Source organism: Porphyromonas loveana, from assembly GCF_003096695.1.
Lineage (GTDB): Bacteria > Bacteroidota > Bacteroidia > Bacteroidales > Porphyromonadaceae > Porphyromonas > Porphyromonas loveana.
Genome location: NZ_QEKY01000014.1, coordinates 1 through 57671, shown reverse-complemented (window position 1 = coordinate 57671; position 57671 = coordinate 1). Strand labels below are relative to the sequence as shown.

Below are 57671 nucleotides of genomic sequence, written 5' to 3'. Positions count from 1 at the left end.
TACGAAGTATGTGGCTTTCCGTCACTTCGACTGTACAGACCAGTTCTTGCTGAATCTCGATGACGTGAAGATCAGCGGAAAAGAAGGTGTAGATTATTCCGTTGACTACACTTACACGGTATATCGTGACGGAACTAAGATCGAGGAAGGTCTGACCGCAATGACTTACACGGATGCCGGCCAGGCATCTTCTAACCACGAATACTGCGTAGAAGTGGCGTCTATCGCCGACGCATCACCGAAGGTATGCGTAAACTACACAGACCTGAACGACGTAGTGGGCGCCAAGCCTTACACGATCACCGTAGTTGGCAAGACTATCACTGTAACGTGCGAAGGCACAGCCATGATCTACGACATGACGGGTCGCCGTCTGGCCTCCGGTCGCAACACGGTGGTTTACACTGCACAGGGCGGTTTCTATGCAGCCATGATCGTAGTAGACGGCAAGTCTTACGTAGAGAAGTTGGCTATCGAGTAATAACCTGTTGATAAGGATTTCGATCTAGGAGACTGAACCCTCCGAGATCGAACCCCATACAAACCAATCGGGTCGTCCGGCTCCATTCTGATGAAGAGTGGGGTCGGACGACTCTTTTTTCTGAGGGGAGGTGTTGAAAGAGTGGGCCAATCGGAGCAATCCGGTTGATCGGAATTATTCGAAAAGACTTGGGAGTGATACAGATTCTTTGCGTAGAAAAAAAAGAGAAATATGTGCGGAGAAACTGATTCGTGTGGCGTGAGATTTTTAGAGAAGTGGCGCCATTTCGGGAAAATTTATGCGCCAAATCGAAAAAGAATAGGCGCATATTGCCGATTGGAAACGGTGCGAGTTCCCAGTGAATGTACATGTGAGAATTCTTCTGACGAGCTATCGATGTCGTTCGATAGGGCCGTGATAGTATTGAATACGGTAGTCAAGAGCAAGATTTTGGAGCCTTTTGGGACCGATGATTGATGCTGTCTATCGGGGAATAGATGTATTGATCGTTTTGTTTTTGTATTTTTGAAAAGTGTTTCATAACATAGTTACAAACGACGATTTATCACAATTCAAGCATTATGTCACAGCAAGACGAAATTATCTGCCACTGCAACGAGATTACTCGTGGTGAGATTGAAAAAGCGATCAAGGAAAAAGGTTTGAAAACCGTAGACGAAGTAGGCGAAGCCACAGAAGCAGGAACTGTATGTGGTTCTTGTCAGGACGACATCCAGGCTATCTTGGATGAGATCAACGGCTAAGCGGAGGTTCTTTTTATTTTGTATTCACCCGTCAGCTATGGCTTCCTGCCGAGACTGACGGGTGTTTCGTTTTTCCCAGTTACGTCTGTGTGTATGAACGACATTGGGGCATCTTTGGGACAGTCGCCAGCCGTCCGAGATGCAGAAAAGGCGGGGTAGTCTCTTTATTTTCAGTACTTTTGTGGCTCGAAAATATAATTATGCGGAAGAGTCTCAGCCGTTTTTGCATGGGGCTCTCAATACGAACCAAGATAGAATAATGATTACAGTCAATGACCTGAGCGTCCAATTCGGCAAGCGAATCCTTTTCCAAGACGTCAATCTCACCTTCACTCCGGGCAATTGTTACGGTATCATCGGTGCTAACGGAGCAGGCAAATCCACCATGCTGCGTGTGATTAGCAAACAGCTCGATCCCACCCGTGGCACGGTCACTTTGGGCCCCGGCGAGCGCCTCTCAGTATTGAGTCAGGATCACTTCGCTTTTGATGAGAATACTGTGATGGATACCGTCCTGATGGGGCACTCTGTCCTATGGGCTATTATGGAGGAGAAGAATGCCCTCTATGCCAAACCCGACTTCAATGACGAGGATGGCACTCGCGTGGCGGAGCTGGAAGATAAATTTGCCGAGATGGAAGGGTGGAATGCAGAGAGCGATGCGGCCATGCTGCTGAGCGGCCTTGGCATCAAGGAAGACCTGCACTATATGCTGATGAAGGACCTGAGCGGTAAGCAGAAAGTGCGTGTCCTCTTGGCGCGTGCCCTCTACGGCAAGCCGGACAACCTCCTCCTTGACGAGCCGACCAACGACCTCGATCTTGAGACTGTATCGTGGCTGGAAAACTATCTGAGCAACTTCGAAAACACTGTCCTCGTCGTGAGCCACGACCGCCACTTTCTCGACTCGGTCTGCACCCACACGGTGGACATCGACTTCGGCAAGGTGCAGCAATTTAGCGGTAACTATAGCTTCTGGTACGAGTCCAGCCAGCTTGCTCTGCGTCAACAACAGCAGCAGAACAAGAAGGCCGAGGAGAAGCGCAAGGAGCTGGAGGAGTTTATCCGTCGCTTCAGTGCCAACGTGGCCAAGAGTAAGCAGACGACCAGCCGTAAGAAGATGCTTGAGAAGCTCAACGTGGAGGAGATCGCTCCTTCTTCCCGCCGCTATCCGGGTATCCTCTTCTCCCCGGGACGTGAGCCGGGCAATAAGATTCTGGAAGTAAAGGGATTGACCAAGAGTGTCGAGGGGCAACTGCTCTTCCGCGACCTGAACTTCAATGTGGAGAAGGATGACAAGATCGTTTTCATCAGTCGCGACCCGCGTGCCATGACAGCTCTCTTCAGCATCATCAATGATGAAATGAAAGCCGACGAAGGCACATATGAATGGGGGCAGACGATCACTACGGCATACTTGCCGCTGGACAATTCGTCCTATTTTGATACAGATCTGAATCTTGTGGAGTGGCTGTCGCAGTTTGCCAAGGACACCAATGAGGTGTATCTCAAAGGTTTTCTCGGTCGTATGCTCTTCAGCGGCGAGGAGATTCTCAAGAAGGCCTCTGTCCTTTCCGGTGGAGAGAAAATGCGTTGCATGATCTCCAAGATGATGATGCTCGATGCCAATACGCTCATCCTCGACACACCTACCAACCACCTCGATCTCGAATCGATTCAGGCTTTCAACAATACGCTCAAGGCCTATCGTGGCAATGTGCTCTTCGCCAGCCATGACCACGAGTTTATCCAGACGGTGGCCAATCGTATCATCGAGCTGACGCCTAACGGCATCATAGACAAGATCATGGACTATGACGACTATATCACCGATCCCATCGTAGCCGATATGCGCCAGAAGTTGTACGGCGAATAAATATTGAGACGCACCTTGTGCGTGCAAAAAAGGGATGAGCCTTGGAGGCGGAGTGACCGACACTCCATTCCTCCAAGGCTCATCTCTTTTTCGTTCTTGTCTCTGCTATCTTCGGATCAGCCGTTGCTGCGCTGCAGAAGCTCGCGATACATCCGTCTGTACACGGGCATGTCGATGCGCAATGCTTCGCCTTCGCGCACGACATAGCCGGTCAGCGTCTCCAGCTCCGTGGCTCCACCCAGTAAGAAGTCGCTGTGCATGGACGAGGTACTTTCGGGCGGCATCTTCTTTTGCTTGTCCAGTATTTGCTGCACGACGTCGTCGGGGAGTTGTCCGTATTTGGTGCGGAAGAGTTCGGCCACTTCCTCGATGAGAGCGAGCAGATCGGCTTCGTGCTCGGCAAGGACAGTGCCTACTGTTTTGTCGAAGTAAGCGGTTGCTGTAGCCGTGACGGATATCATCATGAATTTCTTGATGATGTACCAGTCAATATCGGTCGGATTATAGGCTCGGATACCGGCAGCTGTGAGGATTTCTGCTAGGCGGGCTTCGTCGTCGGTCTGCTTTGATAGTCCGGAGCCGAAGTAGAAGAGTTCGCGATCGGCTTCCAAAGTGATCAACCCCGGTGCGCTACGTCGGGCCGAAATATAGACACATCCTTTCCAGACCACCGTGTCGGGCAGGAAGGTACGCATGCGTTCGGCTATGTCGGCACCGTTCAGCAGCGGTAGCACTTTGGTTCCCTGTCCTATCAAGGGACGGAGAGGGGCCACTGCTTCTGCCATGTTATAATCCTTGGGACTGAAGAGTATATAGTCCACGACTCCCACCTCGGCGGGATTGTCCGTGGCTCGTGTGGGGCGGGCGATGAAGTCGCGTGTGGGCGTGACGACGTGCAGGCCGCCAGCCGTACGTATGGCTTCCAAATGCGCTCCGCGCGCTATCCAGTAGATTTCTATCTCCCCTGCTCTCGTCCTCGCATAGTCGGCAAGCATGGCTCCGTAGTAGCCGCCTACACCGCCCAGCCCGAAGACGGCAATTTTGATGGGGTGTTGTTGCTGTTGTTGGGTCATTGTTAATTGGTTTTGTCGTTATGCGCCGTGGCAGTCGTCTGCAGGATCATGCCTCCGTCCGTGTGACCGGCAAACTCCGGTGCGTACGCACATTGCACAGTAGCTATTCCCGAAGTATAAGCCCCGGGGCGTACCACCATCGTGGCGTACTCCAGTTTGTAAGTGCCTCGCACGAGTCGGTCGAAGAAGAAGCGCGTGCTGCTGTCCTTGATCTCGCAGTAGTAGAACGTGCCGGCGGCATAAGCATAACCGGATAGCTGTCCTATTGGTTCGACGGCCGCCGTACGCTTGTCCGTGAGTACGACGAAGTCCATATCCCTGTCGGGCGCAATGATCAGATGCGTCACCAGGCGAGTGCCCACTTCGAGCATATCTCCTTCACGGATCGGTTCCAAGAGTATGCGTCCGTCCACCTTACGCTCGATGTAGAGACGCTTCTCGACGGTGAGCCCGTTACCTGTGGCTACGAGATCTTCTGCGGGAGCATCATATTCGGCCAGGAAGGAAGCCCAAGCAAAGCCCTCTCCCGTTCGCGTCAGTTCGGCGTTCAGTTTGCCGGCAGGTAGCTCCTCTATTCGCATGACACGGCTCTCCATTACATCAGAGAAGGTGTCGGACAATTCTTTTGTCGGTGCCACCGCCGTTACTGTTGCGTCCGCAAGCTGTTGAGATCCGTTGCCCAAGAGCAGGGCATAGACGGCATCGGCAGTCGCCGGCAGCGTTGGCCAAGTCTGCGTTCTCTTCTGATTGAGGAGCCACATCTGGAGGGATTCGATTCTTTTGTTGTCCTCCGGAGTGCCGATTCGGGCAAAGGCTTCTATCGCCGCTGTCTGTAGTCCGTAGCGTCTGTCGCACCAGTAGTAAGAACCGGTGGGGAGAGCGAAATGTCCGCCTTGTTCGGGCGTTTGGATCATGTGCTCGCGGATCGATTGCAGATAGTCCTGTGCCAGTGCCGTGCGTCCCACTCCGTTCAATACAATAGCAGCCCGTGGCATATCCATTACAGCTATGTGCGGCAGCGAACGACTGAGGATGTCGAGGAAATAGGAGCGAGCTACATTGCCTTGTCTGTCGGGGGTGCGAGCGTCAAGGGTGAGGAGATAGAGATAATTGAGTGCGCGGTCGGGGAGAACTTTGTATCGAGTGTTGGATTTTTTCTCCTGTTCCTGCATGTCTTTCATCAGACGAGCAGCCGCATTGTTCAGTGCTTGCCATCCTTTTTGCACCATGGTTGATACCTTGGTATGGGCAGGCATCGCCTTCAAAGCAGACAAGCGCACCAGCATTGTCATGACATAGTCCGTCAGATAGTCGCTGCCCTGCATTTCGGGATACCACGCCCATGTGCCGTCACCCTTCTGCAGCCCTGCGAGTTTGTCGATGAGATCCGTTTCTCTTCGGCTCACACTGTCGCTGTTTACGAGGGCTTGCAGGCGGAGACGATTGGATTTTTCGGATAACATCTCGGCGCGCCACGGCAGCTCGTCGGACGATAAGGGATGTTTTTGTGCGAGCGTATCCACGGGTTGTGCCAGATATTTGCGGATGCTTTCGCCCATGTGCTGCATGTCGGTCACGCGCCCTTCGATGAGAGCAGAGGTCAGACTGTTGGCATATAGTGCAGAGGATACGGCGATGGCGTTGCTTTCTTTTTCGGTGGCCAGCACAGGTAGTGCTTGCAGGGCGATCCACATCGGACGGCTCACCACCTGTAGTGCCAGCGTGCCTGCTGTCGGTCGGCCGCTGCGGTGGGGGAAGAGTTTGTCTAAATCCACCGTGCGCGGTTCTCCTCCGTGGAGGATGAGCGGGATGGTCTCCACTACACGCTCTGTCGCGGGCAGCTGAGCCACCACGTGTTGCTCTCCGTCGCTGAACTTTGCGCTCGCTGCCACGATGCGCACGCCCACGGCATCATAACCTGCAATGGGGAGGAGCGGGAAGGAAACGGTAGTCGTACTGCCCACAGCTACCGTGAAGGGAAGTTCTTCTTTGCGGAGCAAACGGTCTGTGGCGGGGTCGAATATCTCCATGGAAACGGTGCCCACTTGTGTCGCTTCGCTCTCGTTTCGGATCAATACAGCAGCCGTACCGCGGTCGTTCATCCGGAGGAAACGCGGCAGATTGGGCGTGAGCATAAACTCTTTCCGCACCTCCACGGCCTCGTCCTGCATGCCAATGCGCATATCCTTGCTGTGTGCATAGAGGAAAAGGTGCCAGCGCGTCAAGCTCTCCGGCAGTGTGAAGCTCCACGACACCTCGCCTCGCTCATTGGCACGCAGTGTCGGTTCGAAGAAAGCTGTTTCGGCAAAGTTGGTGCGGAGGCTCACCTTCGTCTCTTTGGCTGCTTGATCCGCTGTCTCGAACGCACTGTCTGAGACATCGACCTTAGCCATCATCGGAACGGCAAGTGTCGGCATCATTTCTTCTGATATACTCGAAGAATGCCTGTTTATTCTCCCTGATGATTTGCCATATCCAATGACAACTATTTCGCTCTCAATGCCGAAGTCCGGGAAATAAGGGTGCATGATCCAATCACAATCCTGTGGAATCTCAATCTTTGGTTGTTTGAATGGCATCCAGAAGTTATTCTTCCGTGAATCTTCAGTCTCAATTTCATAGTCGCTTCGTGGATAATCTCTTGTAATCAAAGAGTTGACGTTAGTGCGCTTGAGGAACGTTTGTTCGTAGAAGTCCGATTTGCCTGCGACGTTGTCGAGTGCAGCGTCGTACATCCATGCAGCCAGCATGGCCTGGGATTGAGGCTTGCCGTCAGCATCTACTATCCGTAGCGACCATGTTTCCCGACTGCCGGGGCTGAGCTTGTCACGGAAGCTGCTCCATGACAACGTGAGTTCGTGCTTGGGCTGCTTCCTTGTTAATTCGATATTGGTCGCGTGCAACTCCCCTCGATACACATAGTAGAGTGTCACCAGGGCATTCTCGGGTTGAGAGTTGGCGGGGATTTGTGGAACGATCTCTACGATCTCTCCCGAACGGCTACGTATCATTTTTCGCTCGATGAAAGCTCCTGCTTTTGTGAGGTCATAGAATAGATACAGCTCTTCGGGGTTTTCTCCTTCGGGTGCACACCCCACCAAGATGCGGGCAGCCTGTCTTTCGTCATATTCTGACTCTACGACAAAGCTCCAGAGCCTATTCTTCGGGGCATGGAGACGGCGATCGGACGGACGGAATAGATAGACGTCCATACTCTCGTAAGCCGATTCTTCGCCACCACTCTCTCCATAACGTACCCGATACTGTCCTGAGGCAACATCACTCCATGCCGTAGGAGCAGCGATAGTTGCCCCCGAAGCTGTCGTGTATCGCTCTCCTATCGGGCGTCCGCTGCTGTCTGACAAGAAATAGTCGATGCTACCTTCTACCGTTTGTCCGGAGATATTGATCAAACTAAAGGTCAGCTTGGGGAGATCGTTTGCCTTCCATTTACCTGCGTTTGTCTCTGTGTATTTATCTACAGAAACCAGAACACGCTTGGGCTCGTGGCCCACGGGTATTCTGAGTTCACTACTTTGTGTCTCACCGTTAGCAGCTGTTACGTCCACGCTGAGGGTGTAGTTGAGGAAGAGATACTCTCCCAAACTTGCAGGAGCAACTATGCTGATCGGTAGCGTGAAGCTTCCCTCGGCATCGGTAACGGCTGTGTTCTCTGCGATTACTTCTTGTTCTGCATGTCCTATCCACCATCGGCGACTAAAGGATCTCGCCGTCAGGCGATAGCGCACAGAGGCTCCCGACAAGCCAATGCCGGTGAAGCTCTTGGCTTCTCCCTTGATGTGCAGACTGTCGCCGAGGGCATACGCAGTGGTTGGGCTCGTGACTGAGACTTCGAAGGTGGGGCGTTTGTATTCTTCTACACGGAAAGTATAGTTGCTATTGTTGGATGTACGAATGCTAAAAACGCCGTTTAATCGTCCCGATGCCGGCAGCGTGAAGCTACCCGAGAAGCGTCCCATCTCATTGCCTTGACAGGTCAGCGTTTCTATTTCTTCTCCATTTGGGTCATATAGCGACACCTTCACTTCTTGGTTGGGTATCACCTCGGCTTGCTCCACATGGTATCCGACCTTATAGCATTGTCCGAAAAAGTGTACTCGTTGTCCGGGGCGATAGATGGCCCGGTCTGTCGATACTATATGTTGTCGCTCTTGTATTTCATTTTCCTTGTCTACTTCTTGTGAAAAGGTATATGGGGCTATTGTCGGGTGTGCTGTATCGTCGGTCGTATATGGAAAGAATCTGTTGTAGTCCTCAGCTATTTCTATTCTGCCATACCCGTCTGTGGGGGATAGCGTGGTCTTATTCTCTTTCGCCGAGTAGTATATTGATGCATCCACCAAAGCCCCGATGATGGGTTTCCCGCAGTGAGCATCTAATAGCTGAACTCCCGGCCGGGCATTCTGTGTCAGGAGCATTAGATCCGACACATAGATCAGTCCATATCTTTCTTTGGGCATTGCTTCCGGCAGGGCACAGGCTCCTCCCGCTATTTTGACGATATACACTCCTCGAGATAGGGGGGGAAGCGTGTATAGAGTCGTATCGGCCAGCATATCTTCTCGCTTTTTTAGTTGTACTGTTTCGGTCAGTAGCGGTGTGCCTTTGGCGTATTTAGGATAGTCCGATTCATTAAGATCCGAGGCTGTGTCTCCGTTTAGCTCCGTTCGATAGAGGCTGATGATGGCCACTCCTACGTTCCGAGCCTCTATTTTCACCGTATTTGGCTGACGAGTGCGGTATATCTTGGGGAATGATGCTGTAAGTGAGGGTTTCAAGATCAACGAAGTGAGCACTTGTTTGAGCATATTGATACTCTCTGCCTGTGGATATTGACCGATAAAGGTGTTACAAAGCTCCAGTGCACGGGGGTATTGTTGGGCAGTGGCAAGACGATTGGCTTGTTCGGCTACTATGGGGATGATCTTCGGCTCTTGCGAGTACTTTGCTATCAACTTGTCTAACTCTTGCGCGTAGGACTCATCGGAGAGATGTTTTTTTACTCGTTCGTATTTCAAGAGTCTGTGTGCTGCTGCCAGACGACGACCCATGCCGGGCAAGCTGTCTCGGTCTCTCTGAAGAGCTTCTCGTAAGAGGGGCAAGAGTTCCATGGAATATGATTCGGAACAATACTTGACCAGTTCCTCCATGCAACTCTCATACAGACTCTGTTGAGGTGCAGTACAATTCTTGTGTTTTTGTTCGAAAACCGGACGGTAGACATCGGTCTCCATCTTCAAGAGAGCATCGCGATAGGAGAGTAGTTGCTTGAGGTCTCGTTCGAAGGCTGTAGTCAATTGGTGGCTTGACCAATCACTCAGTCGCTTCCCCTTAATTTCTTCTGACGTATTGCTGATGCTTCTGTAGCTGTTTGTCCTAATAAACTGAAGGTAGAGGCGCAGTCGCATCATGGCGATCATAGCACGATCGGCGGGGCGTAGCCATTTTTTCTGCTCCATGCTCTCCAAACGCTCCAAGGTCTGCTCCTCGGGGTAGTCGTTTATGTCCGCATTGGGGTCTGTCCAGAGCATGGTACTGTGTAAGAGCATGGGCGCATCGTGGCGTTGCTCCGCCAATGCACGGATTTTGAGGATTGTTTCGGCGGCCTTTTCCGATCGTCGCTTTTCTTGGTATTGTGCCAACTCCTTTTCGAGGGCAGCGTACGGATTCTGAGCATTCATCGTAGTCTTGCCGATGCTAATGGTTAAGGCCAGTATCAGGCCGAGGATAATCTGTATTCTCATCGCGTTGTCTCCTGCTAAAAATTACTATTTGACTCTTTCAAAGGTACAAAAAGCGGTGATGTGTGATCAATATGTTTGTGCGGAACAAGAGAGGAGTATTCCGCACTTGCCGGCTACACAGACAAGGCTCACGGGGTTTCATCTTTTTTAACCTGCTGCGGCGAGTAGGGCGGGGTAGCGTGCATTCTTCAAAATGATGGGCCGAAAATCCGGAGAATATGGCGCCGAAAAGCGGCATAAACACGCGTCAATTTTTTTTGGATTTGGCGCATAAATTTTTTCGAAATGGCGCCAAAATCATTTCGTTTTGGCGCGTGTTTTTTCGGGAATGCGCAAAGGCGGAGAATGTAACACATCTATACGCTTTTTTACGCGGACGCGTCAAAATCCTTTAGCCGTGGGCATTGTCTTGTCGGGGGAGGCTTGAGTCTCGGCGCGTGGCATCGGCTATTGGTGGCAATTCCGTGCAGTCTTCTCTATTCATTGCTCCATTATTTTTACTTTTGCTACCAAAACATACGGACCAATGGACAGAGCACAGTTGCGTGGTATGGGTGTAGCCCTAATTACACCTTTCGATGGAAACGGAGAGGTGGACTATGAGTCGCTACGTCTCTTGGTTGACTATCAGGTGAGCAACGGAGCGGCCTTTATCGTGGTGCTCGGAACCACGGGCGAGTCGCCCACCATCGAAGAGTCGGAGCGCGTGACTATTATCGACACCGTGCGGCAGACTATCGGCGGACGCTGTCCCCTCGTTGTCGGCGCAGGCGGCAATCATACGATGCGACTCGTCAAGCGCTTGCAGGAGATGGACACGACGGGCGTGGACGCCATCCTGTCTGTGGCTCCCTACTATAACAAGCCCACACAGGAGGGTATCTACCAACATTATAAAATGCTGGCCTCTGCCACTGATCTTCCCATCTTATTATATAATGTACCCGGGCGGACGGGTGTGTCCATCAAGCCCGAGACAACTCTACGTCTGGCTGCGGACTGTCCCAATATCATTGGCGTCAAAGAGGCTTCGGGGAGCATCGAGCAGGTGCGTGCCGTCGTGGCCGACAAGCCGGCGGACTTCATCGTCCTCTCGGGTGACGATCATCTCTCTCTTTCTTTCATCAAGGAAGGTGCCGAAGGAGTGATCTCCGTCATCGGCAACGCCTATCCCGAGCAGTTCAGCCGCCTCATCCGTCTCTCATTGGAGGGTCGCTACGAAGAGGCCGAGGCTGTGCAGCAGAAGCTCGAAGGGATGTATTACCTCATGTTTGTGGATGGTAATCCGGCGGGTGTAAAGGAGCTGCTGCATCAGAAAGGGCTCATCCGCCACAATCGTCTCAGGCTGCCCCTTGTGCCGGCTTCGGATTCTACCGCTACACTCATTGCGCGTGTGCGTCAGCAGATCGAGCAGGCAGCCGAGCTTTCCTGATCGGACGAAAAGAGGTGTAGGCCCATAGGCTTGACTCCTATTTCTAATCATTCTCATCACAACCTTGTCCATGAAGCAGAACAATGTACTATTCGTCACCGGCATAGATACCAATATCGGCAAGACCTATGCCACAGCTTTTCTGGCCGATCGTCTCTCATCGGCAGGCAAGAAGGTTATCACCCAGAAGCTTGTGCAAACGGGGTGTGTGGACTCATCCGAGGACATCGAAGCGCATCGTCGCCTCACCGGCAGTCCCCTCATAGAGGAAGATCGTATGGGATTGACCTGTCCGTTCATCTTCAGCTATCCGGCTTCTCCCCACTTCGCAGCGGAGATAGACGGCAGAGCGGTGGATTGTACCATTATTGATCGGGCTACCGAGGCGCTGCTTGCACGTGGTTATGATCGCGTTTTGCTTGAAGGGGCAGGTGGTCTCATGGTGCCTATCTCCAAAGACTACCTCACGGCAGACTTTGTGGCGGATCGCAGTTATCCCATTGCCCTCGTCACAAGTGGCAGGTTGGGGAGCATCAACCATACACTTCTCAACCTCGAAATCTGTCGCCACCGTGGCATCGCCGTCGAGTCGGTCATCTACAATCTTTATCCCCTCACGGATGAACGCATCGCGGCCGACACACATGACTACCTTGACTACTACTTGCGGCAATATCATCCTGAGACAGAATTGATCGTCATGCCTGCGCGGAGTTAATGGTTTTCACGGCAATGTGTTTTGTTTTTACTCTTGACTTTTTTCTTACTTTCGCGGCCGTTAATCCATAAAAAGAAAAGTGTAAAAATGAAAAAACAGCTCACACTACTGCTCATCGGACTCGCCACACTTTGCTGCGCAAGCAGTCTCTCGGCCCAAACGACCGAAGAGCGTCCTCTCAAACGCCACCATGTAACGGCCGATCTTCTCGGCAATAAGCTTGCCTTGGGGGCTTCGTACGAATATCGTTTCGGAGAGAGAATCAATGACATCGGGATCAGAACCGGCCTCGGTTGGTTTGGTGGTGAAGGTTCTGGCTCGTACCATGAGCAGGGGGGCGGTTATTACTACGCTAACGTACGTGCCAATTTTTGGAGCATTCCCGTCGAATGTAATGCCTTGATAGGCCCCAAAAATCACCACTTGGAGGTAGGGATTGGGCTCGTATCGTCGATCGCAACCAGCAACGTAGAGTCTTTCTCATATAACGAGAACTATACTGCCCAAGGTACCGGTATAATCGTAAGTGGCAATGCCACCGTTGGCTATCGCTATCAACGTCCGCAAGGAGGCTTTGTGTTCAGACTGGCGATCAGCCCGATGTTCAAACTTCCCTTAGGAGACGATTATATCTCCACGCCGGTACTCTGGCCTACGCTCTCGATCGGCTACAGTTTCTAATTAATAGTGGGCTGAGAGTCCGCACTATGTCGGCCACCTTTCATGGCATTTTGCAGTGAGGGGTGGCCGTAGCTTTTGCCATCGTGCACTTTATCAAAGTGTAAGATTTTCGTGCCAAAAGCCTACGTTCTGAGAAAAACACTATATTTGTCGGCAACCAAAAACAACATTAAAAGAAAAACAAAAGATGAAGAGGTTCATTATCACCCTTTTGGGGTTGTTCTTCGGCCTAAACGCATTCGCGCAACTTCCGGCCGTTAGTTTGAAAAATATAGAAGGTAAGACAGTGGAAACCAGTAAGTTAGAGAACGATGGTAAGCCTATGATCATCAGCTTCTTCGCCACTAACTGCAAGCCCTGCCTGCGCGAACTCAAAGCTATTCAAGAGGTCTATGCCGACTGGCAAGACGAGACCGGTGTGAGACTCATCGCAGTCTCTATCGACGAAGGACAGAACGCACAGAAGGTAAAACCGCTTGCCGATGGTAATGGCTGGGAGTACGAAGTGCTGCTGGACAGCAACGGTGACTTCAAGCGTGCGATGAACGTATCTCTCATTCCTGCCGTCTTCATCGTGGATGGTACAGGTAAAGTGGTGTACAACCACACCGGCTATACTGAAGGGGGAGAGGCCGAATTGATCAAGAAGGTACGCGAGTTGGTGAAGTAAGCGCTCCCCCCCGCAGTTATCAGAAATTTTCGAAAGACATACATTATGATCCGTAAGACCATATTACTGTCGGCACTGTTGCCTTTGGCCTCATTGGCTCTCGCGGCGCAGCCCGACAGCACTACCACGGAAAGCGGTCGCATCCTGACCAGTCTGAAGTCCTCGACAACGACACTCTCACAGGCGAAGAGTGCTAACGAGGATGAGAAGTGGCAGCCCATGCGCGCCAACTTCAGCATCCAGAGCGATATGTTGTTCTCCACAGAGGACAAGACCAAGAATACTTGGTTCGGCAACTCCTATATCATGGGTATCCTCAAGAATAATTACCTTGAGATGGGTGTCCGATTCGAAGAGCTTTACAAACCTCTGCCCGGTCACGAGCCGGAAATGGGACGTGGTGTGCCGCACCTTTATGTGAAAGGTAAATACCGCTGGAGTGAGCTTACGTTGGGAGACTTCTACGACCAGTTTGGTAGTGGGATGGTATTCCGTACCTATGAAGAGCGTAACCTTGGTATTGACAATGCCGTTCGTGGCGGTCGCGTAGTCATCACGCCTTTCGACGGAGTGCGACTCAAGGCTATCGCTGGACAGCAACGTAACTACTTTGACCGTATGGGCAAGGTGTTCAATCCCGACCGTGGCTATCTTCTCGGTACAGATTTAGAACTGAATGTGGAGCGCTGGAGTGCTGCCATGCGCAACAACGACTATCACCTCTCTTTCGGAGGTTCATTCGTTTCCAAGCATGAAGCTGATGAGGATATATACGTAGGTGTGGGCGATGACCGCAAGCGTCTGAATCTGCCGTTGAATGTGCCCATCATGGGCCTGCGTACCAACTTCCAGAAAGGGGGCCTGGCTCTCTTTGCAGAGTATGGATACAAGTACAACGACCCCTCGGCCGACAATGGTTATATCTATCGCGACGGACAGGCAGCTCTCCTCTCGGCATCATACTCCAAGCGTGGCATGAGTGTGCTCTTACAGGCTAAGCGTTGTGATAACTTCGCTTTCCGCAGCCAACGTAGTGCTCTCTTGACGCCGTTGATGATCAACTATATGCCTGCCTTTACACAGGCGCATACCTATTCGTTAGCAGCGATTTATCCCTACGCTACGCAGCTGCAGGGAGAATGGGCGTTCCAAGGAGAATTCCGTTACAACTTCGCACGCCGAACAGCTCTTGGTGGTAAGTATGGTACCGGCTTGCGCATCAACGTGTCTCACGTCCGCGGACTCGACAAGAAGATGCTCCATGACGATCCCGATCTCTTGATGGGTACGGATGGTTATACGTCTTCTTTCTTCGGTATGGGTGACTTGTATTACTCTGACATCGATGTGGAAATCACCAAGAAGGTAAGCTCGACGTTCAACTTTACGTTCACTTATCTGAATCAGATCTATAACAATAAGGTATTGCATGGTGCATCGGGAGAAAAGCCCGAGAAGATTTATGCCAATATTTTCGTGTACGATGGTAAGTATCGTCTGAGCAATAAGGTTGCTCTCCGCACTGAACTTCAGTATCTGCACACGAAACAAGATCAAGGTGACTGGGTATACGGTATGGCAGAACTCTCCATCCTGCCGTCGCTCATGCTCTCATTCTCTGAGCAATATAATATAGGTGAGACCAAGAAGCACTACATGATGGGTTCTGTGACCTATACGCAAGGCGCACATCGCGTGTCTCTCTCTGCCGGCAAGACGCGTGCAGGTATGAACTGCTCCGGTGGTGTGTGTCGCGTAGTGCCCGAGACCCAAGGGTTCTACCTTTCCTATAGTACTAATCTGTAATAGAAGAAAGATAACAGATGAAAAAGCTATTTCTAACGCTGGCAACCCTCGCGATGGCGTTTGCTTTCGTAGGTTGTGACATAATCGACAAGGATAATACGCTCTTGCCTGCCCCGGCTCCTGCGGCTCCTGGTGGAACAGAAACTCCTACTGAGATAGACATTACCCAGACTCACGAGGATAGATATGTATTGGCAGAGGACTTTACCGGTCAGAAGTGTCTCAATTGTCCCAAGGGACACAAAAAACTGGCAGACCTGAAGGCTCAGTATGGCAATCGCCTGACTGTTGTGGCGATACATGCAGGTTCCGAATCACTCGTTCCTCCTCTCTTCCGCACAGAAGCCGGTAGCGCATACTTTGTTCAATTGGCCAATAATGCTAACCTGCCTGCTCTTATGGTTTCTCGCAGAAAGTTCGGCACTTCTTATGTGTATGACAAGTCTTACAAAACATGGGATGCACCTATCGGGGAACAAATGCAGGAAAAGGCGCAGATGAATGTCTTTGCTGTGGCAGAGTATACTGATGCGCAGAAGATCAAAGTGACGGTAAAAGGTAAGGTGCTTGAAGGCAATAGTATCCCTGCTGCAAAGGTGCTGGTATACCTGTTGGAAGACAAAGTAATCGCATCTCAAGTGGATGGTGGTACGACCATCGAAAACTATGAACACAACCACGTTTTGCGCGGTGCTGTAAACGGCATTTGGGGCGAAAATTTTGTGGATCTCAAAGATTATGTGTATACTTACACCGTCGAACCGCTTGCGGGAATGCCGTTTGTGGCTGAGAACTATTCGATTGTGGCCTTTGTTTACAATGCAGAGACGTACGAAGTATTCGATGTCGTGCAGGTAGGTATCAACCCGCAATCCGTTATGTAACGAACAAAAAAGAAAGAAATATGAGAAGAATCTTTATGTCCTTTGCATTGATTTTCGGCTTGGTGGCTGTAATCAATGCGCAAGTCGTAATCAAATTGATGGATGGCACTGTTTTGGACAACAATGCAACAGTGGAGATTACCGAATATGAAACTGCGGATAACATGGAGTCTATGGGGCTCCTCGGAACTGTAGTCAATTTGGGAACCCCTATGAATGTTATAGGTAAGGTAACAAAGCATGAGATGATCAGTGGAGGACACTTCACACTGTGTTTCGGACAGTGTATGATGGATGACGTGGCTGTTTCTCCTATTGTATATGATCTTGACGGAGAAGGTGAATTCTTGTCTTTGCATTATGCATTCCCTGTCGCAGCTGATGGCCATACAGGATCATTCACTTTTAGTTGCTTCCCCGAGAGCGGTGCTCCGGGTACGGAATTGGCTACGGTGAACGTTAATTTCAAATACAAAGGTGGTGGTACGGGTCTGACCAATATAGGTTTGGGGCGTGTAATGCTCATCCAGAGTGGCAATTCTTGCACGTTGCAATACAATAGCAACGGCAAGCGTTTGGCTCTTGAGGTGTATAACCTCTTGGGCGTGAAGGTTTTTTCTTCCCAGCTGCCCTCTGGTTCCGGTTCTTACACGCTGCCGGTGCGCCTGCAACGCGGTGTACATATCTTCCGTATCACGGAAGGTGGCAAGCCTGCATTCGTTCAGAAGTATCTGATCAAGTAATAAAAGAAAGACTAGTCTTGGTGTAGCTTGAGTGCGTAACCGAGCTTCTTTCATCGAAAATTGAAGACTGCCCCGAAGCCATAATCAGCTTCGGGGCAGTCTCTTTTTATCTATATTTGTACAATTGGTGCTCTGAAGAAAGCTCCTAACATACAATACAATGGCAAAGATATTAATGGCATTTAGTACAGTAAGCGAAGGTTTCGAGGCGCTTACTGCACACCATGAGGTGATTTTCCCTCCCCGGGGACGAGACTTTACGCAAGAGGAAATCGCAGAACGCATAGGTGACTGTGACGTCCTCTGTTCTGTTTTTGATATTCCCATCGGACGAGACCTGATCGATAAGGGACGCTCCCTCAAGCTGATTGCAAACTATGCAGTCGGATATAATAATATAGATGTGGCTTATGCTGCATCCAAAGGCATCGTGGTGACTAACACGCCTCGTGCCGTAATCGAACCGACGGCCGATTTGGCGCTTGCGCTGCTGCTGAGCTGTACGAGACGTATAGCCGAATGGGACCGACTCTTCCGTCACGATGGGGCGAACGTGGAGCGAGGTCGCCTCTGCCGCCTCGGCGTCAATCTCTATGGCAAGACTTTGGGCGTTTTGGGCTTCGGTAACATTGGAGCTGCGGTAGCGCGCCGTTGCCAGGCGTTCGGGATGGATGTCCTTTATAATAAGCGTACGCGCTTGAGCGAGGTGGAAGAGAAAGCCTTGGGCGTGACTTTCGCCAAGAAAGACGACCTCATCCGCCAGGCCGATGTTGTGACGCTTCATACTCCTTTGACACCGGAGACTCGCCACTTGATCGGAGCGACAGAGCTTGCAGCCATGAAACCGACAGCCATTCTCATCAATACGGCTCGCGGAGCGGTGGTGGACGAGCAGGCGCTGGTGCAGGCTTTGCAAGAGAAGCGCATCGCGGCAGCGGGCTTGGATGTCTTCGAAAATAACGATGTCCCCTCGCCCGAACTTTTCACGATGGACAATGTGAGTCTGACTCCGCACGTGGGGACGCAGACTTATGACTCGCGTGTGGACATGGTGCACGAGCTTTGCGACAATGTTTTGGGCTTCCTGCAAGGCGATCGCCCGATCAGTCGCGTCAACTAATAAGAGCGAATAATTACAAATCGAAAAAAGAATATGAACGCAACAACCCAAAACAAAAACTACGTTTTGCCCATCATCATGATGATCGCCCTCTTCGGGATGATCTCGTTTGTGACGGGTTTGGCCAATCCGATGGGAGTGATCGTGAAGAATCAGTTCCAGACGACCACTTTCATGTCCACACTCGGCTACTTCGCCACTTTCATTGCCTATGCATTCATGGGCTATCCTGCCGGCATGCTCCTCCAGCGCATCGGCTATAAGAAGACGGCCTTGGCTGCCATCCTGGTTGGCTTTGTGGGAACGGGTATCCAGCTTCTGTCGGGCGAATGCAGCAGTTTCGTCGTTTATCTGATCGGAGCTTTCATCGCCGGATTCTCCATGTGTATGCTCAATACGGTCGTGAATCCGATGCTTAACACGCTGGGAGGCGGAGGCAATCGCGGCAATCAGCTCATCCAGGTGGGCGGATCGTTCAATTCGCTCATGGCTACGCTTGTCCCCGTATTGGTGGGTTACTTCATCGGCAGCAACGTCGAACAGGCTAATATCAAACAGGCCTATCCTGCCATCATCCTGGCGATGGGTATTTTTGCCTTCGCATTTCTGGTCCTTTTGTTTGTTCGCATTCCCGAACCCAGCTTGTCCCAGAGCAGCCGTAGTGAGCGGCTGCCTCACAGCCCGTTTGCATTCCGCCATTTCGTGCTTGGGGCGATAGCCATCTTCCTCTATGTCGGCATCGAGGTGGGCATCCAGCTCTTTATCAATCCTTACATGACTTCGGCCGCTGCTGAAGGTGGACTGGGTTATGACGCTACGGTGGCCGGCTCCGTCGTGGGCACTTACTGGTTCCTGATGCTCATCGGTCGTCTGATAGGCGCTGCCGTTGGGGGCAAGGTGTCGAGCAAGGCGATGCTCACATTTGTCTCCACGCTGGGTATCATCCTCGTGCTGGCTGCCATTCTCACGCCCACGGCTCAGACGTCTTCGATGCCCGTCTTCCGTTCGGACATCTCTTTCGGCTTCACCACGGTGCCCCTCAATGTCGTCTTCTTGGTTCTCTGCGGTCTCTGTACTTCGGTGATGTGGGGCGGTATCTTCAATCTGGCGGTCGAAGGTCTGGGCAAATACACGGAAGCGGCATCGGGCTTCTTCATGGTCATGGTGTGTGGTGGCGGCATTTTGCCTCTCATCCAGGGCTATTTCGTCGATCAGATCGGCTATGTAAACAGCTATTGGGTAATCGTCTTAGCTCTCGTATTCCTCCTTTATTATGCCTTGGTGGGATCGCGCAATGTCAATAAAAATATTGCCGTGGACTAGTGTATCGTCAAGCTCGGTCGGCATAGCCGGATTAAGATAGATCTCCGTTGCGTTCTATTGCGGACGCAGCGGAGATTTTTTGTTTTCGTTCGCAAACGATGGTATTCGGTCTGCCCAATTTTTTCTCTCTGTGTGCGGAAAACGGTGCTTCCGGTGTGGAGTACCGAGGGGAGACTGACAATCGGAAAAATCCAATCCGAAGAAAGAAAATTTTCCCGGCCGAGAAACTTTTCTTGACTATGAAAATAAAGTTTCTCTATGATGAAAATATTTTTTTACAGTAATGAAACTTTTGTTTTATGCTGATGAAAAAACGTGGCGATGTGCGTGGGTGTTGCCTCGTTTCATGAGACTCTTGCTGTTTTACCTATAAAAGGGGATGGAGAAAGGCTTTGTCAGTCTGTTTTTCTGACTAATTTCGCGCTCGAAAACCGCAGAGATACCAAACTCTGAACTTAACTATTGAAAAAATGATTGAACCTCAAAAATTCAAATCGGGACGTTGGCAGCAGGAAGTTGATGTCCGTGACTTCGTTTTGCGTAATGTAACTCCCTATGAAGGAGACGCATCTTTCCTTTGTCCACCAACCGAAAGGACCAAACAAGTGTGGGCTGTCTGCCTCAAAGCTCTGGAAGAGGAACGTGCCAATAATGGTGTGCGTTCCATTGACATTCACACGATCTCTGGCATCAATGCCTTTACTGCCGGTTACATCGACAAGGCTAACGAAACGATCGTTGGCCTGCAGACCGACGAGCTCCTCAGACGTGCCATGAAGCCGTTCGGGGGCTATCAAGTCGTTAAGAAGGCTCTTGAGGAAAACGGATTTGAAATGGATCCAGAGATAGAAAAGATCTTCTCGCACTACCGCAAGACACACAACGACGGAGTGTTCGATGCTTACACAGAAGAGATACGTACCTATCGTTCGCTCGGCTTCCTCACGGGCTTGCCTGACAATTATGCCCGCGGTCGCGTCATTGGGGACTATCGTCGTCTTGCCCTTTATGGGATCGATCGTTTGGTCGAAGCCAAAAAGGCCGATCTTCACGATCTCACTGGGCCGATGACCGAGGCACGCATCCGTCTGCGTGAAGAGGTGAGCGAGCAGATCCGGGTCCTCGGAGAGATCAAGGCCATGGCCGCTTCCTACGGCTACGATGTGAGCCGTCCCGCCTACACTGCACAGGAGGCCGTGCAGTGGGTTTATTTCGCCTATCTGGCAGCTGTGAAGGAACAGGACGGTGCAGCCATGAGTCTCGGCAACGTATCTTCTTTCCTCGACATTTATATCACTTACGATCTGAACAAAGGGCTTATTGATGAAAATTTTGCGCAAGAGCTGATCGACCAGTTTGTCATCAAGCTGCGTATGGTGCGCCACTTGCGCATGGGATCGTATAACGACATCTTCGCCGGCGACCCCACGTGGGTGACAGAAGCCATCGGCGGTCGTCTGACCGATGGTCGCCACAAGGTGACGAAAACAAGTTTCCGTTTCCTCCAGACGCTCTATAATCTTGGGGCAAGTCCCGAGCCGAACATCACTGTGCTCTGGAGTCAGGATCTGCCTTTGGGCTTCAAGGAATTCTGTGCACAAGTATCCATCGACACCTCTTCCATCCAGTACGAGAATGACGACCTCATGCGTGCTACACGCCACTCCGACGACTATGGTATTGCCTGCTGCGTGTCCTTTCAGGAGATCGGCAAGCAGATACAGTTCTTCGGAGCCCGTGCCAATCTCGCCAAGGCTCTCTTGCTGGCGATCAATGCTGGCCGATGCGAGAACACCGGCACGCTCATCGTGCCGGGCATTCCTGCCCTCAAACACGAGTCACCCTTGGACTATGAGGAGGTAATGGCCAATTATAAGCTCGTCCTCAAGCAGGTCGCTCGCGTTTATAACGAGTCCATGAACATCATCCACTACATGCACGACAAGTACTACTACGAGCGGGCACAGATGGCCTTCATCGACACGAATCCGAGTATCAACCTCGCATACGGAGCTGCTGGTCTCTCCATCGTCGCTGACTCGCTCTCGGCCATCCGTTATGCCAAGGTCACGCCTCAGCGCAATGCCGAAGGGCTGACGGAGGGCTTCGACACCGTGGGCGAATACCCCTGCTACGGCAATGACGACGACCGCGTGGACATGATAGCCAAGGATGTGACGCACATCTTCTCTACGATGCTCAAGGAACTGCCCATTTACAAGAATGCTCAGCCCACGCTCTCGGTGCTCACCATTACTTCTAATGTAATGTATGGCAAGAAGACAGGAGCCACTCCCGACGGGCGTGCCAAGGGTGTCGCTTTCGCTCCCGGTGCAAATCCCATGCACGGTCGTGACGAGAACGGAGCCATCGCCTCGCTCACCTCTGTGGCCAAGCTGGACTACCGCGATGCGGAAGATGGCATCTCCAATACCTTCTCCATCGTGCCTCACTCTCTCGGTTCCAATCAAGAGGAACGAGTGGAGAATCTCGTGGGCATGATGGACGGCTACTTCTCTAAGGGTGCGCATCACCTCAATGTCAATGCGCTCAATCGTGAGCAACTGCTGGACGCCATGGAACATCCCGAAAACTATCCGCAGCTTACCATCCGTGTCAGCGGTTATGCCGTGAACTTCGTTCGCCTCTCACGCGAACACCAGCTGGAAGTTATCTCGCGTAGTTTCCACCAGAAGATGCGTTGATGTATCTCTTGTTCTAAGATTATTTCGGTCCCTTCTGGAGGCTGTGTCGGGTAGGAGATTATCCGATGCAGCCTTCAGTCCTATTCGTTCCATTATTAAAATGATACTTGAGGTATGCTACCGATAGTTCGAGTACATTCCTTTGAGTCGATGGGCACCTTCGACGGCCCGGGGCTGCGCCTTGTCGTTTTCTTGCAAGGATGCAACTTCCGTTGTCTTTACTGTGCTAATCCGGACACCATCGCCAGAGAGAGCGAGAAGACCAAGCACCTCCCGGGCGATGAGATTCTCCGACGAGCTCTCTCGGAGAAAGCCTTTTTCGGCCGGCGTGGCGGAGTCACTTTCTCGGGCGGAGAACCCACACTTCAAGCGCAAGCCCTCGTCCCCCTTTGCCAAGAGCTCAAGAAGCATCAGATCCACATTTGTATCGATTCCAACGGCAGCGTCATGAATGAGGATACGCGACAGCTCTTCGACATTGTGGACATGGTCTTGTTGGACTGTAAGCAGCCCGATGCAGCGAAGCACCGCATCCTCACGGGCGTGCATAATAGCGTCACGCTGAAGACAGCCGAGATGTTGGCGGAGATGGGCAAACCCATTCGTCTCCGCTATGTAGTCGTGCCCGGTTATAGCGATTCGCCTGCCGATATTGATCTGCTGGGACACACCTACTCTCGCTTTTCTAACATTGAGCGTATCGAAGTCTTACCCTATCACACTTATGGTAAGCATAAATATGAAGCCCTCGGATGGGAGTATAAGTTGGAAGGCCTCAAAGAACCGAGAGCCGAAGACATCCAGCGCATTGCAGAGCAGTTGAGGGGATATTTCTCCTGCGTTTGGACGCAGTAACGAGCTGTTGGAGAGGATCGCCTACCAGATAAAAAGCGAAGAGCAGAAAAAGGAAACGAGGAAGGGGACGCTTAGGTCCACGACGAAGCCGTGGTAAATAGAGACGATCGTGTAGTCCGCTCCCGAATAGCGAATGATGATCGGGAGAGTCGTGTCCATCGTAGTCGCTCCGCCTACAGTGATGGGAGCCAGACGGCCGAAGTAGCGCACCAATAGAGGTGCTGCGAGCAGAGCAATAATCTCTCTGGCGATATTGGCCAAAAGCGCCATCGTTCCTGCTTCGGCTCCGCGATAACCCGACACGAAAATGGCCGAAAGAGAGTAGTAGCCAAAGCCTGATCCGATCGCCATTCCCTCTGCCACGGAAGTCTTGGGTAGCAGGTAGCCGACTATCGCACTGGCGCAAAGTGTGCCGAGGATAGTAGCCAGAGGAAGCAGAAGCAGGATCGGTTTGATGTGGCGGAAGCTCCGCAAAAGATGCGGATTATTTCCGATGCTCAGCCCTACACCGAACATCAATGCCATCAGAGCGTAAAAACTCCATCCGCCCGACGTCAGCGTATGCGGGAGGAAGTCGTAGTATCCACAGAGGATGCCGACCAGCAGGAAGAGAACGATGACGATACTACCTTTCATTGTCTTCGTCTCCGTTTGTCGTCCGTTCGTCCGCTGTTTTCCCTTTTACATACCACCATAGCACCCAAGCCAATGCCGCACTGCCCAGCGAACTGCCAATGGCGAGCAGCGATGCTTGCAAGCCCAAGCGAGGCAGAGCTGCAATAACTACCCTATTGGCTCCCACTTCTACCCCGAGCAAGAAGACCAGCAACCATATCAGTGCCGAAATGAGATTGTCTGTCTTTCGCAGTCGGTGGCGACGCAAGAGGTAGCCGATGAGGATTCCTCCACATAGGCAGGCGATAACGGAGAACATATCTGGTAGTGTATCTGTCGTTCAAAGCAAAGGGCGTGCCTTTCACGGCACACCCTCCACCTTATTCTATTGTATTGCTTGCGTTTGATCAGAAACGGTAAGAGAATGTCATCGCCAGTTTCAGATTGGAACGGTTCAGCGTAGCAGGTACAGGCGACACGACCTCCAATACGTCAGCAGGATTGGGATCGTCCGACACCATGCGGCCGAAAGTGTAGTAGTAACTCTTGTCGTTGCGATATACGACTGCCAAGTCGCCGGAGAGCTGAGGAGTGAAGCGATAGCCCAAGCCACCGGTCACCGTGTATGAATCGCCCGGCAGCTCGTAGTGTGGCATGGCTCCCATCGGGAAGATTGTCACCTGAGCAGGGCCGTCGAAACTCTTGAGCTTTACATTTTTGATCGGGTTAGAAGAGTAAGAGTAGCCGGCACGCAGACTGAAACGCGGTGTCGGACGCAATTCTCCTCCCATACGAATGGTGTGGCGTGCCCCGAAGTCTTCCGCGATGAACTTATTGTCCACGTACGGTGTGCCATCCTCGGCCTTCAATTTGATCTGTCCGAATGACTCCAGTTCGTAGTCCACACTGATAAGCCCGTGTTTGCCGGCCACAAAAGCCGCACTGGCAACGAATCGACTCGGGCTGTTCAGTTGGAATGCATTATAAGATTCCGGTGTCTCGTCGCTCATGAAGTAGTATTGTTCCGGGAGCAATTGCCCATTATCATCCAGCCCCTGTGAGTAATAGGACGAAGCCTTCGCTCTATAGTAGCTCTTCATCCAATACCAAGTGGGCGTATAGAAGGACAAGCCCAGGCGCACTGCATCCGTGGGGCGGAAGATGGCACCGACGCCGATATTCAGCCCGCTTCCCGAAGTCGATAATGTATTGTTAAGCGTCAGATAGTCCTTGATAGCTCCGTTATTGAACGTGAAGTCCTCTCTATAGGCCGTGCTGGCGTCGAACTGCAGATCACTATACGTGATGCTGGCACCCAGATACCAAGTGTCCTTGATGTTGAGACCGAAGCCCACATCGTAGTTCCATACGTGGCCGGACTCATTTAGCTCAAATCCTGTGGACGACGGGCCGAAGAGCTGATATCCGTTGCCCGTATTGTACTTGAATATGGATTCGAATCCATAACCGCCGGCAAGTTTCCCTATCCAACCCGCATTATAGCCCAAGTCGGTGAGCCAACTGCTATGAAGTCCGCCGTAATTGAAGTTCGAGGGGTTGGCATTGCCCGGCGTTTGAGCTGCCGTATAGTCGGCAAGGGAGTATTTCTGTTCCCCTCCGCTCATGCGGAACGAGCGGGCATAGTCGAGTATGCGCTTCGCTCCAAAACCAAAATTGATGCTCACATCTTCGGTCGGTTGCTCCCACGTGCCTACGTAGCTGATGGCGCTGAAGAGCAATTTATTCTTGTTGAATTTCTCACTCGATCCCTGCCAACTGACTTGATTGGACGTAGCAGAGAAGTCGAGCGTGGCAGACACCTCAGAAGAGAGGAATACACCCAGTCCGGCAGGATTCTGTCCGATCGAAGAGAAGTCTCCTCCCAAGGCGCCGAAGGCTCCTGCCATGGAGCGAAAGCGAGCCGAACCTCCGAGTTCGGTACGACTATAACGAATGGCATCGGCTTCTCCTTGAGCATGGATGGCGGGCGTACCGGCTACTATTGACAGCGCTGCACCCGCGATGTATGCAAATATCTTTTTCATTTTTTCTGGAAAGGGCAGTAGCCCCGTTTATAGGTTGATGTCTCTACACTACTACCCCCGAGAGAAGCGGGCTTGTGAAAAATCGAAGGCGACCGTTCCTCTCGGGAGGGTAGGAGAGCAGAAGTTGACTGTTGGTTATTGCTGTTATTGTTAGTTGCGACCACTGCGACCGCCACCACCGCTGCTACGCGCTCCGCCGCCCACGGATCCGGACGAACGAGAGGGCGTGGAGAATCCGCCACTATTGTTGCTATTGCGTGAGGACGGTGTGGAGAAGATGTTCCTATTCTCTGTCTGGCGATCCGTACGGACATTCCTGCCGCTTGAGCCGGAGTTGTTCGGATTGTTTTGTTGGAGTTTGGGCTGCACTTGCTGCACCGGACGTTGAACATTCGTGCCTTCCACTCTGGTGCCACGTCCTAAGCGACCGGGTCTTACGTTTGCATTGTTGTTGCCACTGTTTATCGTCGTCTCTTTTTCAGTCAACTTCGGCTTGTTTTGGAGGGTTGAAGTCTGTGCAGACGGTCTGTTGTTGAGACGTCCGTTAACCTTGCCGAGCGTTGCAGTGCCGGGACGGTTCGGACGACCGTTAGAGTAGTATGCGCCGGAGTGCTGTCCACTCGAATAGGTGTTGTGGTAATAATGGTGATGGTGGTGTATCGGCCCCGGATAACCTCCCCAGCCATAGTAGCTTCCCCATCCGTAATATCCCCATCCCATACCGATGCCATAGGGGTTGTGATACGGATTGTATCCCCAGCTCCAATACCAGTTATAACCAGGGTAGTAACCACCCCAACCAATGTGACTGCCGTAGTAGAACCACGGGTAGTTCCATGTATAATTATACCATCCTAAGAAGGATGGGTACCATGCCGTGTAGGGGAATGGATCGTACCAAGGCGAATTGACGTTCACGTACACATTGATGGGTGCATCGTCGTAGTAATAGTCATCTCCGTAGGCAAAGCGTTCGCCATCGTCCGTGACGTACACGTTGTCCGCATCGGAGATAATGATCGTGTTCGGCTTGTAGAAGCGAGCCAAGCGACGGCTATAGCGTCCCGGTACAGAAGAGCGTACGGTTTTGCGCTTCTCATCTTTGGCGACCTGCTTGCCTTCATAGGTCTGCCCCCCGCGGCGGTTGTAGGCGTCGATGTCTTTGTCCGAAGCCGTAGCATACTGTTCGTCGTCTACGTATTCGTCATCTTGCCCTTGCCACTCTTGGGTTTGCTTCTGTTCATGTTGTTTGCGTGATGCTTTACGCGAAGTATAGATGTCGTCTCCGAAGACGTCATCATTCTGTGAGTACGCCGGAAGCGTAACCAACAGCACCGCTCCCAGTAGGAGCAAACTTCTTTTTACCAGCTTCATACTCATTTTGTTTTTGGTCGTTATTACTTGAGGCTCCTTTCTTCCGGCCCCCTCTATTGATTTAGAGTGCGTGGAGAAGAGGGGTTTAATCCTTTTTCGGGCGTCAAGATACGAAATTTTCCAAACCAACCATGGTTATGCTCATCTACGCTGTATATATAGTGGTATAAAAAAGACCGAGATCGCACCCGATGCAATAGCATTTGGACGGCGATCTCGGTTGTGATCACGTATCCTGATAGTTCTCAGAATACGCGCGATGCGACAGACTGATTAGAGATTCGGATTGACTGTCTTCCAGTCTGCAATGGCGGGGATGATGCCCATGGCGATAACTTCGTCGCGCAACTTTGCGAGGTGTCCGTAGCTCTGCTTGAGTTCGGCACGTTCACTCTCATTGCCCATTTGACTCACACCGCCGTGCTTCACGCCATCCTTGGAGATGGTCGTTTCCATGGCCATCATGATGTTCTCAAATCCTGGCTCGTTCACGTAGCAACCTGCAGGCCAACGGAAGCTCTCGCCGCCCATGGCAGCGCGGATCATCTCGATGGATACGTATGAGGGGCTTTGGAACGAAGAGCGACCACGCAGTTTGATGATGTTGGCACCACCCTTGATCACGCGCTGCTTGAGCGCATCCCAATCTTCGTTGGTGAGCTTGTCCGTGCCGATCAGATCGGTCAGCGGCGTACCGTTTACCTTGGCTGTGCTGGCAAAGACTGCCATCTGCTCGCCGTGGCCGCCATAAGTGCGCGGATTGGTCACTTGGCTCTGCTGCAGACCGAAGTGCTTGGCGAGTTCGCTTTGCAGACGGGTACTGTCCAGACCCGCCAGCGTCGTCACCTGCGAAGGCTTGAGGCCCGAGTAGATGAGCGTAACGAGGCCGGTGATGTCGGCGGGGTTGAAGATGATGGTCACGTGCTTGCAGTCGGGGCAATAGCTCTTGATGTCCTTGCCGAGCTGAGCGGCGATCTCTGCATTGCCTTTGAGCAAGTCCTCGCGCGTCATGCCATCCTTACGGGGAGCACCGCCCGACGAAACGATATACTTGGCATCCGTGAGGGCTTCCTTGATGTCAGTCGTGAATGTCAGATTCAGTCCCTCGAAACCGCAGTGGCGTATTTCTTCTGCCACGCCTTCCAGACCAACGGCGAAGGGGTCGTACAGACATAGGTTGGGCGTCAGGCGCATCATTGCAGCTGTCTGAGCCATGTTAGAACCGATCATACCGGCAGCGCCGACGATGGTCAGCTTCTCTTCTGTCAAATAGTTCATTGCTACTTTATTGTTTAATGTTTGGATTACTATGATGGAGGGTACCGACTCTTCTTTGACCTTCCCTAAATTGTAACCTCACAAATATAGGCTTTTATCCTGAGAGTACCTACTGCCATCCCCCGTGCCAATTCGGATCTCCCCCTTGGTCTCTTAGGTTATGATCCTATGCAGAGAAGGAGCTCTGTCTCCCTCGGTTGCTTTTCCCTGTCGTCTGATAGGAGACAGCCCGCACTGCGTCGTTAGCAGTGCGGGCTGTTCTTATAGGAGAATAGGGGGCAAGCTCCATTGTTCTGTGGAGTTGTCTCTGGGATACTCTCTGTTTTCGAAGATGCGGGTTACTTCGCTGCCTCCCTCGAAACGGTAAGTAAGTTGCACTTTATGGCTATCCGTTGTCGCCGGTGCTCGTATCAGGAGGAATTCCTGAGAAGCATCAACAAGCTTGATCGGTTCTTCAGGAAAGTTCGACAGGTCTAAACGCAGATAGTCCGTAAAATATGGACAATACGCAATTTGGTAACCGCTCTGTATATAAGTCCAGCATTCGAGTAAAAATACTGAAGTAATATCGTTCAGAGAGCTCCCCTTGGGATGCTCTTCGTCGTAGTCATCCAAGGCAACTGCATCTATGGAGACAACCGGTTCACAGAGAGCCCCAAACGGGGGATATCCCCGTGAAGGAGTTCTGCTAAAGCTAACAGAGTTATTACGATAGGGACTGTCGTTCGGAATCATATTGTCATAAAAAGCAGTGTCTCCGTATAGGATGCTTAACTCTCGATATTCTTCTGACCCTTTCGAGTAAGTTTTCGATGCCATGAATTCATAACTCCATAAAACTTTTGTTTGCCCTTGCCAAAAGCGTCTAACCTGTATTCCATTCGGAACTATGTATGCGCGTATGAAACTCCCGGGCACAAGCGGTTTGGGTGGTTCATCCGCCTTGCTTTTACAGGCAGAGAGCCCCAATAGGGGAAGAAAGGCAAACAGCCACAGCAAATTCTTTGTCATATTGATTAGTTTTTTTGTGTTATGTTTGCTACGATACTTAACTCAACAGTATAGTTTTCTTCATAAGTGGTAGAATTTGGACTGAGAAAACCGCCACCGGCATCGTAATAGGAGTATCCATGAGCTGTATTGAACACATTGTCTAAGAAATACCCATTATGGTTGCCATTCCATCCCCAATTACAATAGAAATATGTCCAATGTCTTTGGGTCGTTCCATGAAATGAACCATAGCTGGAAAAGTGTAGCTCGAGCGTTTTTTTGACACTTCCTTCGATAACCCATGCATGTCCTACAGGACTACCATAAACCTTACCACTGAAATATACTGCATTGCCATTTTGCAATGATCCTTGTATTAGATCTCTATTGTATCCAAGCAGCTTCGTTGATGTATAGCCTAATCTTGCAAAAACACCAGGAACGACTTCAGAAGAAGCATTGGTTCCCAAATATCCCCAATTATTGTTGCAGTAATCACCTATGGTTCGGATATAAGAGGCGATTGTCTGCTTCTTATAATCATTGTCAAAGTCGGATTCTTCTGGCAATGACAGTACGGACCAATCCAATGTTTGTCCGTTTAGTATCTTGGGATGTTGGTGCCCTGTCGTTATTTGTCCAATAGCGATTGCAACGCATCCGGCAGGAGCAGGCTCGAGTTCTCCCGTGTAACTGTTCGGAAAAGTTTCTGCCATAAGGTTAAAGGGGGATCTCTGTCCCCAAATTACATTCAGCAGATTGTCGGTTTTCTGAAAACTAATGACAGCATCCGAAGTTATTGTGCCGTTGATGTAGTCATTGATGTTGATAGTGATCGGGTAGAGCGGGGACGGTGTATCACCCAACACAGATAATTGGTCTGTGAATTGTATGAATTCATTCCGAGTATAACCCTCTACCTCTTCTTTAGTCGCAAGCCCAAAGTCGATGATTCGTTGACCTATCTCCTGATAGTAATAATTGGGGAGTAATCTGATAAACAGTGCCAACCCTTTGTTTTGGATCGTATCGTTCAAAGCCATCCTCGAATCGCTAAATGCAACGGTAGAAAGAGGCAATATCCTGCTGCCGGCAACGACAATAGATCCATCTCGGTCAAAATTGACGATGTAGGCGACTGTGTCTCTCTCCGAATCTGATCGAAGTCCTGAAACAGTAACAATGGGTTCAAGGCTTTGGACATTCGGAAGATCGGCAAATGACCGCCCTCTTTCCTTCTGCATACTGACGAAATCAGATACAGCAAAGGCTTTAATCTTTTCTTCAAATGTTCTCTCTGTGGACTGTTGTCCCGGCAATCCATTTTCATGAGACTCAAAAGCCTCTTTCGTACAAGCTGTAAATCCTGCTACAATCGCAAGACCAATAAGAATCTTTTTTTTCATATGAAAAACTTTTAGAGGTTATAAAATAATCATCGCCACAAGTATAAGCAATTTTCATCAAAAAAGCCAAGTTTCTGTGTGATATTCCGGTAAATCCCTGTCGGATAGGTCTGATTTATTTTTCTTAGCTTGTGTCGGCTGCAAAAGCCTTAATGGATGCAAAGGGTAATAAAGATTTCTTTCAAGTCTCGTCGTTGTTTTCCCTCTCTCTTAGGTGCACAAAAAGTTTTCAACACCGAAGGGCTGTTTAGATTCATTCTAAATAAGCAGATTTTTGCAGGTCGTTCGGAAGGGAAAACGAAGGCGGAGTGGAAATTTGAAGAGTCGAAAAGCAAACTTTCCGAGTTCGGATGATGAAGATTATAATCTTTAGATTCAATCTTTATAAAGATCGTTTCTGATTATTATAATCATTGCATTTGATATTTATAAAGATCAGATGTCATCTTTATATAGTTTGCACCCTCCGAAAGACTATTTGATGCCGTTGAAAACGACAAGTCCCCGTTGCGTTCAGGCACGAACACAACGGGGACTTGATGCTTTTTGCTATGAGTTGGGAGGGTTTATGGCATCCTATTCATCGTCAGAGAAACAACAAATATAGACACTCGGACAAGCGCTGATGCCTTGCCACGGTACTATCGAAAGGGGGAGGAGAGAGACGGAGGGGGCTTCTATCGGCCATATACAAGTGTTTGTTATTCATCATTGCTTTCATTTATTACATATTATTTTTTGTTCTTTCCGTTAGCCTGCTCAGATATTCAGTTATCTACGTGTCGTTGAGCTGCCGGTCGGACTGCAAAGATAAGAAAAAACGGGGCTTGCTTCGAACGACGATTCTATGATGTCGGTTTGCCACGAGATATCCCTTTGCAATCGCAGCATAGCTGACGGGAAAAGCGTACTTTTGTGTAGATTTGTCACTGTCTATGAGAGTGTACACCATTCCATGCAAGAGAAACAGCATATCCATATAGGCGAGATCATAGCACGCCTGAGAGGCAGAGAGTTGCCACGCCCAGTCGTTCGTCTGCTGGAGCGTTTGATACATGAGCGCGAGATCAACGATATTCTCGACCGATATGGCCACCTCGAAGGAGTGGCCTTCATGTCTGCGCTGGTAGAGCACTTCCGCGTGGATGTGGCATGGGAGGGTGTGGAGCATTTGCCTGCGGACAGGCATTGCCTTTTCGTCTCCAATCATCCGCTCGGAGGGCTGGACGGCATCTGTCTGAGCCATCTGGTGGGCAGTCACTACGGTTCCGAAGTGCGCTACATCGTCAATGACATGCTCTTCCACCTCCGCCCCCTGCGCAAGATTTTTGTCCCCGTCAATACACGTGGGAAGCAGAAGCGCGAAAGTGTGGACCTGCTACATCAGGCACTGGAGAGCGACTTGCCCGTGATCACCTTCCCTGCAGGCTTCTGCTCCCGACAGATCGACGGGCGCGTGCAGGACACGCCTTGGAAGAAGAGCTTTGTGCGTCAGGCCTATGCCTACCGTCGCGACATCGTGCCGCTCTTCTTCGAGGGGCTCAACTCGCGATGCTTCTACCGCATCGAGCAGATCCGGCAGGCTCTCGACATCAAGTTCAATGTTGGCTCGGCTCTGCTGCCGCACGAAATGTTTAGCAGCAAGGGCAGTCGCTATCGGGTGTACGTCGGTTCGCCCGTGCCTTGGCAGTCGCTTGCTCCCGACACACGCAGTACGGCGGAGCAGGCTGCTGATATCCGCTCATTAGTATATGGCCTCAGACCCACGGCCACAACTCCATAATCATCCACTCCTATGTGTGTTCTCCCCATCATTCCGCCTGTGGCAACTGCCCTGCTCGAACAAGAGCTGACGGCCGAACGCCTGTTGCGGGTCACTAACAAAGCCGGCAACGAGATATACGTATTCACCGCCGAAGAAGCTCCCCACTGTATGCAGGAGGTGGGGCGTCTGCGCGAGGAGGCTTTCCGTCACTATGGCGGGGGGACGGGCAAGGCTGTGGACATAGACGAGTTCGACACTATGCCGGGCGGTTATCGCCAACTCATCGTATGGGATCCGGAGAACAAGGCCATCCTCGGCGGCTACCGATTTATCTATGGTAGCGAGGTGGGCTTCTCACCCGATGGCAAACCCTTGCTGGCCACGGCCGAGATGTTCGACTTCAGCGATGCTTTCTTGCGGGACTATCTGCCGAATACGGTGGAGCTGGGACGCTCGTTTGTCTCGCTACAGTACCAATCCACACGAATGGGGACGAAGGCCATCTTCGTCTTGGACAACCTGTGGGACGGCATCGGCGCTCTCACGGTGGTCAATCCCGATGCTCTCTACTTCTATGGCAAGGTGACCATGTTCAAGGATTACAATCGTCGAGCGCGCAATCTGATCCTGCATTTCCTACGCAAGCACTTCCCCGATCCCGATAGATTGGTAACTCCTATCCATCCGCTGCCCATCGAGGTCTGCGAGGAAGACGAGGCCTTGTTCTCGTCCGAGGACTTCGGCACCAACTATAAGAGGCTCAATACCGAGGTGCGCAAGCTGGGCATCAACATTCCTCCCCTTGTGAGTGCTTACATAGCCTTGTCGCCGGAGATGCGTGTCTTCGGCACGGCCGTCAATGAGGAGTTCGGCGACGTCGAAGAGACGGGCATTTTCATCGCCGTAGGGCAGATATTGGAGGAGAAGAAGCAGCGACATATCGAGAGCTTCGTTCGCAACCGGAACGGAAACGGCGAGGCTGCCAACGGTCATGGCTGAGCATAACGAGCTGGGGCATAGGGGCGAAAAGATCGCTTTGGATTACTTGCGGCAGAAGGGCCTGCAAGTGGAGGCGCTGAATTGGCAGTCCGGCAAGCGAGAGCTTGACATCGTACTGTCCACCTCGCGCGAACTCATCGTTGTGGAAGTGAAAACCCGCACGGAGGGCTTCCTCCTCGCTCCGGAGGATGCCGTGGATGCACGCAAGCGCAGACTTATATCCGAGGCGGCACACCATTATATACGTATGTACGGCATCGACCTGCCTGTACGCTTCGACATCGTTTCGGTCGTGCTCGGTCGAGATGGCTCCTGCAAGCGAATAGAACATCGGGAGAATGCTTTCCCTCTCCTGTTGAAGCGACAGCAGAGAACAGCTCCACGACGACGGAGGCTGTAGACTTCCCTGACAACGCAGAAAGTGTTTATTTTTTATGTCGAAATAATGTAGTTAAGTACTTTTTGCTTACTTTGCCTTGACCATCAATGTGTGATGGATCACTAAATTTTTAACCCCTAACTATTTTTTAGAGATGAAAAAGGTCAACCCTTTTCTTGCTCTGGCTCTTTTTGTAGCTATTTGTGCTCCTGAGCAATCAGCAACAGCACAGAGCGTGAAAAAACAAATTTCTCGTGAACAATCAAAGGCTCTCGCCCTAAAACAACAGAGAGCAAAACCGTCGGATCTTGCCCCATTCCGCGATGTCCCCATCCCAAGTGGTATGGCGCGTATTATTCTGGAAGCTCATGATGTATGGGGGGATGGATCCGGCTACCAACTTCTGATGGATGCTGACCATACTGCGTATGGCAACGAGATCCCACCCAATACTCCATTGGGACAGACACTGACAGAAGACTGCAATATTCCGGCAGATCTATATGTCCCATTCGAATTCAAAGTGCCGGCCGATGCCGATCCCTCTTGTACGCCGGAGCATCAAGTCGTGGACGGGATGTCTTCTGTCGATATTCCTGCCGGAGCATATGATTATGTGGTGGTAAACCCAACTCCTGGCTTATGTATCGTTATCCCCGGTGTCTTTGGACAGGAAGATGCTACGTACGGGAACGACTTCACCTTCGAAGCAGGAAAGACTTATCATTTTCAGGCCCTCTATTACGATGGCCCTTCCTGGCAAACTTCGGGAGACTATGTGACTTTGACCATTACAGGTGAGGGTACAGATCTGTCTGAAGTGACTACGGTCAAGCCTTATACAATGGCTATAGTGGGCAACAAAATCATGGCGACATGTAATGGCCATATTGCTCTCTACGATATGAACGGACGTTACGTAGTCGGAGGAATCGACAAGCTCGAATACACGGTCCCCATGGGATCTTATGTGATCCGATTGTCGATAAACGGCAGGACATACGTAGAAAAAATAGCCGTGTCAGATCAGTAAAAACATCTGTGTCGTTCTTTTTCTGAGAAGGATTCCTCTCAGTGTAGAATAAAGGAAAGGCGTGTCAAAGTCGAAATTTTGGTACGTCTTTCCTTGTTCTATTATTGAAGAAATTGATAGCTCTTGGGAATGGAGCAAGGAGGACTCGTCTGAGATTCTTTTTTGCTTGGTGATCGAAAAAATGGTAATTTGGCACCGCCTTAGCGCAAGGGCATTCGCCTTCGACGACAAGACAATCAAACCACAAAACATCAAATAATGAAGTTCACTCTGGACAACACCTTGCCTGCCTACCCCAGTTTCGTGGCAGGAATCCGCCGCGCTCCCGACCGCGGCTTCCGTCTTACTCCCGCACAGACACGTACAGCACTGAAGAATGCGCTCCGTTATATCCCCGTTGAGCTGCATGAAAAACTGGCTCCCGAATTTCTCGAAGAGCTGAAGACTCGTGGCAAGATATACGGCTATCGTTACCGCCCCGAGGGTGACCTCAAGGCTAAGAGTATCGACGAATACGAAGGCCGTTGTATTGAAGGAAAGGCTTTCCAAGTGATGATCGACAATAACCTCTGCTTCGACATCGCACTCTATCCCTACGAACTTGTCACCTATGGCGAGACGGGCCAAGTGTGTCAGAACTGGATGCAGTACCGTCTCATCATGCAATACCTCCGAGAGATGACCAATGAGCAGACGCTCGTGATCGAAAGCGGACACCCGCTGGGTCTCTTTAAGTCCAAACCCGAAGCCCCACGTGTGATCATCACGAACTCGATGATGGTGGGTCTCTATGACAATATCAAAGACTGGGAGGTCGCCGCTCAGATGGGTGTGGCCAACTATGGTCAGATGACTGCCGGCGGCTGGATGTACATCGGTCCGCAGGGTATCGTACACGGTACATTCAATACGCTCCTCAACGCAGGTCGTCAGAGACTCAATATCCCTACGGGAGGCAATCTGGCCGGTAAGCTCTTCGTCACGAGCGGTCTTGGTGGTATGAGTGGAGCTCAGCCCAAAGCCGCCGATATAGCCGGTGCCGTCAGCATCACAGCAGAGGTGGATAGTAGTCGTATCGACACGCGCCACGGACAAGGCTGGGTAAAGTTCCGAACGGACTCAAAGGAGGAAGCATTCCGCATGGCTGCCGAAGCGCAGAAGAAGGGCGAAGCATGCTCGATCGCTTACCTCGGCAATGTGGTGGATCTGCTTGAGTATGCTCTCAGTGCCAATATCCACATTGATTTGCTATCCGACCAAACGAGTTGCCACGCCGTTTATGAGGGTGGTTACTGTCCTGTGACGCTTTCGTTCGAGGAGCGCACGCGCTTGCTGAAGGAGGATCGCGACGAGTTCTGTCGCCAGATCGATTTCGGTCTCAAGCGTCACTTCGAAGCTGTCAAGGCACTTGTGGCTCGCGGTACCTACTTCTTCGACTATGGCAATGCCTTCATGAAGAGTATATACGACAGCGGCATCATGGAGATCAGCAAGAATGGTTTCGATGATAAGGACGGTTTTATCTGGCCCAGCTATGTAGAGGATATCATGGGTCCCGAACTCTTCGACTACGGTTATGGTCCTTTCCGCTGGGTTTGCCTCAGCGGTAAGCATGAAGACCTGGTCAAGACCGACCATGCAGCTATGGACTGCATCGATCCGAACAGGCGCGAGCAAGACCGTGATAACTGGATTTGGATTCGCGATGCGGAGAAGAACCAGCTCGTTGTAGGTACACAGGCTCGCATCCTCTATCAAGATGCTCTCGGTCGCATGAACATCGCTCTCCGTTTCAACGAAATGGTTCGTCGCGGTGAGGTAGGTCCCATCATGCTCGGACGTGACCACCACGATGTGAGCGGTACAGACAGCCCCTTCCGTGAGACATCTAACATCAAAGACGGTAGTAACGTGATGGCCGACATGGCTGTACAATGCTTTGCCGGTAATGCTGCTCGCGGCATGAGCCTCGTCGCACTGCACAATGGCGGCGGTGTGGGCATCGGCAAGTCGATCAACGGAGGCTTTGGTATGGTACTCGATGGCTCGGAACGTGTGGACGGCATCCTGCGTTCGGCTATGCTGTGGGATGTAATGGGCGGTGTGGCTCGTCGTTCATGGGCACGCAACCCCAATGCCATGCAGGTAAGTGAGGAGTTCAATACCAGTCATGGCGACGGTTATCATATCACCTTGCCGTATCTGGTGGACGAACATCTGCTCGATACGATACTCTGATAGGACTGAGATCATGGATAAAAACTGTGCCGAGGAGGTGAGGTAAACTTCCGCTCGGCACAGTCTTTTTTGTCTGAAACCATTGATAAAGGGTAATTGTTGGTTGTAGGAAAACACCTACATTTGTAAGAAAACCAAAATAAATAGATACAATGAAGTTTGAAGTAGCCAGCAACATGATGTTGCAGCATTTGCAGTTGATTGCTCGCGTGATAGCATCGCGTAGCACACTGCCAATCCTGGAGTCTGTTCTTTTCGAACTCGAAGGGGATAAGTTGAGACTTACGGCAGCCGATATGGCTAATCGCATGAGTACAGAGCTCACCGTAAATAATATAGGAGGAGAGAATGGTACGTTTGCCGTTCCTGAAAGAATTCTGCTTGAACCTCTCAAGGAGCTGCCCGACCAGCCGATCGCCTTCGAAGTGAATACCGATAGCAAAGCTGCCCAAATCGCTTATAGCAATGGCCACTACACCTTTGTTGTGCAGGATGCATCGACCTATCCGCAGGCAGCGGCTTTGTCACAAGACGCCATCACCTCGGTGCTGCCTGCCGAGTCTCTGATGAGTGGTCTTTCGGCCACACTCTTTGCTACGAGCCAGGATGAGCGTCGTCCTATCATGACGGGCGTCTATATGGACTTCTTCGAGGATAAGCTCGTCTTTGTGGGCTCGGACGGACAAATTCTGGTCAAGCAAGAGGATGCCAATGTGCGTAGCTCGCAACGTAGTGCGTTCTGTCTGCCCAGAAAAGCTTGTCTCCTCCTGCGCTCTGTCCTGCCCAAGCTGGAAGGCAATGTACAGCTGACGTATGACAACAACTATCTCCATATCGAATTGGGCGACTATACGCTCACAGCTCGTCTGTTGGAAGGCCGTTATCCCAATTACAATAGTGTAATACCGACGAGCAACCCCTACGAAGTGAAAGTGGATCGTCTGCAACTTCTCTCGGGAGCGAAGCGTGTGGCTATCTTCTCCAATCCGGCCACAAGTATGCTGCGTATGGAGTTTACACCGGACGGAATCCGCTTGTCGGCCAATGATATTGACTTCTCTGTTGCTGCAGAGGAGCACGTGGCAGCAGATTGTCCGGCAGACATGAATATGCGTATTGGCTTCAAGTCGGATGTCTTCCAGACCATCCTGCAGGGAATGTCTTCGGATGAAGTGATCATAACACTGGCCGACCAGACTCGTGCAGGCTTGATTCTGCCGGCGGAGAACGAGCCGGGTATCAGCTTGTGCAATCTGCTTCTGCCCATGAAGTTGATAGGGGAATAAAGACCGGACTCGCATGAAACTCAATCTGAAGAATCCGCTTGTCTTCTTCGACCTCGAAACGACGGGGGTTGATTTGGTTCGCGACAGAATCGTCGAGATCTCGATTCTGAAAGTGATGCCCGACGGAAGTGAGGAGAGTAAGACGCGAAGAATCAATCCCGAGTGCCCCATCCCTCCCGAATCGACTGCTATTCACGGCATCTCGGATGAGGATGTGAAAGATTGTCCCCCGTTCCGTTCCGTAGCGAAGAGCTTAGCCCAGTGGATTGAGGGATGCGACTTGGCAGGATTTAACTCGATACGATTCGATGTGCCCATGCTGGTAGAGGAGTTCCTTCGAGCAGGAGTGGATATTGACCTCAGTAGGCGAAAACTGATTGATGTGCAGACGATTTTCCATAAGATGGAACCTCGTACGTTGGAGGCGGCTACTCGATTCTACTGCGACCGAACGCAGGAGAATGCTCACTCGGCCGAAGCGGATACGCGTGCAACCTATGATGTGTTCAAAGCTCAACTGGATCGTTATCAAGGGACATTGGAGAATGACATGGCATTCTTGGCCGACTTCTCTCGTCAGTCACGCAATGTGGACTTTGCCGGCCGTCTGGTCTATGACGAGCATGACAACGTCATTATCAACTTCGGGAAGTATCGCGGACGCAAGGCCTTGGATGTACTACGTACGGATATGGGCTATTATGGTTGGATTATGGATGCAGACTTTACATTGAATACGAAGCAGGAGTTTACCCGCTTGCGTCTGTCGTTGAATAATCCCGAGACCAAATAAACAAAGGCCCCCTTATATAATATGGTATCGTCATTAGCCGGCAAACATATTGTCCTGGGCATCACCGGAAGCATCGCAGCATATAAGGCTGCGGTCTTGACTCGCTTGCTTATCAAGTGCGGGGCCGAAGTGCAAATCGTGATAACGCCTGCCGGTAAGGAGTTTATAACGCCGATAACGCTTTCGGCTCTGACCTCGAAGCCTGTCATCAGCGAGTTTTTCTCCGGAAGGGATGGGACTTGGAATAGCCATGTCGATCTCGGCTTGTGGGCTGATGCCGTGGTGATAGCGCCTGCCACAGCCTCCACGATCGGTAAGATGGCTCATGGCATAGCAGACAATATGTTAGTGACGACCTATCTGTCGGCTAAAGCTCCCGTCTTCGTTGCGCCGGCAATGGATCTGGACATGTTCAGACATCCGAGTACACAAGGCAATCTTGACATACTCCGCTCCTATGGCAATCATATCATTGAGCCTGCGGAGGGCGAACTGGCCAGTCACCTCGTCGGAAAAGGGCGAATGGAGGAGCCGGAACGCATCGTGGAAATTCTCGAAACCTTCTTTGCGCAAGATTCAGAGAAGCCTTTGCTCGGCAAGAAGGCATTGGTAACTGCCGGGCCTACATACGAGAAATTGGATCCCGTACGTTTTATCGGCAACTACTCTTCGGGCCGAATGGGCTATTGTGTGGCCGAACGTTTGGCTGAGCTCGGAGCGAGCGTGACGCTTGTCTCTGGTCCCACGTCGTTAGAACCCGCTGTCGGAGGCATTGACCTCGTCCGTGTGGAAAGTGCGGTGGAGATGTTGGAGGCTTGTCGGGCTCCTTTCCTCGATGCAGACATCACTGTCCTTTCGGCTGCAGTGGCGGATTATCGCCCGATGGAACAAGCAGAGACGAAAATGAAGCGTGAGACGAAAGGAGACTTCGACCTCCGATTGACGGCCAATCCCGATATTGCTGCTACGTTGGGAGCAACGAAACGCTTCGGTCAGCGCATGATCGGCTTTGCCTTGGAGACGGATAGGGGAGAGGAAGAAGCTATGCGCAAGATGAAAGCGAAGCAGTTGGATGCAATCGTCCTCAATTCTCTCTCCGACAAAGGAGCAGGCTTCGGCGGAACGACGAACAAGGTCACCATCTTCGATAGCCAAGGACGTGCGACCAGCTACCCCTTGAAGAGTAAAAAAGAAGTAGCCAAGGATATTGTGGACTATATAATGGGATTGGGATGAGAACGAGACTGTGGTGGTATTTGTGTGTGCTTTTTTTCTTCTCCACCACCTCTGTGGCCGGACAGGAACTGAATGCCAAGGTGACTGTGAACGGCGAGCGCCTCGGAAGCAACGCCAATATGGAAACGTTGAAAACCTTGGAGCGCCAACTCAATGACCTCCTCAATCTGACCCGATGGACGAATGCTACGTTTAGTTTCGCCGAGCGGATCGACTGTTCCTTTACGCTCAATCTAACCGAGGTGAAAGATGAGAGTCAGTACAAGGCCGAACTCTTGATCACCTCGCGTCGTCCTGTGTACAATTCTTCCTATTACTCTCCGCAGATCATGTGGCGCGATCAGGAAGTCAATTTCGAATACAATCAATTTGATCCCATTGAGTATAACGAGACCGATATACAGAGCAATCTCGTTGCCTCCGTTGTCTTTTACGCTTACTACATCCTTGCCGTCGATTTCGATAGCTTCAGTCTGTTGGGAGGTAATGCAGCTCGTTCTACGATGCGGCAGATTGTGGCTCGGGCACAAGCCAAGCAGGATTGGAATGGCTGGAAGGCTTTCGAAAACAATCGGAATCGCTACGCCCTTGCCGAAGCGATGAACGATGCGGAGATGGAGCCCTTGCGCCGTTTTTGGTACGAGTATCACCGACGCGCGTTGGACGAAATGGTGGCTAATGCCACCCGCGGACGGACGACGGTGATCGAACTCCTGCCTTTGCTGGAAACTGTTTACAAGGCTCGTCCCATGTCGCCGTTGTTTTCTGTCTTTGCTTCGGTGAAATTGGACGAAGTCGTCAGTATCCTGTCCAAAGCCAATGCTGCCGAGAAGCAAGACGCCTATAAACTCCTCAACAAGGTCTTCCCGACGCAGGACAACAAACTCAAACCTCTCAAAAACTAATTCTCTCTCAGGGATGTTGGCCTCGCTGCATATCGCTAATTACGTTCTCATTGATAACCTTGATATCGAATTAGCTCCTAACTTTTCTGTCATCACGGGAGAGACGGGGGCGGGTAAGAGTATCCTCCTCGGAGCGTTGGGCCTTCTCATCGGCCAGCGTGCCGATACATCAGCCATAGCGCCGGGAAAAGATCGCTGTGTCGTAGAAGGGCGTTTCACCGGATTTGATCCTGAAATAGAGACAGTGCTCGATCGCTACGACCTCGACTTCGATGCAGAGGAATGTGTGATACGACGCGAGATCTCCACCAAAGGCAAGAGCCGCGCTTTTGTCAATGACAGTCCCGCTCCGCTCACAGCCCTTCGCGAATTGTCCGATTTCCTCATCGACATCCATTCGCAGCACAAGAATCTCCTCCTCGGAGACAGCTATTTCCAACTCAACGTCCTCGACATATACAGCGGCAAACCCGAGCTGTCGGATGCCTATCGTACAGCCTATCGAGCTTATATGACGAAGAAAAAGCAACTCGAAGAACTTCGCGCTGCTGTCGCTGCGGCCGATTCGGAGCGAGACTATCTGCAGTTTCGTTACGAACAGTTGGAGAATGCACACCTCCTTTCGGGCGAAGAAACGCAGCTCCAAGAAGAGCAGCAACGTCTCACCCATGCTCTCGATATCAAACGCGAACTGAGTCGTTCCTATGCGCTGATGTCCGACGATGAGCAGGGACTTTTGCTCGGGCTTCATCGTGCCGACGATGCGCTTGCTGCTATCGAGAAGTATTATCCCGATGCCTCTGCTTATCGACAGCGACTACAGGAAATGCGTATCGAGATGAGCGACATAGCCTCGGATCTCGGTCGCAGAGCGGACGATCTCTCTTACGAGCCGGAGCGTCTGGCCGAAATAACGGAGCGTCTCGATCTGATCCACTCCCTCTTGCATCGCTATGGTGCCGATACCACCCAAGCGCTCATCGCCATCCGTGACGAACTGGGCGAACGACTCGCAAGCATCACGGCAGGGGCTGACGACATAGCCCGTCTGGAGGGTGACGTCCGGGCGTTGCATCAAGATGTATTGGCACGAGCTGCCGAGCTTACCGCCGAGCGGCTCCGCTCTGCAGAAGCTGTGGAGGAGGCTCTCAGCCGGACGCTCAGCCTGTTGGGCATGCCGCAGGTGCGCTTCAGCGCCGCAGTCCTGCCTGCCGAACCCGGTACGCATGGGGCGGACAAGGTGGAATTTCTCTTCTCTGCCAATAAGCAGATACCCCCCGAACCCGTGGCGCAGATAGCATCGGGTGGCGAAATAGCCCGTCTCATGCTTGCACTCAAAGCGCTTATCGCCGACCGTCTTTCGCTCCCGGCCATCGTTTTCGACGAGATAGACTCCGGCGTCTCAGGCGACATTGCCGACCGCATGGGGCGCATCATGGAGCAGATGGGATGCGGTATGCAAGTCATCGCCATCACGCACCTGCCGCAGATAGCAGCGCGGGGGGCACATCATTATTTCGTCTATAAGGAAGAGACAGACGAGCGCACGCATACATTTATCCGCGAGCTCTCCCCTTCTGAGCGTGTAGAGGAAATCGCCCGGATGCAAAGCGGCAATAATCTCACGGCCGTGGCTCTGGCCGCAGCACAACAACTTCTCGAAAAATGAAAAACGATACCCTCATTTTCGGCCTACACTCCGTTGCAGAAGCATTCGAAGCTGGCAAGGAGATCGATAAGATCTTCATCCGAAGAGGTCTCAAAACCGAACAAACCGACTCCATCCTGCGTCTGGCTGCCGAGCGCACCGTGCCCGTCTTGCACGTCCCTGCAGAGAAGCTCGACAGGCTCACGACGAAGAATCACCAAGGCATCGTGGCCATCCTCTCGGCCATCGAATACACGCATCTGGAGCAACTCCTGCCGATGCTCTACGAGGAGGGCAAGTCGCCGTTTCTCTTACTTCTGGACGGGATTACCGATGTGCGCAACTTCGGTGCCATAGCTCGCACGGCCGAGTGTGCAGGGGTCGATGCCATCATCATCCCCGAGCGCGGAAGCGTGTCGGTCGGCGGCGATGCCATCAAGACCTCCGCCGGCGCCTTGCACCGCATCCCCGTCTGTCGCGTGTCGTCCATCCCGAGCGCCATTCGCTCGCTGCAGGAGTATGGTGTGCGCGTAGTCGCCACCTCCGAGAAGGCCGAGCGGCTCTATACCGATGCCGAGCTGGAACTTCCTCTCGCCATCGTGATGGGAGCCGAAGACGTGGGGCCGAGTGCCGACACGCTGCGGCTCAGTGACGACATCGTCGCCATTCCGCAGGTAGGCACCATCGGTTCGCTCAACGTATCCGTCGCAGCCGGCATCGTCGTGTACGAAGTGTTGCGTCGCAAACTGCTCAACCCATCTGTTTAATCAACGAATAAAAACAACCAAACACAATGAAAAAAGTAATCAGTACGAAGAATGCTCCGGCCGCCATCGGCCCTTATAGTCAGGCAGTCATGGTAGGCAATATGCTCTTCTCTTCGGGCCAACTCGGTCTGGATCCCGCTACGGGCGACTTTGCCCCGGGTGGCGTTACCGAGCAGACGGAGCAGGTGTTCCGCAACATTCATGCCATCCTCGCCGAGGCCGGTCTCACGACGGCACATATCGTCAAGACGACTTGTTTCTTGGCCGACATGGGCGATTTTGCAGCCATGAATGCTGTGTATGAGAAGCAGTTCAGCGGACAGTTCCCCGCTCGCTCGGCGGTAGCCGTGAAGACGCTGCCGAAGAACGGTCTCGTCGAAATCGAATTCGTCGCCGTTCAGGACTAAGCGGACACTTATTCGTTTGCCATTCGCCTACAGGCTGCGCCGGCGGGGAGTCATTCCCCACGGCGCAGCCTGTGCTTTTTGGGGGAGGGGTGCGGAGAGCTCCGATTATTCCGATTCTTTTTGCTTTGACAGCATGCTCGCAAACGCTCTGCCCGAGCGGAATGCAGTAATGCGTTGCAGTATGATTCTTGTTCAAGAACAAGCTGCACAGATCGATTGTAGCCTGATTTTAGTCTCATGTCCTTTACATGGAGGCATTGTAGCCTGATTTTAGTCCCAAATCATTTGCAAAATACGATTGTAACTTGATTTTGGTTCAAATACTTTTGCAGGGCATCATTGTAGCTTGATTTTTGGCTCATGCAGCATATATTTTTATCTTTGTAGTCTGAATTTTGATCTTTGCAAATGGATTGAGACGATTGTAGTATGATTTTCATCTCCTGCAAGCTGCATGGCATCATTGTAGCCCGATTTTCGTCTCGTGCCAATAATTTGAAAACAGAGTAGCATGATTCTGTCTCCGTGCAGATGGCATAGAGCCATTGCCGTTCGATTTTAGATCGGGAAATAGATTGTTTGACCCTCGTATAAAAACAAATACTAAAGAGGATATGAAAGTAGAGTATTTCTCCATTACGCGACTCCAAAATTTGGAGCATTATCGCTTCGCCAAGAATGTGCTGACCCTCTGCCGACAAGCGAATATCGCGAAGCTGAATTTGGTGCTCGATCCGCTGGAAAAAGCCATTGCGCAGGAAGATTTGGCTCTGAATCCACCCATATCGGACGAAATGACGCCGACGATTATCTCCTTCGACAGCGAACGAATCGCGGCGTATCAATCGATCAGGTGGCGCATTCGTTCTTATACGATCGATAGCGACGGCAAGCTCCGTGAAGCTGCCAAGAAGGTAGAAGAGATCATGCACCGATATGGCAATCTGAACCGGATGAATTATGACAAGAGGACGGCTGCCATCGAGAATTTCCTCACCGACATCAAGGAGAGTTCCATCCAATCATTAGTTCGGAAGCTCTCCGTCGAGTCCGCCCTCAAGCGTTTGGAGGAAGCTAATACGGCCTTTGCCGATTCTTTTCTCAAACGATTAAATTCGGACTATCGTCGAGGCAATAATATCAAACCTCATCGAGCCGAGACGGATCGTTGTCTCGCTGCCGTTACGCTTCGCATGCAATCCATCGACGACCTGGAGCCGAGTGCCACCATTACGACGCTCATCAGTCTATACAATCGACTCGTCTCCAACCGTCGTGTGCTTCTCGCCCGTCGCACTGCTTTTGGCGATGCAGCGACGCAGAAACGGCGCGAAGAAATCGAAAAGCTGCTCGCGCCCAAGCTCGCCGAGCTGGTCCGTGAAGAAGTCGCTTCGGCCATCTTTGCGGGGCGCACCATCGGCAAGGGAAAGGCTCGCCATTACCTCGTTACGATCATCGCAGCCAACGGAGACGAGCGGGAGGAATGGTGCCGAGTGGAGCAGGACGAGCTCGTCTTCGTCCCCGAAGAGCAATTGCCCAAACCGAAGAAAAAGAAGAAGCCTGTCCATAACGTTATCCTGCCGGCTACGCCTTCCGCTTCGTCGCCGAGCGCGGGCGGTCACGACGCAGGAGCGGAAGGCTCCATCGGCGGAGGCCTGTGACGCAGCTCGCGCCCCGATGTGGCGGGGCCTCGTGTGCACGGATTTAAGCCCGCGACAAATGCTCAATCACACATAATAAGTATTACTTTTGCACCAAGCAGGACGAGAGCCACGTGTCGTGCATGTCGAGGCGCAGATGCTCGGGGCAAAAATTACGGAGAGATTAACACTACAGCATACGTAAAAGATGAACAACGAAAACAACTTTTCTGTCTTCTCGGGTACCAAGTCGCGTTACCTTGCAGAGAAGATTTGCAACAGTCTGGGTTGCCCGTTGGGGCGCATGAATATCGAGCATTTCGCCGATGGCGAATTTGCCGTTTCTTATGAGGAAAGCATCCGCGGTCGCGATGTCTTCCTCGTGCAGTCCACCTTCCCTTCGGCTGACAACCTCATGGAGCTGCTCCTGATGATCGACGCCGCCAAGCGTGCCTCTGCTCACTACATCACAGCCGTTATCCCCTACTTCGGATGGGCGCGACAGGACAGAAAGGACAAGCCGCGTGTATCCATCGGTGCCAAGCTGATAGCCGACTTGCTCAGCAAGGCCGGTATCACCCGCCTCATCACGATGGACCTCCATGCCGATCAGATCCAAGGCTTCTTCGACGTGCCGGTGGATCACCTCTACGGCTCCTCTGTTTTCATCGAGCATATCCGTAAGAATATGTCGCTCGAGAACCTCGTTGTGGCTACGCCCGACGTAGGCGGTACCAAGCGTGCCAATAGCTATGCCAAGCACCTCGGCGTGCCGATGGTGATCTGTCACAAGAGCCGCCTCAAAGCCAACGAAATCGCCGAGATGCGTATCATCGGTGACGTCAGCGGCAAGGATGTGCTGCTCGTGGACGACATCGTGGACACGGCAGGCACCATCACCAAGGCTGCCGACCTGATGATGAGCAACGGCGCGCGCAGCGTCTCTGCCATCGCCAGCCATGCCGTGATGAGCGATCCCGCATCGATGCGTGTGGATCAGTCCAGTCTGCGTGAGATGATCTTCACGGACTCCATCCCCTATCCGCATAAGTGCGAGAAAGTAAAGGTGCTCTCCGTGGCCGATCTTTTCGCCGAGGCGATTCGCCGCGTATGCTGCCACGAGTCCATCACGACTCTCTACTCTTTCTAAAAAAACCGTCCGTCGCTCCGGGACTCTTTCGGAGCAGTGCTGCAGAGTTGACACTCCGCCGCTGATCGGACAAGATACTTCTCAGTATGACTGACAGTCCTGCCTCGGATCGCAAGAAGCTACGTTGGAGACGCATCCTCTTCTGGGTGCTGATCTCTCCACTATTGCTCGTGCTACTCGTGGCAGGACTTCTTTATGTCCCTCCCGTACAGCAATGGGCAGTGGAGATAGCAGCGCGCAAGGCCTCCGAAGCCACCGGTATGCAGATCGGTGTAGGGCGGATCCGGTTGGGCTTCCCGTTGCACCTCTCTCTCCGCGACATCACAGCCATTCAGGCCGACGGCGACACGTTGGCCGACATCGGCCGAGTGCGTCTGCAAGTCTCCTTCCTGCCCCTCCTGCACAAACAGGTAGAGGTGCCGGAGCTGGGCCTATATGATGCATCCATCCACTATAAAGACAGCCTCGGACTCACCGACCTGAAGCTCAAAGCCGCTCTGATCGAGGGCGCACACATAGCTCTCGACCCCGCAAGTAAGCGCATGGGCTTGGGACAATGGCAACTGTCCGATGCCGACGTCGTCTTCTATAGTGCGGACACAACGGCTGCCGATACGGCCAAGAAAGAGCCTTTCGACTGGCAGCTTGCTCTCGACCGAATCGATCTCAACCGCGTCACCGCGCGGGTGGAAATGCCCCTCGACAGCTTATACCTCAAGACCTACATCGGGCAAGCCGCCGTGGCCGATGCCAAGATGGACGTAGCCGATATGCTCTACAACGTTGGGATGGTGGAGATAGGGGGCGGGACGAATCTCACTTACGACACGGATGACTCCACGCCCATGCCCGATGCCTTCGACTATCGTCACATCGGGCTGAGCGCTGTGGCCTTGCAAGCCAAGGATATTTGTTTCCACGATGGCGATTTGGAGCTCCGGATCGTTAACGGGTCCTTGCGCGAACGCGATCGTCTGACGCTGCGACGTCTCTCGGGCAATTATCGGATGGATGACTTCGGCATCTATCTCTCCCGCTTCGCCTTGGATACGGAGAACAGCCGTATTTCCTGCGATGCCCGACTGCCGTGGAGCCTTTTCGATAAAGATCCGACTGCCGTGATGGAATTGGACCTCGAAGCTTCGTTGGACTTGGAGGATATTCACTATCTGGCAGGCGAAAACTTCCAACTCCCTTCGCGCAGACTTGTACGCTATCCCGAGACGCCCATATCAATTGCTATATCGACTTTCGGCTCGCTTGACGAACTGACCGTGGAGCATATGTCCCTCTTCTGGGAAGGAATGGCCGATATGGACGGTGGCGGTCTCTTCACCAAAGTCCTCGACGACCGTCGCCGTGCCGGCAATTTTACACTCAATGTCGGATTTCATCAGAATGCTTCGGGCCTTTTGGCTTTCTATGACAAAGCGTTGTACGAACGGTTTGCCATACCGGCGGGTATGACTGTCGCTGCCGAGCTCAACATCCGCCGCGGTATGTATAGCGGTAAGGTGACGCTTACGGAACGCTCCGGCAGCATCAGTCTGGACGGGGATTATATCATGGGCTCGGATAAGTATCGTGCCGATATGCGGGTGGACGGGTTGGACCTTCGTGCCTTTATGCCCAAGGACAGCATCGGACCGGTCGTGGCTACGCTCCATGCCGAGGGGCGAGGTTTCGATCTTTTCAATACCAAGAACGTGGCGCAGGCCAACGTTTCGATCCACACCCTTGACTGGAAGGGGTACAAGCTCGACAGCATCACCTTCGATGCGGCACTGGAGAAGGGGAGTCTCTTCGCTTCGTTCAATAGTACCAATTCCCTCCTCAACGGCAGTATACAGTTGGATGCCCTGTTGGGTAGGAACCTGCTCGACGGTTCTGTCATGGTGCGGATGGACTCGGCGAACTTCAATGCGCTGGGACTTGCCGATACCACCTTCTCCACAAACTTCATCCTCGAAGGGCATCTCAAGAGCGACCTCGACCAAACGCACCGATTCGAAGCCTCGATGCCCAAGTGTTTCATGCGTCTGGAGCGCTATCGTGTCAATCTGGACCGAATAGACATTTTGGCCGATACCGACCCCGACAGCATCCGTCTCGATGTTTCCTCCGGAGACTTGAAGATGGCTCTCCGTGTGGGCGAAGGCATCAATGCTGTGACAGCCATATCCGAATCTCTGGGCAAAAAGATGGAAGCCATGCGCAGCGACTCCATCCACCGCTTGCGACTATCCGAAGTTATCCGAGAGTTGCCTCACACCTCCTTCACGATGGAAGCCAGGCGTTACAATCCGCTTCGCGACTATATGGAGGTGAACGGGATGATCTTCTCCACCATCCAAACGCAACTGACGGCAACGCCCGAGAGGGGATTGGAGGGTTTTGTGGAGATGCAGGGTTTCCAGCGCGACACGATTCGTATCGATCGCATTCGTCTCGATTTGGCCACGCTGTCCCAGTACGGCGTACTCTCGCCCGACTCGGTTGAACTCGCCTATGTGCCGGACTCCATCCTCAATAGCTATGATCGGGTGCTGCGCCTGACGCTCTCCGTGGACAAGAGTCGCTATCGTCGCCAGCCGGCTATGTACGGCCGGATAGTGGCCGACGCTACGCTCCAAGGCGTCGACGTGCGACTGAGTCTCGCCGACGGAGCCAAGCAGGAAGCCTATCGTCTCGGTTTGCACGGCTTCTGGAATGAAGGGGGCATGGGGATCAATGTCATGGATACCGAACCGGTCGTATTGGCGTACAACCATTTTACCGCCAATGAAAACAACCGCATCTTCTATCGCAGTAGCGACGAACGACTCTTTGCCAATCTGGAGCTGACGAGCGCGGACAAGCAGTATCTGTCCGTCTTCACCACCGATACCATTGCGGATATGGAGGAGATCAACGTCAATATCCGCAACCTGCGTCTGCAGCAATACGCACGTTTGACTCCGCTCCCCGATATGGCCGGCAGTCTCTTCGCTTATGCCCGTCTGTCGCGTACGGGCGGAGCAGGCGGCACTCTCACCGCGACGGGCGACGTTTCGGTCAACAACCTTGCATACGAGGGCAAGCCCATCGGCAACATCGCCTCGTCTCTCTTCTATGAACCACGAAATAACGACTCGCATTACCTCACCGCCGAAATTAGTTACAACGGAAATCCAGCTCTCAATATCGATGGCATCTATCACGCCGAGGACCGCAACAACAACTTCGATATCAAGGCCATGCTCAACGGCTTCCCGCTGGCCATCGCCAATCCTTTCATAGGAGCCGAGCGCGGGTCTCTTGCCGGCTTCATGGATGGAGAACTGGAGATCAAAGGCAAGGCAGATGCTCCGCTGATCGATGGCAATCTGGCCATGCGCAAGGCTTCGTTCTTCTCTCCGATGGTGGGTAATACTTTCTACTTCTCGGAAAAACCGTTGGTGTTCGATCGGCACAAACTGATCTTCGACAACTATCTGGTACATGCCCGACAGAATGAGAAGGAAGGCCTCAGTGTGGATGGGGAGATCATCCTCACCGGAGCCAGAGCCATGACGGCAGCTTTGCAAGTCAAAGCAGATAATATGACGATGCTCAACTCTAAGAAGAGCCAGAGCGATCTCCTATACGGCAAGCTCATAGCCTCAACAAATCTCTTGCTGCGCGGGCCGTTGGATGCGATGACGATTCGTGGTTCGCTGGACATCCACGGAGGCACTTCGTGTACCTATGTATATACGGATGTGGACCTCGGAACCGAGAGTATGATGGGCGATGTGGTGAGCTTCATTGACTTTAGCGATACGATCGTCATGCCTTCGCAGTCCGATATAGACAAAGAGAGGACGTTCGGCGGTATGGATCTGTTGCTCCGCATCCATATCGATCCGGTGGTGGAGTTCGGGGTAGATCTTTCGTCCGGTACTCAAGATCGTTTGGATCTGCAGGGTGGCGGCGACCTTTCTTTCTCAATGCCGGCTTTCGGTGAGATGAGTATGACTGGACGTTATGAAATGAGCGGGGGAGGTAAGATGGTCTATACCCTTCCCGTCGTGGGCAAGCAAGTCTTCACCATCGATCCGTCCAGCTATGTGCAGTGGAGCGGCAACGTACAAGACCCGTATGTCAATTTCAAGGCCGTGCAACGAGTGCGTGCCGATGTGATGGACGGTGGCAATAAGACGACCCGCAAGGTGAACTTCGACGTGGGTGTCATCGTCAAAGAGACACTCACGCATATGGATTTGGCCTTCGATGTGGAGGCTCCCGAGGATATTACCATTCAGTCTCAGCTACAAGGGATGGGAGCCGAAGAGCGATCCAAGCAGGCTATCGGCCTGTTGGCCACGGGTACTTATTTGGCCTCTCAGTCGGCCGGGTTTAGCTTCGACAATGCGCTCAGCAGCTATGCGCAGGGTATGATCAATAGTGCCCTCGGCAAGGTGTTCGAGGGTTCGGGTCTGAACATCGGTATGGAGAATCATGACGGCACAGACGGCTCCGGCACCTACACCGACTTCACCTACAGCTTCAGCAAGCAGTTCTATAACAACCGCATCCGTGTGGTCATAGGAGGAGCTGTCGCTTCCGGTTCGAACATCCCGACGAATAAGGACAGGAGTTTGGTGGACAACGTGGCTCTGGAGTATCGCTTGGATCAGGCCGGAGCACAGCACCTCAAGCTCTTCCACAAGAAAAATAACGAGAACCTCCTCGAAGGAGAAATCACCGAGACGGGTGTGGGTTACGTGATCAGTAGGAAGTTGGCACGCTTGTCCGATCTTTTCCGCTTCGGGAATAAAAAGAAAGAGACGAAGCCCTCGACGACGGTCGAAGCGCTCAAGCCAAAAGAGGAGACGACAGCCATCCCTGAAGAGGCTGCTAACTGATTGTAACCCTATCCGATATGAAACGAATCCGGCAAATATCCGCCCTATGCCTTTTGATTATGTTGGCCGTGGCTTGTTCGACGACGAAGCATCTGCCCGAAGGCGAACAGTTATACATCGGGATGGGCAAGACGCAGATCAACCAATTGGACAAGAGTCATGCCGGACAGCAAGCCCTTTCCGAGGTCGAGGCAACGCTCAAGGTGGTGCCCAACGGTGCTATATTCGGTAGCACCAGTGCATCGCTGCCGAAAGTTCCCTTCGGTATGTGGATTTACAACAGCTTTGTAGGCGATTCTTCGGTTATCTCCAAATGGATATTCGACAAGTTTGCCGCCAAACCCGTCTTCATCAGCCACGTCAAAGCCAACAATCGGTCGAAGGTGGCCACGAATATTCTTCGCGAGCACGGCTACTTCAATGCCGGAGTGGAAAGCCTCATCACTACGTTGCCTAAAGATTCTCTCAAGGCCAAAGTGACCTATACGATTGATATGGGTGCGCCTTATCGGTATGACAGCATCATCCCGTTGCCGGTCACAACTTTCCCCGACAGTATCCTTGCTCGCAGAGCAAGTCCGTCGCTTATTCGCAAAGGGGATCAGTTCAGTCTGGCCAGACTGCAGGAAGAACGGCAGACGATCAGCTCCATGCTGCGAGACAACGGTTACTACTTCTTCCGATCGCAGGACATTATATACGAAGCCGATACCCTCCTTGTCCCGGGTGCAGTGACCCTGCGCACCAAACTGTCTCCAGAAACATCTCCTCAAGCCTTGCATCCGTGGCGGATCGGTAAGCGCACGACCGTGCTGTTGGGGCAGAATGCGGAGCCGCCTACAGACTCGCTCGTAGTCGGTGATATGCAGATTTTCTACCACCATAAGATGCCGGTGCGCCCGAATGTCTTGGCCGAGCGTTTTCGTTTCTTCTCCGGCAATCTGTACCGACAGACGGACGAGGATGTGACGCGCAAGTCCTTGGCTCGTCTCGGAGCTTTCTCTGTTATTGATCTTAATTTCTCCCGTCGCGACTCCCTGTCCGATACGCTCGATGTGCGCCTCCTCACGACCCTCGACAAGCCGTGGGATGCATCGTTGGAAGCGTTGTTCAAGACTAAGAGCAATGACTTCATCGGCCCTGGACTCAATTTTACACTGGCTCGTCGCAATGTGTTTGGCGGAGGAGAGAATCTCTCATGGAATATAGGTGGCTCATACGAATGGGAAACGACAAGCCGCCCCGAAGGCAGTAGCAATAGCTTTATCGACATCAATTCGTATAGCTTGTCCACAGGTCTCAATCTCTCTTTCCCCTCCATCGTTTTCCCCGGATTGCTAGATCGGTATTACTATTACCCCACGACGACCACGTTCCAAGTATCGGCATCGGCGCTCAACAGAGCGCATTACTTCAGCATGTATTCGTTCGGATTCTCTGCCAACTATGAGTTCCAGCCCTCCAAGGAGCACCGTCATAATATCATCCCGTTGAAGTTCAGCTACAATATGTTGGGCAATCAGAGCGAGGCTTTCCAGACCATCACGGCAGACAATCCGCCCCTCTTGCTTAGTCTCCAGAGTCAGTTTGTCCCTCAGATGGGCTACACCTATACCTTCAATCGCTCCACCTCCGCGAAGAGTCCGCACCAACTTTGGATGCAGTTTGGTCTATACGAAGCGGGCAACCTCCTCAATCTTGTCTATCTCGCAGCCGGCAAGAAATACAATGAGACGAAGAACTTTATCGGAGTACCCTTCTCGCAGTTTATCAAAGCCACCGGAGAGGTACGATATACCTATATAATCGACCGCAATCAGTCGTTGGCCACACGCGTCGGTTCGGGCATTATCTACAGCTATGGGAATATGAAGGTGGCTCCGTATAACGAACAGTTCTATGTGGGCGGTGCCAATAGTATTCGAGCCTTTACCGTGCGCAGTATCGGTCCGGGCCGATTCGTGCCCAATGCCGACAACCTTTATTCCTATCTGGATCAGGTGGGAGAATTCAAGTTAGAGGCCAATGTGGAGTATCGCGGCAAGCTCTTCGGCGATTTGCACGGAGCTGTTTTTCTGGATGCAGGCAACATTTGGCTGTTGAGTGAGGATCAAACGCGTCCGGGCGGTTCGCTTGCTGAAGTCGGATCGATTGGTAATTTCCTTAATAGTATTGCCCTGGGCACCGGCGTTGGAGTGCGCTATGATCTCACCTTCCTTGTCGTTCGTTTCGATGTGGGTTTTGGTCTCCATATGCCCTACAATACGGGCAGGAAGGGCTACTACAATATCCCTCGTTTTAAGGATGCTATAGGATATCATTTTGCAGTAGGCTATCCCTTCTAATTCGGTTACGTTATAAAGGGCGACCTGCTGCGTTGCTTTCGAGCCACGGGTTCGGTCATATACTCAAGTATACTCCCTTCTCCCTTGCTCTCAGCGCCTTGCATCTCAAAACCTTCCTTCGAGGCTGATCTACAAAATAATAAAGAGACGGACAATCTGATGATTGTCCACCTCTTTCTGTGAACCGCCTGGGGTTCGAACCCAGGACCCCATCCTTAAAAGGGATGTGCTCTACCTACTGAGCTAGCGATTCAGCCTTAAAAGCGCTCCGCTTTGCAGAAACGCGGTGCAAATGTAATCATTATTCCGGTTTGTCCAAGTAATTGTCCGTTTTTTTCTCCCCCGAGGCCATCTTTTTGACCCTCTCTATGGCCTTCCTTTTCGCGATCCTGTCCTCATCCTCTTCTTTGATGAATTCGGGATCTTCGAGGACATAACGCTTATAGATCGAATAGAGAGACATGGTCAGTGGCAAGGCAACGAAGAGCCCGAAGAAGCCCATGAGGCTGCCCCACACAGAGATCGAGAGCAGGATCATGGCTGGGGACATGCCCATTTTTCTTCCCATGATATTCGGCGTCAGTATCGTGTCCTGTATCACCTGCACGGCCATCAATACACCGAATGCAAGAGCCAGTATAACGAAGAAATTCTGCCCCGTTTGGGCGGCTTTGAGCAGCGAGAGGAAGATGATGGGGACTATCCCTACAATCTGGAGATAAGGGATCAGATTGAGCAAGCCGATGAAAAGCCCGAGCGTAATACCCAACGGGAAATCAATGATCTTGTAGCCAATAGACAGCAATATGCCCACAGACAGGGCTATCAATGCTTGTCCGCGGAAATAGCTGTTCATGTAGCCGTCCACATCGTTGATGATGCTTTTCACACGTCCTCGGTGACCCAGCGGGAATAGTCGGACGAAGCCTTGGGCGAGCTTTTCGTAGTCGAACAGAATAAAGATGAAGTACAGCAATGCAATGAAGGCCACAGTCGTGTAGCTGAAGATGCTAATCGTGCCGGATACGAGTTTGCCGACTTGTGTGAGCAGCTCACGACCGGTCTCTATCAGATTCTCATGCGAGATATTGCGGAAGAGATCATTGAGGTTTCCTTCGAGCAGCTTACGCACTTGTGGTGGCAGCATATTCAGCAGATTCTCATCAATGTTGTACTGCTGGAGCATGATGATCGTCTTGTTCACCTCCTCCTGTACAGCCGGCACGAGTGAAAGAACAGCAGTGACGACCAATGCCGATAATAATGCCAGCACCACGATTACCGACAGAAAGCGAAACTTCAGATGGAGCCGATACTGCACGAATCGCACAAGAGGCATCAGCACATAAGCGAATATCCACGACAAGCAGAAAGGTATGAGGATTCCCCTCAGGCCATAGACCACAGCCATGATCCCTCCTACCAGTAAGAGGATGAAGAATACGCGAACCGTGCGATCAAACGTGAACTCTTTGTCAAAAAAACCTCTCATAAGCTATCATCGATTAGGCGGTGTGAGTAATAATGTCCTGTAAAATAATTTTTTTTTGCGACTCATCCGGTCTTTTCGGGGAAACAGCGGGTGTAGAGCTTACTTCTTCCTGTTGTTTCTGGCGCGTCGGCGTCGGTCCGGCAATGCTCCCCCTCGGTCGCCTTTGTCACCACCGTGTTCTCTTCCTTTGTTGCCCTCCGGCCTTCCGCTGCGGCGGGATCGACGCTTCTGTGGCTCATAGGCCGGCGTCTCGCCCAGTTCGGCATCGATCGGCAATTTGTACACGGTCTTGCCGAGGAACGATTCGATCTTGTGGAAGTCCGATTGCTCCTCTTCCGATACGAAAGTAATGGCCAGCCCCTCCCCGTTTGTGCCACGAGCCGTACGTCCTATGCGGTGCACATAGTCCTCGGGATCGTGTGGGATGTCGTAGTTGATGACTACGCGTATATTGTCGATGTCGATACCGCGAGCCACTATGTCTGTAGCCACGAGTACATCCACATATCCGTTCTTGAAGTCGCGCATCACCTGTTCGCGCTGAGTTTGTTCCAGATCGGAATGCATATCCGCCACATTGAAGCCCATCTTACGCAATGTAGCCGTCAGCTCACGCACTTTGAGTTTGGCCGAGGCGAAGATGATCGTGCGCTTCGGAGCCGACTCTTCGAAGAGCCGGCGGAGGATGGGTAGCTTCTGTGCCTCGTGACAGATGTATGCGCTCTGCATGATGCTCTCCGGCGGACGGCTGATGGCGATCTCCACTTCTACCGGATCTTTCAGGATGGATGCGGCCAGCTTGCGGATCTTCGGAGGCATCGTCGCCGAGAACATCACCGTCTGACAGCTCTCCGGCAGTTGTTTGTATATCTGCATAATGTCGTCGAAGAAACCCATGTCGAGCATCCTGTCCGCCTCGTCCAAGACGAAATAGGACACGTGTGAGAGGTCGGCAGAACCGAGATTCAGGTGCGAGATCAGTCGCCCTGGCGTTGCTATCACGATATCCGCCCCCATGGCCATGCCTCTGCGTTGCTGCTCCCAGGCGATGCCGTCCGTACCGCCGTATATCGCTACGGCCGAGACGGGCATGAAGTAGGAGAAGCCCTCCACCTGTTGGTCGATCTGCTGAGCCAGTTCGCGTGTGGGAGCCATAATGACGGCATTGACTACATCGGAGGAGAACTCGCCGGTGCTCAGCCTATCCAGGATGGGGAGTAGATAAGCGGCCGTCTTGCCCGTACCCGTCTGGGCGCAAGCGATCATGTCGCGTCCCTCCAATAAGGGAGGGATCGTAGCCGCCTGTACGGGGGTCGTCTCTATGAAATTCATGGCATCGAGACCATCCAATACCTCATCTCCTAAGTCTAATTCGTCAAAACGCATATGTAATACTTATCATGTGTACCTACAAAAGTACGTCTATTCTAATTATTTATATACAACTTCCTGCTGACATGCGCATTTATCCCTTTGTGCAGTTCTGAACAGGGATATTCGGATCCTGTAGGAGGTTGTGTCATAAGGGCGAACTGCAGCATTGCTTTCGAGATTCGGGTTCGGTCATATACTTGAGTATACTCCCATCGCCCTCACTCTCAGTGCCTTGTATTTCACCCTTTCTAACACAACCTCTGAGGCTGCATCAAGATTTTCATTTTTGACACGCTCTCCTACAGACGCAGATCGTTGCTCATACGTTCCCGCTGTCTGGCGCAGTGAGGTTGGCTTTCTTTTTTCGTTTTCTGGGCTTGGGTAGTTTGGAGTCGGGCACGAGGAGGAACTGCTTGCCCTTCGCGCGGTACCAACGATCTTCTACCACTCCGTGCTCTTTTATTACTGCTATCAGGTAGCAGCGCGTCTTCCCCGTGCCGATGGAGCGCCCTGCGAATCGCGCTTCGGACAGATTTTCCACTTCTTTCAGCTCCTCCAGATGGGGACGGAGCAGTTCCTCTGTCTCCGCTTTGCGCTTGGCTGTCGCGGCAGCTCCTGTTGCAGATCGACGTTTGAGTTCGATCTTCAACTTCTGCACAAGGGCGTTATAGCGATTCACCAACGCTTCGATGGCAGCGTCAGGCTCCAGATCGAGGAGCGA

Annotated in this window: 41 protein-coding genes, 1 tRNA gene and 1 pseudogene (1 of these 43 running past the window's edge); 30 read left to right on the top strand and 13 right to left on the bottom strand. The window is 52.0% G+C overall.

The window, feature by feature from the left end:
* The 3 genes from C7382_RS08185 to C7382_RS08175 all read left to right on the top strand — a co-directional run.
* Positions 1-481: part of a choice-of-anchor J domain-containing protein coding region (locus C7382_RS08185; RefSeq protein ID WP_207772725.1), annotated on the top strand (this coding region is incomplete at its 5' end). 900 nt of the annotated region lie to the left of the window's left edge; the window shows 481 of its 1381 annotated nt.
* Between the two features lie 581 nt (positions 482-1062).
* Positions 1063-1245, top strand: a complete 183-nt coding sequence (locus tag C7382_RS08180; RefSeq protein ID WP_116679801.1) for a (2Fe-2S)-binding protein — start codon at positions 1063-1065, stop codon at positions 1243-1245.
* Positions 1246-1504: 259 nt separating this feature from the next.
* Positions 1505-3121 carry an ABC-F family ATP-binding cassette domain-containing protein gene (locus tag C7382_RS08175; protein WP_116679800.1) on the top strand — a complete coding sequence of 539 codons (1617 nt, stop codon included), beginning with the start codon at positions 1505-1507 and terminating at the stop codon, positions 3119-3121.
* Positions 3122-3237: 116 nt separating this feature from the next.
* On the opposite strand, the gene C7382_RS08170 is transcribed toward C7382_RS08175, so the two are convergent.
* Both C7382_RS08170 and C7382_RS08165 read right to left on the bottom strand, forming a co-directional pair.
* On the bottom strand, positions 3238-4194 hold the full coding sequence (locus C7382_RS08170) for a 2-dehydropantoate 2-reductase (RefSeq protein ID WP_116679799.1): 957 nt from the start codon (positions 4192-4194) through the stop codon (positions 3238-3240).
* 2 nt (positions 4195-4196) lie between these two features.
* Positions 4197-9959 carry an alpha-2-macroglobulin family protein gene (locus tag C7382_RS08165; protein ID WP_116679798.1) on the bottom strand — a complete coding sequence of 1921 codons (5763 nt, stop codon included), beginning with the start codon at positions 9957-9959 and terminating at the stop codon, positions 4197-4199.
* A 526-nt stretch (positions 9960-10485) separates the two neighbouring features.
* Between C7382_RS08165 and dapA the strand changes: the two genes are divergently transcribed.
* The 11 genes from dapA to pflA all read left to right on the top strand — a co-directional run bounded on the left by dapA (position 10486) and on the right by pflA (position 22896).
* Positions 10486-11391 carry a 4-hydroxy-tetrahydrodipicolinate synthase gene (gene dapA / locus C7382_RS08160; protein ID WP_116679797.1) on the top strand — a complete coding sequence of 302 codons (906 nt, stop codon included), beginning with the start codon at positions 10486-10488 and terminating at the stop codon, positions 11389-11391.
* Positions 11392-11461: 70 nt separating this feature from the next.
* Positions 11462-12109, top strand: a complete 648-nt coding sequence (bioD, locus tag C7382_RS08155) for a dethiobiotin synthase (RefSeq protein ID WP_116679796.1) — start codon at positions 11462-11464, stop codon at positions 12107-12109.
* A gap of 87 nt (positions 12110-12196) precedes the next feature.
* On the top strand, positions 12197-12790 hold the full coding sequence (locus C7382_RS08150) for a hypothetical protein (RefSeq protein WP_116679795.1): 594 nt from the start codon (positions 12197-12199) through the stop codon (positions 12788-12790).
* Positions 12791-12977: 187 nt separating this feature from the next.
* Entirely contained in the window at positions 12978-13460 is a 483-nt protein-coding gene (locus tag C7382_RS08145; RefSeq protein WP_116679794.1) for a TlpA family protein disulfide reductase, read from the top strand.
* Positions 13461-13505: 45 nt separating this feature from the next.
* Positions 13506-15266 carry a DUF6029 family protein gene (locus tag C7382_RS08140; protein WP_116679793.1) on the top strand — a complete coding sequence of 587 codons (1761 nt, stop codon included), beginning with the start codon at positions 13506-13508 and terminating at the stop codon, positions 15264-15266.
* Between the two features lie 17 nt (positions 15267-15283).
* The gene (locus C7382_RS08135) at positions 15284-16150 is read left to right on the top strand and encodes an Omp28 family outer membrane lipoprotein (RefSeq protein WP_116679792.1); all 867 of its coding nucleotides are present in this window, start codon (positions 15284-15286) and stop codon (positions 16148-16150) included.
* 20 nt (positions 16151-16170) lie between these two features.
* Positions 16171-16893, top strand: a complete 723-nt coding sequence (locus C7382_RS08130; RefSeq protein ID WP_116679791.1) for a T9SS type A sorting domain-containing protein — start codon at positions 16171-16173, stop codon at positions 16891-16893.
* 160 nt (positions 16894-17053) lie between these two features.
* Positions 17054-18013 (top strand): 2-hydroxyacid dehydrogenase family protein, encoded by a 960-nt coding sequence (locus C7382_RS08125; RefSeq protein ID WP_116679790.1) that lies wholly within the window; start codon positions 17054-17056, stop codon positions 18011-18013.
* A gap of 33 nt (positions 18014-18046) precedes the next feature.
* On the top strand, positions 18047-19336 hold the full coding sequence (locus C7382_RS08120) for an MFS transporter (RefSeq protein WP_116679789.1): 1290 nt from the start codon (positions 18047-18049) through the stop codon (positions 19334-19336).
* 470 nt (positions 19337-19806) lie between these two features.
* Complete coding sequence (gene pflB / locus C7382_RS08110) at positions 19807-22041, top strand: formate C-acetyltransferase (protein WP_116679787.1); 2235 nt, start codon at positions 19807-19809, stop codon at positions 22039-22041.
* Between the two features lie 114 nt (positions 22042-22155).
* Complete coding sequence (gene pflA / locus C7382_RS08105; protein ID WP_116679786.1) at positions 22156-22896, top strand: pyruvate formate-lyase-activating protein; 741 nt, start codon at positions 22156-22158, stop codon at positions 22894-22896.
* Positions 22897-22917: 21 nt separating this feature from the next.
* On the opposite strand, the gene C7382_RS08100 is transcribed toward pflA, so the two are convergent.
* The 7 genes from C7382_RS08100 to C7382_RS08070 all read right to left on the bottom strand — a co-directional run bounded on the left by C7382_RS08100 (position 22918) and on the right by C7382_RS08070 (position 30607).
* A complete protein-coding gene (locus tag C7382_RS08100; RefSeq protein ID WP_116679785.1) occupies positions 22918-23532 on the bottom strand; it encodes a lysine exporter LysO family protein in 615 nt (204 codons plus the stop codon).
* Positions 23522-23830 carry a LysO family transporter gene (locus C7382_RS08095; protein WP_116679784.1) on the bottom strand — a complete coding sequence of 103 codons (309 nt, stop codon included), beginning with the start codon at positions 23828-23830 and terminating at the stop codon, positions 23522-23524. The genes C7382_RS08100 and C7382_RS08095 overlap by 11 nt, the downstream gene beginning before the upstream one ends.
* Before the next feature lie 88 nt (positions 23831-23918).
* Positions 23919-25556: an OmpP1/FadL family transporter gene (locus tag C7382_RS08090; RefSeq protein WP_116679783.1), complete on the bottom strand. Its 1638-nt coding sequence runs from the start codon at positions 25554-25556 to the stop codon at positions 23919-23921.
* Positions 25557-25706: 150 nt separating this feature from the next.
* Positions 25707-26930, bottom strand: a complete 1224-nt coding sequence (locus C7382_RS08085) for a hypothetical protein (RefSeq protein ID WP_243405681.1) — start codon at positions 26928-26930, stop codon at positions 25707-25709.
* Between the two features lie 273 nt (positions 26931-27203).
* Complete coding sequence (locus tag C7382_RS08080) at positions 27204-28208, bottom strand: malate dehydrogenase (protein WP_116679781.1); 1005 nt, start codon at positions 28206-28208, stop codon at positions 27204-27206.
* 261 nt (positions 28209-28469) lie between these two features.
* Positions 28470-29219, bottom strand: a complete 750-nt coding sequence (locus C7382_RS10155) for a hypothetical protein (protein ID WP_116679780.1) — start codon at positions 29217-29219, stop codon at positions 28470-28472.
* A 5-nt stretch (positions 29220-29224) separates the two neighbouring features.
* Positions 29225-30607 carry a C10 family peptidase gene (locus C7382_RS08070; protein WP_116679779.1) on the bottom strand — a complete coding sequence of 461 codons (1383 nt, stop codon included), beginning with the start codon at positions 30605-30607 and terminating at the stop codon, positions 29225-29227.
* Positions 30608-31562: 955 nt separating this feature from the next.
* Between C7382_RS08070 and C7382_RS08060 the strand changes: the two genes are divergently transcribed.
* The 16 genes from C7382_RS08060 (at position 31563) to tamL (ending at position 54084) form a co-directional block, all read left to right on the top strand.
* Positions 31563-32390 carry a 1-acyl-sn-glycerol-3-phosphate acyltransferase gene (locus C7382_RS08060; RefSeq protein WP_116679777.1) on the top strand — a complete coding sequence of 276 codons (828 nt, stop codon included), beginning with the start codon at positions 31563-31565 and terminating at the stop codon, positions 32388-32390.
* A 12-nt stretch (positions 32391-32402) separates the two neighbouring features.
* Positions 32403-33371, top strand: a complete 969-nt coding sequence (locus C7382_RS08055; RefSeq protein WP_116679776.1) for a GNAT family N-acetyltransferase — start codon at positions 32403-32405, stop codon at positions 33369-33371.
* Positions 33364-33771: a YraN family protein gene (locus tag C7382_RS08050; RefSeq protein WP_116679775.1), complete on the top strand. Its 408-nt coding sequence runs from the start codon at positions 33364-33366 to the stop codon at positions 33769-33771. The genes C7382_RS08055 and C7382_RS08050 overlap by 8 nt, the downstream gene beginning before the upstream one ends.
* A gap of 322 nt (positions 33772-34093) precedes the next feature.
* Positions 34094-34783, top strand: coding sequence for a DUF2436 domain-containing protein (locus tag C7382_RS08045; RefSeq protein ID WP_165815144.1), 690 nt, complete (start codon positions 34094-34096; stop codon positions 34781-34783).
* Positions 34784-35041: 258 nt separating this feature from the next.
* Entirely contained in the window at positions 35042-37021 is a 1980-nt protein-coding gene (locus C7382_RS08035; RefSeq protein WP_116679772.1) for a urocanate hydratase, read from the top strand.
* A 152-nt stretch (positions 37022-37173) separates the two neighbouring features.
* Positions 37174-38307, top strand: coding sequence for a DNA polymerase III subunit beta (dnaN, locus tag C7382_RS08030; protein WP_116679771.1), 1134 nt, complete (start codon positions 37174-37176; stop codon positions 38305-38307).
* A 13-nt stretch (positions 38308-38320) separates the two neighbouring features.
* Positions 38321-39100, top strand: coding sequence for a 3'-5' exonuclease (locus tag C7382_RS08025; RefSeq protein ID WP_116679770.1), 780 nt, complete (start codon positions 38321-38323; stop codon positions 39098-39100).
* 21 nt (positions 39101-39121) lie between these two features.
* Positions 39122-40336, top strand: a complete 1215-nt coding sequence (coaBC, locus tag C7382_RS08020; RefSeq protein ID WP_116679769.1) for a bifunctional phosphopantothenoylcysteine decarboxylase/phosphopantothenate--cysteine ligase CoaBC — start codon at positions 39122-39124, stop codon at positions 40334-40336.
* A complete protein-coding gene (gene porD / locus C7382_RS08015; RefSeq protein WP_116679768.1) occupies positions 40333-41241 on the top strand; it encodes a type IX secretion system protein PorD in 909 nt (302 codons plus the stop codon). The genes coaBC and porD overlap by 4 nt, the downstream gene beginning before the upstream one ends.
* Positions 41242-41254: 13 nt before the next feature.
* Complete coding sequence (gene recN, locus C7382_RS08010; protein ID WP_116679767.1) at positions 41255-42910, top strand: DNA repair protein RecN; 1656 nt, start codon at positions 41255-41257, stop codon at positions 42908-42910.
* Positions 42907-43656, top strand: a complete 750-nt coding sequence (gene rlmB / locus C7382_RS08005; RefSeq protein ID WP_116679766.1) for a 23S rRNA (guanosine(2251)-2'-O)-methyltransferase RlmB — start codon at positions 42907-42909, stop codon at positions 43654-43656. Before recN ends, rlmB begins: the two co-directional genes overlap by 4 nt.
* A 26-nt stretch (positions 43657-43682) precedes the next feature.
* Positions 43683-44063 (top strand): RidA family protein, encoded by a 381-nt coding sequence (locus C7382_RS08000; RefSeq protein WP_116679765.1) that lies wholly within the window; start codon positions 43683-43685, stop codon positions 44061-44063.
* 614 nt (positions 44064-44677) lie between these two features.
* Positions 44678-45724 (top strand): DUF6261 family protein, encoded by a 1047-nt coding sequence (locus tag C7382_RS07995; protein WP_116679764.1) that lies wholly within the window; start codon positions 44678-44680, stop codon positions 45722-45724.
* Positions 45725-45911: 187 nt separating this feature from the next.
* Positions 45912-46853 carry a ribose-phosphate pyrophosphokinase gene (locus C7382_RS07990; RefSeq protein WP_116679763.1) on the top strand — a complete coding sequence of 314 codons (942 nt, stop codon included), beginning with the start codon at positions 45912-45914 and terminating at the stop codon, positions 46851-46853.
* Between the two features lie 86 nt (positions 46854-46939).
* Complete coding sequence (locus C7382_RS07985) at positions 46940-51739, top strand: translocation/assembly module TamB domain-containing protein (protein WP_116679762.1); 4800 nt, start codon at positions 46940-46942, stop codon at positions 51737-51739.
* A gap of 17 nt (positions 51740-51756) precedes the next feature.
* On the top strand, positions 51757-54084 hold the full coding sequence (gene tamL / locus C7382_RS07980) for a translocation and assembly module lipoprotein TamL (protein WP_116679761.1): 2328 nt from the start codon (positions 51757-51759) through the stop codon (positions 54082-54084).
* A gap of 180 nt (positions 54085-54264) precedes the next feature.
* On the opposite strand, the gene C7382_RS07975 is transcribed toward tamL, so the two are convergent.
* The 4 genes and pseudogenes from C7382_RS07975 to C7382_RS10100 all read right to left on the bottom strand — a co-directional run.
* Positions 54265-54337 (bottom strand) — tRNA-Lys (locus C7382_RS07975).
* Between the two features lie 48 nt (positions 54338-54385).
* The gene (locus tag C7382_RS07970; protein ID WP_116679760.1) at positions 54386-55576 is read right to left on the bottom strand and encodes an AI-2E family transporter; all 1191 of its coding nucleotides are present in this window, start codon (positions 55574-55576) and stop codon (positions 54386-54388) included.
* A gap of 99 nt (positions 55577-55675) precedes the next feature.
* Entirely contained in the window at positions 55676-56962 is a 1287-nt protein-coding gene (locus tag C7382_RS07965; protein WP_116679759.1) for a DEAD/DEAH box helicase, read from the bottom strand.
* Positions 56963-57269: 307 nt separating this feature from the next.
* Positions 57270-57671, bottom strand: a pseudogene (locus tag C7382_RS10100) (DUF6261 family protein); the annotation flags it as partial.

Bases quoted from the DNA above. Each gene is read 5' to 3' on its own strand.
- C7382_RS08055 (WP_116679776.1), top strand. From the start codon at position 32,403: ATGTGTGTTCTCCCCATCATTCCGCCTGTGGCAACTGCCCTGCTCGAA.
- C7382_RS07995 (WP_116679764.1), top strand. From the start codon at position 44,678: ATGAAAGTAGAGTATTTCTCCATTACGCGACTCCAAAATTTGGAGCAT.
- bioD (WP_116679796.1), top strand. From the start codon at position 11,462: ATGAAGCAGAACAATGTACTATTCGTCACCGGCATAGATACCAATATC.
- C7382_RS08090 (WP_116679783.1), bottom strand. From the start codon at position 25,556: ATGAAAAAGATATTTGCATACATCGCGGGTGCAGCGCTGTCAATAGTA.
- C7382_RS08120 (WP_116679789.1), top strand. From the start codon at position 18,047: ATGAACGCAACAACCCAAAACAAAAACTACGTTTTGCCCATCATCATG.
- C7382_RS08135 (WP_116679792.1), top strand. From the start codon at position 15,284: ATGAAAAAGCTATTTCTAACGCTGGCAACCCTCGCGATGGCGTTTGCT.
- C7382_RS08060 (WP_116679777.1), top strand. From the start codon at position 31,563: ATGCAAGAGAAACAGCATATCCATATAGGCGAGATCATAGCACGCCTG.
- recN (WP_116679767.1), top strand. From the start codon at position 41,255: ATGTTGGCCTCGCTGCATATCGCTAATTACGTTCTCATTGATAACCTT.
- C7382_RS10155 (WP_116679780.1), bottom strand. From the start codon at position 29,219: ATGACAAAGAATTTGCTGTGGCTGTTTGCCTTTCTTCCCCTATTGGGG.
- C7382_RS08000 (WP_116679765.1), top strand. From the start codon at position 43,683: ATGAAAAAAGTAATCAGTACGAAGAATGCTCCGGCCGCCATCGGCCCT.
- C7382_RS08080 (WP_116679781.1), bottom strand. From the start codon at position 28,208: ATGAACTATTTGACAGAAGAGAAGCTGACCATCGTCGGCGCTGCCGGT.
- C7382_RS07965 (WP_116679759.1), bottom strand. From the start codon at position 56,962: ATGCGTTTTGACGAATTAGACTTAGGAGATGAGGTATTGGATGGTCTC.
- porD (WP_116679768.1), top strand. From the start codon at position 40,333: ATGAGAACGAGACTGTGGTGGTATTTGTGTGTGCTTTTTTTCTTCTCC.
- C7382_RS08130 (WP_116679791.1), top strand. From the start codon at position 16,171: ATGAGAAGAATCTTTATGTCCTTTGCATTGATTTTCGGCTTGGTGGCT.
- dnaN (WP_116679771.1), top strand. From the start codon at position 37,174: ATGAAGTTTGAAGTAGCCAGCAACATGATGTTGCAGCATTTGCAGTTG.
- C7382_RS08140 (WP_116679793.1), top strand. From the start codon at position 13,506: ATGATCCGTAAGACCATATTACTGTCGGCACTGTTGCCTTTGGCCTCA.
- pflA (WP_116679786.1), top strand. From the start codon at position 22,156: ATGCTACCGATAGTTCGAGTACATTCCTTTGAGTCGATGGGCACCTTC.
- C7382_RS08045 (WP_165815144.1), top strand. From the start codon at position 34,094: ATGGCGCGTATTATTCTGGAAGCTCATGATGTATGGGGGGATGGATCC.
- C7382_RS08150 (WP_116679795.1), top strand. From the start codon at position 12,197: ATGAAAAAACAGCTCACACTACTGCTCATCGGACTCGCCACACTTTGC.
- C7382_RS08025 (WP_116679770.1), top strand. From the start codon at position 38,321: ATGAAACTCAATCTGAAGAATCCGCTTGTCTTCTTCGACCTCGAAACG.
- dapA (WP_116679797.1), top strand. From the start codon at position 10,486: ATGGACAGAGCACAGTTGCGTGGTATGGGTGTAGCCCTAATTACACCT.
- C7382_RS07990 (WP_116679763.1), top strand. From the start codon at position 45,912: ATGAACAACGAAAACAACTTTTCTGTCTTCTCGGGTACCAAGTCGCGT.
- coaBC (WP_116679769.1), top strand. From the start codon at position 39,122: ATGGTATCGTCATTAGCCGGCAAACATATTGTCCTGGGCATCACCGGA.
- C7382_RS07970 (WP_116679760.1), bottom strand. From the start codon at position 55,576: ATGAGAGGTTTTTTTGACAAAGAGTTCACGTTTGATCGCACGGTTCGC.
- C7382_RS08165 (WP_116679798.1), bottom strand. From the start codon at position 9,959: ATGAGAATACAGATTATCCTCGGCCTGATACTGGCCTTAACCATTAGC.
- pflB (WP_116679787.1), top strand. From the start codon at position 19,807: ATGATTGAACCTCAAAAATTCAAATCGGGACGTTGGCAGCAGGAAGTT.
- C7382_RS08175 (WP_116679800.1), top strand. From the start codon at position 1,505: ATGATTACAGTCAATGACCTGAGCGTCCAATTCGGCAAGCGAATCCTT.
- C7382_RS08180 (WP_116679801.1), top strand. From the start codon at position 1,063: ATGTCACAGCAAGACGAAATTATCTGCCACTGCAACGAGATTACTCGT.
- C7382_RS08125 (WP_116679790.1), top strand. From the start codon at position 17,054: ATGGCAAAGATATTAATGGCATTTAGTACAGTAAGCGAAGGTTTCGAG.
- C7382_RS08085 (WP_243405681.1), bottom strand. From the start codon at position 26,930: ATGAAGCTGGTAAAAAGAAGTTTGCTCCTACTGGGAGCGGTGCTGTTG.
- C7382_RS08100 (WP_116679785.1), bottom strand. From the start codon at position 23,532: ATGAAAGGTAGTATCGTCATCGTTCTCTTCCTGCTGGTCGGCATCCTC.
- rlmB (WP_116679766.1), top strand. From the start codon at position 42,907: ATGAAAAACGATACCCTCATTTTCGGCCTACACTCCGTTGCAGAAGCA.
- C7382_RS08170 (WP_116679799.1), bottom strand. From the start codon at position 4,194: ATGACCCAACAACAGCAACAACACCCCATCAAAATTGCCGTCTTCGGG.
- C7382_RS08145 (WP_116679794.1), top strand. From the start codon at position 12,978: ATGAAGAGGTTCATTATCACCCTTTTGGGGTTGTTCTTCGGCCTAAAC.
- C7382_RS07985 (WP_116679762.1), top strand. From the start codon at position 46,940: ATGACTGACAGTCCTGCCTCGGATCGCAAGAAGCTACGTTGGAGACGC.
- tamL (WP_116679761.1), top strand. From the start codon at position 51,757: ATGAAACGAATCCGGCAAATATCCGCCCTATGCCTTTTGATTATGTTG.
- C7382_RS08035 (WP_116679772.1), top strand. From the start codon at position 35,042: ATGAAGTTCACTCTGGACAACACCTTGCCTGCCTACCCCAGTTTCGTG.
- C7382_RS08095 (WP_116679784.1), bottom strand. From the start codon at position 23,830: ATGTTCTCCGTTATCGCCTGCCTATGTGGAGGAATCCTCATCGGCTAC.
- C7382_RS08070 (WP_116679779.1), bottom strand. From the start codon at position 30,607: ATGAAAAAAAAGATTCTTATTGGTCTTGCGATTGTAGCAGGATTTACA.
- C7382_RS08050 (WP_116679775.1), top strand. From the start codon at position 33,364: ATGGCTGAGCATAACGAGCTGGGGCATAGGGGCGAAAAGATCGCTTTG.